At 67.3% G+C, this 56,974-nt stretch carries 54 protein-coding genes and 1 tRNA gene (1 of these 55 cut by a window edge); 23 read left to right on the forward strand and 32 right to left on the reverse strand.

Features of this window, described 5'->3' with window-relative positions; all coding sequences use genetic code 11:
* From AABM41_00005 to AABM41_00040, 8 genes are all read left to right on the forward strand, one after another.
* The coding region (locus AABM41_00005) for an MOSC domain-containing protein (GenBank protein MEK6190685.1) at positions 1–706 on the forward strand (706 nt) is incomplete at its 5' end.
* Between the two features lie 695 nt (positions 707–1,401).
* A complete protein-coding gene (locus tag AABM41_00010; GenBank protein ID MEK6190686.1) occupies positions 1,402–2,067 on the forward strand; it encodes a transporter substrate-binding domain-containing protein in 666 nt (221 codons plus the stop codon).
* Positions 2,068–2,800: 733 nt separating this feature from the next.
* Positions 2,801–6,163 (forward strand): adenylate/guanylate cyclase domain-containing protein, encoded by a 3,363-nt coding sequence (locus AABM41_00015; GenBank protein MEK6190687.1) that lies wholly within the window; start codon positions 2,801–2,803, stop codon positions 6,161–6,163.
* Between the two features lie 299 nt (positions 6,164–6,462).
* Positions 6,463–7,023 (forward strand): RNA polymerase sigma factor, encoded by a 561-nt coding sequence (locus tag AABM41_00020; GenBank protein MEK6190688.1) that lies wholly within the window; start codon positions 6,463–6,465, stop codon positions 7,021–7,023.
* Entirely contained in the window at positions 7,020–8,405 is a 1,386-nt protein-coding gene (locus AABM41_00025) for a kelch repeat-containing protein (protein MEK6190689.1), read from the forward strand. Before AABM41_00020 ends, AABM41_00025 begins: the two co-directional genes overlap by 4 nt.
* Before the next feature lie 539 nt (positions 8,406–8,944).
* Positions 8,945–9,307 (forward strand): hypothetical protein, encoded by a 363-nt coding sequence (locus tag AABM41_00030; GenBank protein MEK6190690.1) that lies wholly within the window; start codon positions 8,945–8,947, stop codon positions 9,305–9,307.
* Between the two features lie 377 nt (positions 9,308–9,684).
* Positions 9,685–12,015 carry an EAL domain-containing protein gene (locus tag AABM41_00035; GenBank protein MEK6190691.1) on the forward strand — a complete coding sequence of 777 codons (2,331 nt, stop codon included), beginning with the start codon at positions 9,685–9,687 and terminating at the stop codon, positions 12,013–12,015.
* 710 nt (positions 12,016–12,725) lie between these two features.
* On the forward strand, positions 12,726–13,289 hold the full coding sequence (locus AABM41_00040) for a hypothetical protein (GenBank protein ID MEK6190692.1): 564 nt from the start codon (positions 12,726–12,728) through the stop codon (positions 13,287–13,289).
* 135 nt (positions 13,290–13,424) lie between these two features.
* On the opposite strand, the gene AABM41_00045 is transcribed toward AABM41_00040, so the two are convergent.
* Positions 13,425–13,501, reverse strand: a tRNA-Glu gene (locus AABM41_00045).
* 82 nt (positions 13,502–13,583) lie between these two features.
* On the opposite strand from AABM41_00045, the gene AABM41_00050 reads away from it, so the two are divergent.
* Positions 13,584–14,024: an SRPBCC family protein gene (locus AABM41_00050; protein MEK6190693.1), complete on the forward strand. Its 441-nt coding sequence runs from the start codon at positions 13,584–13,586 to the stop codon at positions 14,022–14,024.
* A gap of 243 nt (positions 14,025–14,267) precedes the next feature.
* Here the strand turns inward: AABM41_00050 and AABM41_00055 are convergent, their stop codons facing one another.
* From AABM41_00055 to AABM41_00080, 6 genes are read right to left on the reverse strand one after another with little or no spacing between them, the layout of a single operon-like run.
* On the reverse strand, positions 14,268–14,693 hold the full coding sequence (locus AABM41_00055; GenBank protein ID MEK6190694.1) for a DUF1801 domain-containing protein: 426 nt from the start codon (positions 14,691–14,693) through the stop codon (positions 14,268–14,270).
* A 50-nt stretch (positions 14,694–14,743) separates the two neighbouring features.
* The gene (locus AABM41_00060) at positions 14,744–15,610 is read right to left on the reverse strand and encodes an alpha/beta fold hydrolase (protein MEK6190695.1); all 867 of its coding nucleotides are present in this window, start codon (positions 15,608–15,610) and stop codon (positions 14,744–14,746) included.
* A 7-nt stretch (positions 15,611–15,617) separates the two neighbouring features.
* On the reverse strand, positions 15,618–16,961 hold the full coding sequence (locus AABM41_00065) for a DUF1015 domain-containing protein (protein ID MEK6190696.1): 1,344 nt from the start codon (positions 16,959–16,961) through the stop codon (positions 15,618–15,620).
* Between the two features lie 9 nt (positions 16,962–16,970).
* Positions 16,971–19,187 carry a hypothetical protein gene (locus AABM41_00070; GenBank protein ID MEK6190697.1) on the reverse strand — a complete coding sequence of 739 codons (2,217 nt, stop codon included), beginning with the start codon at positions 19,185–19,187 and terminating at the stop codon, positions 16,971–16,973.
* A gap of 7 nt (positions 19,188–19,194) precedes the next feature.
* A complete protein-coding gene (locus AABM41_00075) occupies positions 19,195–21,180 on the reverse strand; it encodes an AMP-binding protein (protein ID MEK6190698.1) in 1,986 nt (661 codons plus the stop codon).
* Between the two features lie 5 nt (positions 21,181–21,185).
* A complete protein-coding gene (locus tag AABM41_00080) occupies positions 21,186–22,361 on the reverse strand; it encodes an acyl-CoA dehydrogenase family protein (GenBank protein ID MEK6190699.1) in 1,176 nt (391 codons plus the stop codon).
* An 83-nt stretch (positions 22,362–22,444) separates the two neighbouring features.
* On the opposite strand from AABM41_00080, the gene AABM41_00085 reads away from it, so the two are divergent.
* From AABM41_00085 to AABM41_00110, 6 genes are all read left to right on the forward strand, one after another.
* Positions 22,445–23,611: an ABC transporter ATP-binding protein gene (locus AABM41_00085; GenBank protein MEK6190700.1), complete on the forward strand. Its 1,167-nt coding sequence runs from the start codon at positions 22,445–22,447 to the stop codon at positions 23,609–23,611.
* On the forward strand, positions 23,604–24,848 hold the full coding sequence (locus AABM41_00090) for a spermidine/putrescine ABC transporter substrate-binding protein (GenBank protein MEK6190701.1): 1,245 nt from the start codon (positions 23,604–23,606) through the stop codon (positions 24,846–24,848). The genes AABM41_00085 and AABM41_00090 overlap by 8 nt, the downstream gene beginning before the upstream one ends.
* A gap of 86 nt (positions 24,849–24,934) precedes the next feature.
* Positions 24,935–25,792, forward strand: a complete 858-nt coding sequence (locus AABM41_00095; protein ID MEK6190702.1) for an ABC transporter permease — start codon at positions 24,935–24,937, stop codon at positions 25,790–25,792.
* 70 nt (positions 25,793–25,862) lie between these two features.
* On the forward strand, positions 25,863–26,690 hold the full coding sequence (locus tag AABM41_00100) for an ABC transporter permease (GenBank protein MEK6190703.1): 828 nt from the start codon (positions 25,863–25,865) through the stop codon (positions 26,688–26,690).
* 29 nt (positions 26,691–26,719) lie between these two features.
* A complete protein-coding gene (locus AABM41_00105) occupies positions 26,720–28,105 on the forward strand; it encodes an aminotransferase class III-fold pyridoxal phosphate-dependent enzyme (GenBank protein MEK6190704.1) in 1,386 nt (461 codons plus the stop codon).
* A 243-nt stretch (positions 28,106–28,348) separates the two neighbouring features.
* Entirely contained in the window at positions 28,349–28,996 is a 648-nt protein-coding gene (locus AABM41_00110; GenBank protein MEK6190705.1) for a helix-turn-helix transcriptional regulator, read from the forward strand.
* Positions 28,997–29,015: 19 nt separating this feature from the next.
* Here AABM41_00110 and AABM41_00115 read toward each other — a convergent pair whose 3' ends face one another.
* The 4 genes from AABM41_00115 to AABM41_00130 are packed head-to-tail and all read right to left on the reverse strand — an operon-like array spanning position 29,016 to position 30,380.
* Positions 29,016–29,309, reverse strand: a complete 294-nt coding sequence (locus tag AABM41_00115; GenBank protein MEK6190706.1) for a hypothetical protein — start codon at positions 29,307–29,309, stop codon at positions 29,016–29,018.
* A 16-nt stretch (positions 29,310–29,325) separates the two neighbouring features.
* Complete coding sequence (locus tag AABM41_00120; GenBank protein MEK6190707.1) at positions 29,326–29,733, reverse strand: hypothetical protein; 408 nt, start codon at positions 29,731–29,733, stop codon at positions 29,326–29,328.
* 23 nt (positions 29,734–29,756) lie between these two features.
* Positions 29,757–30,137, reverse strand: coding sequence for a type II toxin-antitoxin system VapC family toxin (locus tag AABM41_00125; GenBank protein MEK6190708.1), 381 nt, complete (start codon positions 30,135–30,137; stop codon positions 29,757–29,759).
* On the reverse strand, positions 30,138–30,380 hold the full coding sequence (locus AABM41_00130) for a hypothetical protein (protein MEK6190709.1): 243 nt from the start codon (positions 30,378–30,380) through the stop codon (positions 30,138–30,140).
* Positions 30,381–30,470: 90 nt separating this feature from the next.
* Here AABM41_00130 and AABM41_00135 point away from each other — a divergent pair, with 90 nt between their 5' ends.
* Positions 30,471–31,448 (forward strand): EamA family transporter, encoded by a 978-nt coding sequence (locus tag AABM41_00135; GenBank protein ID MEK6190710.1) that lies wholly within the window; start codon positions 30,471–30,473, stop codon positions 31,446–31,448.
* A 15-nt stretch (positions 31,449–31,463) separates the two neighbouring features.
* On the opposite strand, the gene AABM41_00140 is transcribed toward AABM41_00135, so the two are convergent.
* Positions 31,464–32,378, reverse strand: coding sequence for an LLM class flavin-dependent oxidoreductase (locus AABM41_00140; protein ID MEK6190711.1), 915 nt, complete (start codon positions 32,376–32,378; stop codon positions 31,464–31,466).
* Positions 32,375–33,046, reverse strand: coding sequence for a methyltransferase domain-containing protein (locus tag AABM41_00145; protein ID MEK6190712.1), 672 nt, complete (start codon positions 33,044–33,046; stop codon positions 32,375–32,377). The genes AABM41_00140 and AABM41_00145 overlap by 4 nt, the downstream gene beginning before the upstream one ends.
* A 278-nt stretch (positions 33,047–33,324) precedes the next feature.
* On the opposite strand from AABM41_00145, the gene AABM41_00150 reads away from it, so the two are divergent.
* On the forward strand, positions 33,325–33,936 hold the full coding sequence (locus tag AABM41_00150; protein ID MEK6190713.1) for a dihydrofolate reductase family protein: 612 nt from the start codon (positions 33,325–33,327) through the stop codon (positions 33,934–33,936).
* Between the two features lie 12 nt (positions 33,937–33,948).
* Here AABM41_00150 and AABM41_00155 read toward each other — a convergent pair whose 3' ends face one another.
* The 3 genes from AABM41_00155 to AABM41_00165 form a co-directional block, all read right to left on the reverse strand.
* Positions 33,949–34,464, reverse strand: coding sequence for a hypothetical protein (locus AABM41_00155; GenBank protein ID MEK6190714.1), 516 nt, complete (start codon positions 34,462–34,464; stop codon positions 33,949–33,951).
* Between the two features lie 389 nt (positions 34,465–34,853).
* Complete coding sequence (locus tag AABM41_00160; protein MEK6190715.1) at positions 34,854–35,663, reverse strand: adenylate/guanylate cyclase domain-containing protein; 810 nt, start codon at positions 35,661–35,663, stop codon at positions 34,854–34,856.
* On the reverse strand, positions 35,663–36,223 hold the full coding sequence (locus AABM41_00165) for an adenylate/guanylate cyclase domain-containing protein (protein ID MEK6190716.1): 561 nt from the start codon (positions 36,221–36,223) through the stop codon (positions 35,663–35,665). The genes AABM41_00160 and AABM41_00165 overlap by 1 nt, the downstream gene beginning before the upstream one ends.
* 433 nt (positions 36,224–36,656) lie before the next feature.
* Here AABM41_00165 and AABM41_00170 point away from each other — a divergent pair, with 433 nt between their 5' ends.
* The gene (locus tag AABM41_00170; GenBank protein ID MEK6190717.1) at positions 36,657–37,100 is read left to right on the forward strand and encodes a chromate resistance protein ChrB domain-containing protein; all 444 of its coding nucleotides are present in this window, start codon (positions 36,657–36,659) and stop codon (positions 37,098–37,100) included.
* A gap of 15 nt (positions 37,101–37,115) precedes the next feature.
* On the opposite strand, the gene AABM41_00175 is transcribed toward AABM41_00170, so the two are convergent.
* Positions 37,116–37,517, reverse strand: coding sequence for a type II toxin-antitoxin system VapC family toxin (locus tag AABM41_00175; protein ID MEK6190718.1), 402 nt, complete (start codon positions 37,515–37,517; stop codon positions 37,116–37,118).
* Positions 37,511–37,801: a type II toxin-antitoxin system prevent-host-death family antitoxin gene (locus tag AABM41_00180; GenBank protein MEK6190719.1), complete on the reverse strand. Its 291-nt coding sequence runs from the start codon at positions 37,799–37,801 to the stop codon at positions 37,511–37,513. The genes AABM41_00175 and AABM41_00180 overlap by 7 nt, the downstream gene beginning before the upstream one ends.
* A gap of 133 nt (positions 37,802–37,934) precedes the next feature.
* On the opposite strand from AABM41_00180, the gene AABM41_00185 reads away from it, so the two are divergent.
* Both AABM41_00185 and AABM41_00190 read left to right on the forward strand, forming a co-directional pair.
* Positions 37,935–39,611 (forward strand): MDR family MFS transporter, encoded by a 1,677-nt coding sequence (locus AABM41_00185; protein MEK6190720.1) that lies wholly within the window; start codon positions 37,935–37,937, stop codon positions 39,609–39,611.
* 64 nt (positions 39,612–39,675) lie between these two features.
* Complete coding sequence (locus AABM41_00190; GenBank protein ID MEK6190721.1) at positions 39,676–40,509, forward strand: hypothetical protein; 834 nt, start codon at positions 39,676–39,678, stop codon at positions 40,507–40,509.
* Positions 40,510–40,518: 9 nt separating this feature from the next.
* Here AABM41_00190 and AABM41_00195 read toward each other — a convergent pair whose 3' ends face one another.
* Positions 40,519–41,112 (reverse strand): HD domain-containing protein, encoded by a 594-nt coding sequence (locus AABM41_00195; GenBank protein MEK6190722.1) that lies wholly within the window; start codon positions 41,110–41,112, stop codon positions 40,519–40,521.
* 147 nt (positions 41,113–41,259) lie between these two features.
* On the opposite strand from AABM41_00195, the gene AABM41_00200 reads away from it, so the two are divergent.
* Positions 41,260–41,466, forward strand: a complete 207-nt coding sequence (locus AABM41_00200) for a type II toxin-antitoxin system HicB family antitoxin (GenBank protein ID MEK6190723.1) — start codon at positions 41,260–41,262, stop codon at positions 41,464–41,466.
* Positions 41,467–41,710: 244 nt separating this feature from the next.
* On the opposite strand, the gene AABM41_00205 is transcribed toward AABM41_00200, so the two are convergent.
* From AABM41_00205 to AABM41_00220, 4 genes are all read right to left on the reverse strand, one after another.
* Complete coding sequence (locus AABM41_00205) at positions 41,711–41,968, reverse strand: type II toxin-antitoxin system RelE/ParE family toxin (GenBank protein MEK6190724.1); 258 nt, start codon at positions 41,966–41,968, stop codon at positions 41,711–41,713.
* Between the two features lie 9 nt (positions 41,969–41,977).
* Positions 41,978–42,232 carry a type II toxin-antitoxin system prevent-host-death family antitoxin gene (locus AABM41_00210; GenBank protein ID MEK6190725.1) on the reverse strand — a complete coding sequence of 85 codons (255 nt, stop codon included), beginning with the start codon at positions 42,230–42,232 and terminating at the stop codon, positions 41,978–41,980.
* Positions 42,233–42,362: 130 nt separating this feature from the next.
* Positions 42,363–43,565, reverse strand: coding sequence for an adenylate/guanylate cyclase domain-containing protein (locus AABM41_00215; protein ID MEK6190726.1), 1,203 nt, complete (start codon positions 43,563–43,565; stop codon positions 42,363–42,365).
* A gap of 22 nt (positions 43,566–43,587) precedes the next feature.
* Complete coding sequence (locus AABM41_00220) at positions 43,588–44,559, reverse strand: NAD(P)-dependent alcohol dehydrogenase (protein ID MEK6190727.1); 972 nt, start codon at positions 44,557–44,559, stop codon at positions 43,588–43,590.
* Between the two features lie 77 nt (positions 44,560–44,636).
* Here AABM41_00220 and AABM41_00225 point away from each other — a divergent pair, with 77 nt between their 5' ends.
* Complete coding sequence (locus AABM41_00225) at positions 44,637–45,170, forward strand: pyridoxamine 5'-phosphate oxidase family protein (protein ID MEK6190728.1); 534 nt, start codon at positions 44,637–44,639, stop codon at positions 45,168–45,170.
* Positions 45,171–45,552: 382 nt separating this feature from the next.
* Here the strand turns inward: AABM41_00225 and AABM41_00230 are convergent, their stop codons facing one another.
* Genes AABM41_00230 through AABM41_00240 form a run of 3 tightly spaced genes read right to left on the reverse strand, consistent with a single transcriptional unit; the run spans position 45,553 to position 51,781 of the window.
* Positions 45,553–48,555, reverse strand: coding sequence for a DEAD/DEAH box helicase family protein (locus AABM41_00230; protein MEK6190729.1), 3,003 nt, complete (start codon positions 48,553–48,555; stop codon positions 45,553–45,555).
* Positions 48,552–49,793 (reverse strand): restriction endonuclease subunit S, encoded by a 1,242-nt coding sequence (locus tag AABM41_00235; GenBank protein ID MEK6190730.1) that lies wholly within the window; start codon positions 49,791–49,793, stop codon positions 48,552–48,554. The genes AABM41_00230 and AABM41_00235 overlap by 4 nt, the downstream gene beginning before the upstream one ends.
* Positions 49,790–51,781 carry a class I SAM-dependent DNA methyltransferase gene (locus AABM41_00240; protein MEK6190731.1) on the reverse strand — a complete coding sequence of 664 codons (1,992 nt, stop codon included), beginning with the start codon at positions 51,779–51,781 and terminating at the stop codon, positions 49,790–49,792. The genes AABM41_00235 and AABM41_00240 overlap by 4 nt, the downstream gene beginning before the upstream one ends.
* A gap of 107 nt (positions 51,782–51,888) precedes the next feature.
* Here AABM41_00240 and AABM41_00245 point away from each other — a divergent pair, with 107 nt between their 5' ends.
* Entirely contained in the window at positions 51,889–52,995 is a 1,107-nt protein-coding gene (locus AABM41_00245; GenBank protein ID MEK6190732.1) for a hypothetical protein, read from the forward strand.
* A gap of 8 nt (positions 52,996–53,003) precedes the next feature.
* Here AABM41_00245 and AABM41_00250 read toward each other — a convergent pair whose 3' ends face one another.
* From AABM41_00250 to AABM41_00275, 6 genes are all read right to left on the reverse strand, one after another.
* Complete coding sequence (locus AABM41_00250; protein MEK6190733.1) at positions 53,004–53,540, reverse strand: RES family NAD+ phosphorylase; 537 nt, start codon at positions 53,538–53,540, stop codon at positions 53,004–53,006.
* 5 nt (positions 53,541–53,545) lie between these two features.
* A complete protein-coding gene (locus AABM41_00255) occupies positions 53,546–53,908 on the reverse strand; it encodes a helix-turn-helix transcriptional regulator (protein MEK6190734.1) in 363 nt (120 codons plus the stop codon).
* Between the two features lie 15 nt (positions 53,909–53,923).
* Positions 53,924–55,195 (reverse strand): hypothetical protein, encoded by a 1,272-nt coding sequence (locus AABM41_00260; GenBank protein ID MEK6190735.1) that lies wholly within the window; start codon positions 55,193–55,195, stop codon positions 53,924–53,926.
* Between the two features lie 72 nt (positions 55,196–55,267).
* Complete coding sequence (locus AABM41_00265) at positions 55,268–55,729, reverse strand: nucleoside deaminase (GenBank protein ID MEK6190736.1); 462 nt, start codon at positions 55,727–55,729, stop codon at positions 55,268–55,270.
* Between the two features lie 40 nt (positions 55,730–55,769).
* On the reverse strand, positions 55,770–56,684 hold the full coding sequence (locus AABM41_00270; protein MEK6190737.1) for an ABC transporter permease: 915 nt from the start codon (positions 56,682–56,684) through the stop codon (positions 55,770–55,772).
* On the reverse strand, positions 56,681–56,974 hold the final stretch of the coding sequence (locus AABM41_00275) for an ABC transporter permease (protein ID MEK6190738.1). 831 nt of this gene lie beyond the right edge of the window; only the last 294 of its 1,125 coding nucleotides appear in the window; its start codon lies beyond the right edge, outside the window; the stop codon is at positions 56,681–56,683. Before AABM41_00275 ends, AABM41_00270 begins: the two co-directional genes overlap by 4 nt.

Here is a 56,974-nt window from a genome sequence, read left to right on the forward strand (position 1 = left end):
GTACGCCCTCGTCGATCGCGAGACCGGCAAGGTCGCGAGCGCGAAGTTCCCGCGCAAGTGGCCGACGCTGCTCGCTCATCGAGCGGCGTACGTCGAGCCGCCAGCCGGCACCGACGGCCTGCCAGCGGTGCGGATCACTCTGCCGGACGGCCGGATCATCCGGAGCGACGACCCCAATGTTGACCAGGTCCTGTCGGCCGACCTCGGCCGTGACGTCGCCCTTGACCGCTCCGCGCCAGAGGCGCCGAGCCTCGAGGAGTACTGGCCCGACATGGAAGGCCTCGATCACCGGGACGCGCTGACCGAGGAGGCGATGCCGCCCGGGACGTTCTTCGACGCCGGCATCGTCCACCTGCTGACGACCGCCACGCTCGACCGGCTCCGCCAGCTCTACCCGGAGGGTCGCTTCGAGGTCCGCCGCTTCCGACCGAACGTCGTCGTCACTCCGACCGACGGCCAAGCCGGCTTCATCGAGAATGAATGGGTCGGGCGCTCCTTGGCCATCGGCGACGAGGTCCGTCTGCGGATCACCAAGCCGTGCCAACGGTGCGTGATGACGACCATCGCACAGGACGATCTGCCGAAGGACCTCGGCATCCTGCGGGCCGCGGCGCGACACAACAACGTGAACGTGGGCGTCTACGCCGCGGTCGAGCGAAGCGGCCGGGTTCACCGCGGCGATGAGGTTTGGCTGCCGCAGTCCTGAGTGACAGGACGGAATCCGCGCGTGGATGGGACCGTTGGGGGCAGATTTGGTACCGCATACCGGATTCTGCGCGCAACGGCCCACACGTCCCAGCGTGGGTACCGTGGGCGGAAAAAGCCACCGTGGGACACCTGGAGCGGCCGCGATAAGGGTTCAGATAAGGGCTCAGGATCGGCGGCGGCTCGCGGCCGAGCAGCGCACCGACCAGCGCCCCCCGGGCAACCGCTGGCAGGAACGGATCGCCATCAGCGGCCTGCGCATGACGACCCTTGCCGGCGGCCACGACGGTCCCGGCGGCGCTGGCGGCGACGCCAGGCTCCGTGCCGGCGACGGTCCTCACGCCCTTGCCTACCTTCTTAAGCAGCCTACCTGGTGCATCCGTGCTCCAGTTCCTCCCACAGTCGGCGAGCGCCGGCATGCTGGGTGGGGTAGGCAATTTCGGTCAGCGCCGTCGCCAGGTAGTTGCGGTCGCCCAGGCCAGGCAGGCCACTGCGCCGGCGAAGAGACACGCGAACGCGACCACCAGGCCCGACCCGTTGCCGAAGATCAGGCTCGTAGCGGCATCTGTCCGCGCCGCGCCAGACCCTAGTGGATGTGCCCCTCCGCTGCCGATATCCCGATCGACAATCAGCGAGCGAGTCCGAGCCCCGGATACGAGCTTGCCGAAGGGGTCGCGCGGGACATACTGGGAACCGATGAGCGTCATCCGTACGATCACCCCCGGCATCCTGACCGTCGGCACGTATGGGGCGTTCGCCCCGCTTTGTTGGCGCGATGGCGATAAGGCACGAGGCCGCGACATCGATTTCCTTCGCGCGTTCGCAACGAAGTCAGGCCTCGAGTTCACCGCGCAGTTCTTCGAGTTCGACCGTATCTGGGAACGGCCTGGCCGCGACGAGATCGACGTCGCGGCTGCCAGCATCGCCCCGCTGGCGAGTCGTACCTCGCCAGGCATGATGTGGAGCGACCCGTACTTCACGGTGCAGCGCTCGCTGCTCATCCGGTCGGTGGATCGCTACCAGCTCAAGACCATGGCCGACTTCGGCGGCCGCGTTATCGGGGTCACGCAAGGTTCGACTGCCGATGTGGACACGGACGCCAGAAGGCCATTGACGACGCGTGTGGTCTACCTCGACGACCAGGACCGCGCCGTCGATGCGCTGCTGCGCGGTGAGATCGACGGATTCGGCACCGGCGATGTGTGCAGTGAATACCTGGCAGACTCGCATCCCGGTCAGCTGGCGGTAAGCGATGTTCATCAGATGGAGATTCCGGAGACGTTCGCCTTCGCCGTTCGGGAGTCGGGCGGGCTGCTCGATCCACTGAACGAGTTCATACGCACGCAAAGCAACCGCTACTGACCGGCGGCGCCACGGCGCTAGTCGAGTACGAGGAGACACGCTTCGCGGATGGGCAGACCGATCCGGCGCGGATCATGTGGGCAGGTCCGACCGAGCTTCACACGATCGAGACATTGGAACCGACGACCTGAACGTGATGGCCGTCGAGGTGAAGTGCGATCAGACGGCCTGACCGCGGAGTGCGCCAGCCCCCGCCGGCTCAATGTGCGCACGAAGCGGCCGATTTGGTACCGCAAACCGGATTCGCTGTTCAAGGTCGCCTGCGACTGCCGCAAGCGCGCGGGTGCCGCGGGGGGCCGCAGGTGTGTGCAGCAGACTGCTCGGATCAGGGGTCAAATCGGGGGTCAACTCCTCGAGTGGCGGTGTGCTTGCGCCCTCGTCCCATCGGACCATCAGAGAGGTCCGCTACTTCCCCGAGTACGAGCGGGAGTTACGCGGGCGCCTGAGTGGCTGACCCACTCGATTCGGCGGCATTCGCAGTGCGCTCGCCGTCCGGTACTCTGAGCGCCCATACGCTGGGAGCGAGTTCGTGACCTGCGCGAACTGTGGAACCGAAAACGAGGCGGGTCGCAAGTTCTGCGACGCCTGCGGCACGAGCCTTTCAGCCGGCTGCCCGAACTGCGGTGCGAGCAACCGGCCTGCAGCGCGGTTCTGCGCGGACTGCGGCCTGCCGTTGCCGGGCGGCGGTCCCGCGCCAAGCGCGACGGCAACCTCTCCGTCGAATGCAGCGCCGGTGGCCGAGCGGCGGGTGGTCAGCGTCCTGTTCGCCGATCTGATTGGGTTCACGCCATTCGCCGAGGAGCGAGATGCCGAAGAAGTCCGCGACACGCTGAGCCGCTACTTCGACCTCGCGTCCGACGTCATTCGGCGCTACGGCGGCACGGTTGAGAAGTTCATCGGCGACGCCGTCATGGCGGTGTGGGGCGCCCCCACCGCCCACGAGGACGACGCTGAGCGCGCGGTGCGTGCCGGGCTGGACCTGGTGGATGCCGTCCGCAGCCTGGGCCCGACCGTCCAGGCCCGTGCGGCGGTGTTGACTGGCGAGGCGGCCGTCACGCTGGGCGCCATCAACCAGGGCATGGTGGCGGGCGACCTTGTGAACACCGCATCACGCCTCCAGTCGGTGGCACCTCCCGGATCGGTCCTGGTGGGGGAGTCGACCCAGCGTGCGGCGGGCCGGGCCATCGCCTTCGAGGAAGCGGGCGAGCATGTCCTCAAGGGAAAGTCGGCCCCGGTGCCGGCCTGGCGGGCGCTGCGCCTGGTGGCCGAAGTCGGCGGCCGAAACCGCGCCGAGGGCCTTGAGGCACCATTCGTCGGGCGCGATGACGAGTTGCGGCTGTTGAAGGAGCTGTTCCTCGCGACCGGCCGCGAGTCTCGGATCCGGCTTGTATCGGTCATCGGCCCGGCGGGAATCGGAAAGTCGCGGCTGGCCTGGGAGTTCCTGAAATACGTGGACGGCCTGGTCGGTGACACGTGGTGGCACAGCGGTCGGTCTCCCGCCTTTGGCGAGGGCATCACCTTCTGGGCACTGGGCGAGATGGTTCGCGGCCGCTGCGGGCTGGTCGAGACCGATGACGAACCAACCACCCGGAGCAAGGTGCGAACCGCGATCCGGCAGTGGATCACCGATGAACGCGAGCAGGAGTGGGTCGAAGGGGCACTGCTTTCGCTGCTCGGAGTGGAGTCAAGCGGCGGGTCCGAGGAGCTGTTTGCGGCGTGGCGCACGTTCTTCGAGCGTATCGCGGCCCACGCGCCGGTGGTCATGGTTTTCGAGGATCTCCACTTCGCCGATTCAGGGACCCTGGACTTCATCGACCACCTCCAGGAATGGAGCCGTGGCCTACCGATCTATGTTGTCACCCTGGCCCGTCCCGAGCTCCTGGAGAAGCGGTCGGACTGGGGGGCCGGCAAGCGCAGCTTCACGTCGCTGTACCTCGAGCCGCTGCCCGAAGCCGCCATGCGCGAGATGCTCGCCGGCCTCATCCCAGGTCTCCCGGACCGCGCGGCGGCGGCCATCGTGGCCCGGGCGGACGGCATCCCGCTGTACGCGGTGGAGACGGTTCGCATGCTCCTGGCCGAGGGGCGCCTGACCGAAAAGGACGGCGTCTACGCCCCGGTCGGGGATCTCACCGAGCTCGCCGTGCCCCAGACGCTCACCGCCCTTGTGGCCGCCCGCCTGGACGGGTTGGAGCCTGCCGATCGGTCTCTCGTCCACGACGCCGCCGTTCTGGGGCAGTCCTTCACGACGGACGGCCTGGCGGCCGTGTCCGGCGTGGCCACCGACCTGGAGCCGCGGCTGACAGCGCTGGTCCACCAGGAGCTGTTCACGCGGGACACCGATCCGCGGTCGCCCGAACGCGGGCAGTACGCGTTCGTCCAGGCCCTCATCCGCGAGGTCGCCTATAACACGCTGGCCAAGCCGGACCGCAAGGCCCGTCATCTGGCCGCCGCTCGCTACTTCGAGTCGCTGGGCTCCGATGAGCTGGCAGGTGCCCTCGCGGGCCACTATCTCGCCGCCCATGCCAGCGCCGCGGCCGGTCCAGAGGCCGATGCACTGGCCGTCCAGGCGCGGATCGCGCTCCGGGCAGCGGCTGACCGAGCGGTAGCCCTGGGGGCCCACGACCAGGCCGTCGCATTCCTGGACCAGGCCCTGACCGTGACCACTGATCCTGCCGAGCAGGGTGACATCATCGAGCGAGCGGCCTCGTCAGCGACCACCGCCGCGCGCTACGTGCACGCAGAAGCCCTTTGCCGGCAGGCCATCGACCTGTACCGCGGCCTGGGCGACCGGGTCGGAGTGGCCCGTGCGACCACTGCCCTCGGCTCCGCACTGCTGTACAACGCTCAGGCGGAGGCTGCCATCAATCTCCTCGAGCCCGCTTCGGCTGAGTTCGCCGACCTGGCTCCCGATCCCGTCGTCGTCGCGCTGGACGGGATGCTCCTCAACGCCCTGGGTTTCGGGGAACGGTTTTCGCAGGCGCTGGGCGTGGCCGAGCGTGTGCTCGAGGCCGCGGAGCACCGCGGCCTCACCGAAGTGCTGGCGGATGCCCTCCTCGCCAAGGGAGCGACCCTGGCCGCTCTGGGCCGCGTCCGGGAGGGGATCGGAATCATCAAGGCCGGCGAGGACCTCGCGCGCGATGCCGGGCTCACCGCCTTGCACCTGCGCGGGATCATCTCGCGAACGTTCTTCGAGCTCGAGATCGATAACCGGCGAGCCCTGGCCGGCATGCGGGAGGGACTAGAGCTGGCTCGCCGCACGGGCGAGCGCCGGATCATGCTGCGGTTCGCCAACAACGTCGGTTTCACCGCCTACCTCGGCGGCGAATGGGACGAGGCCATCGCAACCTTGGAAGGACCGCTGGCCGAGGACCTGGAACCGAACCATCGGGTTGGGCTGCTGGGAAACGCCCTCGTGGTACGGGCTTCGCGAGGGGAGTCGATCGCGGATGGGCTTGCCGAGCTCGATCGGCTGGCGGGTGGGAGCAATGATGTCGGCTTGGCATCGTTGAGATTGTCGGTGTTCGACGCCAGGGGCAGCGAAGCCTTCGCGGCTGGTCGTTTCGAAGATGCTCGCACCGCATGGCTTCGCGTGGTGGAGCTCGACACCACCCAGGGCCCCTCGTATTACTACCAGGCAGCACGGGCCGGGCTCTGGGACCGCGACCTCGATGCAGCCCGGTCCGACTTACGGGCCCTGGACGGAACCGGCGTCCATGGCGGGGTCGTTGAGATCCGCCGCGCGACCATCCGTGCCGGTCTGGCCGCCCTCGAGGGTCGGCCCCGCGAGGCCGCTGCCGCCTACCGAGAAGCGATCCGCGACTTCGAGGACCAGCATCTCGCCTTCGACGCCGCCCTGACCGCCCTCGACATGACCGCCTTCGTGGGAATCTCGGAACCAGAAGTAGGCCCGATCGCGGCCGCTGCACGAGCGTTCTTTGCCCGCGTCGGAGCCAGGCCGTTCGTCGAACGGCTCGATGCCACGGTAGAGACTGCGGACAGCGCGGGTCCGGCGACGGATGGGATGCCGGTCGATGGCGCCGCGTTGACTGTTACGGCCAGCTCGGCGGCATCGGTCAGCGCGCTTCCAGCCGAATAATGAGCTCGTCACCTACCAGATATTGTGGTGTGTTGGTACCGCATACCGGATTCTGGGCGTAGCGACCCACAGGTTCCACATTGGCTCCGGTGGGCGAATCCGACCGCACTGGGACCCCTGGGACGGCCGCGATAAGGGCTCAGATAAGGGCTCGGATCGGCGCTCACCGCGCGAGCAGCTCACTCGACTTCCCATGACCCGCCAGAGCGGGCCAGAGCCCAGATGGAACCAATCGCCCCCAGCCGTGCCCATACCAAACGAAGGCGGTCATCTTGGTCGCCACGCGTAGGGTGAGCAGCATGCAGAACGATCTGGTGGTACGGGCGTCAGCCGGCGACCATGCCGCGTTCTCCCAGCTGGCAGCTGCTGCAATCGGCGGGCTGTACCGCGTCGCCCACCTGATCCTGCGGGATGGCGACCTTGCCAACGACGCCGTCCAGAACGCCCTGATCGCCGCCTGGCAGGACATTCGAGCTCTGCGCGACCCCGACCGCTTCGACGCCTGGCTGCACCGGCTGACGGTGCGCGCCTGCTACCGCGTCGCACGCAAGGAGCGGCATCGGGCCTTCACGGAGGTGCAGCTGGTGCCGATGCACGAGGTTCCATCGGTCGACGATGACCAGCGCCTGCTGGCGGTTCGCGATCAGCTTGAGCGCGGCTTTCGGCACCTATCGGCGGAGGAGCGGGCCGTACTCGTGCTCCATTACTACCTCGACCTGCCGTTGGCGGAGGCTGCCGACATGATGGGCATTCCGCTGGGCACCATGAAATCGCGACTCAACCGCGCCACCCAGGCGCTTCGGGCTGCGCTCGATGCGCAGGATCGGGCTTCGGCAGTCTCGACGGGAGGCATCGCATGACCAGTGAGCGCCAGTTCGACGCGCTGCTTCGATCGTGGCTTGAGGAATCGGCGCCGTCTGGCCAGCCGCAGGGCCTGCTCGAGTCGGTGCTGACCGCGACGGGTCACACCCGCCCCCGTCCGGCATGGCTGGTCCGCTTGCTCGATGAGCCGATGCCTGAGACAGGCCGCCCGGGACTGAGCCGCTTCGCGCCCTTGGCTCTCGCTGGGACAGCCGTTGTCGTCGCCCTGGTAATTGGCATCGGCCTCTTCCTGCGATCGCTCAACGTCGGTCCGAGCCCGACGCCCAGCGGGCAGCCCAGCCCGAGCGAACTCGCAGGACCATCAGCAGGACCGACCTCGTCCGTCGTCTCGGGTCCGGCAGGGGTCTGGATCGCCACCGGGACGATGGGTACGCCCCGCTCTGGTCACACCGCGGTGCGCCTCCTCGACGGCAGGGTGCTCGTTGCGGGCGGCTCGGGAGCCAATAATGAGGACCACCTGACCTCCGCCGAGTTGTACGACCCGGACAGCGGGACCTGGTCCGCCACCGGGAACATGCTCAAGCCCCTCGCTGGCTTCCCGGCCACGCTGCTGCGCGACGGCAAGGTGCTTGTGGGGGATGTCGACGACCCGACGGCGGACGAGCCGATCGGCGGCGCAGAGGTGTACGACCCGGACAGCGGAATCTGGACCGCCACCGGGAAGATGCTCATGACTGGCGACACGGCCACCACGGCCACGTTGCTGCGCGATGGCAAGGTCCTCGTGATCGGCAACGACGGCAGCGCCGAGCTGTACGACCCCGACAGTGGGACCTGGACCGCCACCGGGACGATGACCACACCGCGGCACAGCCACGCGGCCATCCTGCTGCCCGATGGCAGGGTGCTCGTGGCGGGCGGCCACGCCCCCTTCGACTTCCCGACTGACTCGGCCGAGCTGTACGATCCGGACACGGGGTCCTGGACCGCGATCGCGAACATGAACGCCCCGCGCGACGTCATCACGGCGACGCTGCTGCGCGATGGCAAGGTGCTCGTGGTGGGCCAAACGTCAACGTCGTCCGCCGACCGGTGGGCCGAGCTGTACGACCCGGCCACCGGGGCCTGGACCGCCACCGGGGACATGGCCAGGCCGGGCACCTCCTACCAAACGGCCACACTGTTGTCGGATGGCACGGTGCTGGTGGCGGGCGGCGTGAATGGAATTGACCCCGAGCCGCCCTTTAGGGCCGCCGAGCTGTACGACCCGGACACCCGGTCCTGGACCACCACCGGGACCATGCTCGAGTGGCGCGTCGGGTCCCCGGCCACGTTGCTCCTCGATGGCAGGGTCCTCGTGGCGGGTGGCGATGACACACCGGGTTCGGCGCAGCTGTACGTCCCGGGCAGCGGTCAGTGATCTGCCCTGCCGGCCGGCATGGTCGTGGGGCTGGTCGGCGATGTCGATGAGGAGAGAGTCTGCCGCGACCACGTACCTCGGCGACTAGCTCCTGACCCTCGTGCTGTCGGCCCTCGCCGGCGGCGGCGATGCCGAAGAGTGATGCAACCCTCCAACCGGACTGGGAAGGAAGTCTAGGCCGGGCGAACACAGCGGTAGCCTACGGAACGCTAATCGGACAGCTGCGCTCCTCTCGGCCCTTCAGGGGTCAAATCAGGGGTCACCATCGCCGCCGGGGTGCTGCACAGGCCGGATCTGAGCATGAATTTCGCCGACGGGGGCAAGTTGGTACCGCATACCGGATTCGCGGCAAACGTCCGGCGGGTTCCGGCTGAGTACGGCTGTTACGGTGCGCTCCGGCCAGTTCTGGTGGATTCCGACCGGCTTGAGGGTACGAATGAGGGTACAGAGGCTGCACCGACGAAGCGGTTCAATCCAATGTCGCCCGGGCTTGTCGGCCGCCTGCCGAACCGCTGTCATTTCCGAGCACCCGCCCGCGCGTGGAGTCCTACGAGGCGTTGACTGCTCCGCTGGGCCGAGCCTGGGGCACCCTCGGGTGGTGGACTCCCCCGGCCTCGGCCCGGGGCGCCGTCGGGCTCATCGGCTACCTCGCCTCGGTGCGAGACCGCGGGTCCGGGATACGCCCGTGGCTCGACCTGTACGCCTACCCCGCGTTGCTGCTCTTCTACGCCTTCGGGCTGGGAGCAAGCGCGGCGCGCCGGTTCGACGGCCTCACGATGCTCTTCGATCAGCTGGTGCCTGACGCCCGCGGACAGCTGCACCCGGCCGTGGTTGAGCTCAATCACCCGGCGTCATCGACCACGATGTCGCCAAGACTATGCCCGGGATGCAGCCCCAGCTGACCCCGTTGGTAGGTACGGACCTCTGGCTCAATCGAGCAAGCCGAATTCTCAAGCCACGACCGTGCCGGTCCCGTCGAGACGTCGCTTCATGCTCAATCAGCCCAGGAGTGGGGCGTCGCTGATCGGGACAGCGCATAGGGCACCCAGCCTGTCAAGGATATCGATGGCGGGCCGCCGTCGCTGGCCATGACCTGCCGCAACGGATCCTGTCGCCCCCTGAGGAACAGATTCGAGACCGGATCCTCCGTCTCAAGGCGGTCTCTGATGTTTGGCGGCTTCCGCCGATGTATCAGCACGGCCTGCCCCTCGGCGTAGGTCACGAGGTCGCATCCGTCTGGGCCATAGCGGTGGGGTACCCACAGGGGGACACTGGGGCCATGAGGACCCATGGCCTGAACGCGTCGGGCGCAAGACGATCGGGTGCGCTCCGGACCGGGTTGGCCCGACTGCGCCCACGGGCGTGGCTCGTCTTCCTCGGTGGAGGCCTTGGCCTCGCCGTCGCCGGAGCACTCATCGGTGACGAGAAGGCCTTCCAGCCGCTCCTGAACGCGATGGGATTGGCGGCCGCGGTGGCCATCCTCGCCGGCGTCAGGATGCATCACCCGGCCCGACACCTGCCGTGGCAGCTGATCGCCCTCTGCACCGCCCTCACGACGATCGGGATCGGGATGGTTCCCAGGACCGGTGATGTCGCGATCGTGGGCCAGGCGATGACTGGCGCCGGTTTCGTGGCCGGCTTCAGTGGTTTCGTCATGCTCATGCGTGGTCGCATCCCGGGTGGCGAACGCGCAGCCTTCCTGGATGCGGCGATCCTCGCCTCTGGAACCGGCGTCCTGATCTGGGCATTCGGCTTCGCCCCGTACCTTCTGGCCGGACAGGGCAATACCGCAGCTGTGGCTGCCTTCTTCTACCCCGCCATCGTCGCATCGGCGGCGGTCGCCCCACTGTGGTTCCTCGGTGGGGCCCATCGCCCCGCGACCCGCCTCCTCGTCCTCCTCGCCCTTCTCACGCTTGCCCTCACGTTCATGGACATGCTGCGCGGCGTGATCGGCCATGGCGCGTTCCCCGGCCCGTACCTTCTGGCTGAATTCGCGTCACTGGCCGTCGTGAGTGCAGCCGCCCTTCATCCCTCGATGGCGATCGCGGCGGAGCGGCACAGCTCAGAGTTTCGGCCCATCGGCCGCCGTCGGATCGTGGCGCTGGCGGCCGCCCTTCTGGTCAATCCGGCGACCCTGGCGATCGAGGTCGCGAGCGGTCGGCAGGTCGATCCTGCGCCGTATCTCGTCGGCGGGACGCTGATCGGCATCCTCGTCATCGCTCGCCTCGGCGGCGCTTTGCGGCAGCTCGGCGAAAGCCTTGGCGAACGCGATTCGCTGATGGAGCTGCTTCGCCGACAGGCGCTCTTCGATGCGCTCACGTCGTTGCCCAATCGGAGCTTCTTCAATGACCGATTGACCGCCGCCATCGCGAACCGATCCGCCGACCGCCTGCTGGCGGTCCTGCTCGTCGATCTCGACGACTTCAAGGCGGTCAACGACAGCTACGGACACGAAGCGGGAGACGCGCTGCTGGTCGCCGTCGGCGAGCGGCTGCGCAAGGCGACCCGCGAGGGTGATACGGCGGCTCGATTCGGCGGCGACGAGTTCGTCATCGCCCTGCCAGCCTGCGCCGACCCACTGATGCCGATCGGCATCGCCAAACGCGTCCTGGCGATGCTCGGCGAGCCGTTCGACGTCGGGGGTCACAGCCTGACGGTGAGCGCCAGCATCGGCGTGGCCGTGGCCGACCCCGGCGATCGAACCATCGACGATCTGGTCCGCAAGGCTGACGTCGCGATGTACCTGGCCAAGAGCCACGGCAAGGGCCGTGTCGAGGTCTTCGAGCCGTCGATGCAGGCGGCCGCGCCGACCAAGCTCCAACTCCAAACGGACCTTGCGGCCGGGATCACCGCCGGCGACCTGCGTCTCCACTACCAGCCGGTCGTGGACCTGGACACCGGCCGGACGATCGGGTTCGAGGCGCTCGTTCGCTGGCTGCGGGACGGCCAGCTCATCCCGCCGCTCGACTTCATCCCGTTGGCGGAATCGAGCGGGCTGATCGGCCCACTGACCGACTGGGTCATCGAGGAGGCCTGCCGCATGACGGCGGCCACGGGCAGACGCGGTGAGCGTCCGTGGGTCAGTGTGAACCTGTCGTCGAGCCAACTCGTGCGCCAGGATATCGTCGCTCGGATCGGCCGCACTCTCGAGGCGACCGGCCTGGCTGCGGATCGCCTGATCGTCGAGATCACGGAGTCGTCCCTGCTCGAGATCGATGTAGCTCGGCCGGCCCTCGAACGCTTGAGCGAGATCGGCGTCCGTGTCGCCATCGACGACTTCGGGACCGGCTATTCGGCGCTGAGCTATCTCGCACACCTGCCGATCGACATCGTCAAGATCGACCGTTGGTTCGTCCACGCGCTTCAGAAAGCGGGCCCCGAGGAAGCCATCGCCTCGGCCATCATCGCCCTCGCCAAGCGGCTCAAGTTGACGACGATCGGCGAGGGGATCGAGACCGCGGCCCAGCTCGACCAGCTCGCGTCGCTCGGTTGCGATCTCGGCCAGGGCTTCTTCCTGGGCGTACCCGCTCCTGAGCAGCACCTGCGCCCCGTCTCATCGTCGCGGCGCAGCCGGGCGCGGCAGGCCAGCCTCGGCAGCCTCATCGCCTGACGCAGCGGGCTCGGCTGCGGCGCCCGTGGAACTCCCCGCGGTGAAAACCGGCAGATGCCCCTCAGCTGGGCGTTCGTCAGCCGGTCCCGGTCAGGTGCACGCCGGGCGGGCAGATGACACAAATGCGGCAGCGAGGCCGCCGCACTCGCCCGCAGGGGCGCCCGCTGCTCGCCTGAGGAACACATTCAGGACAGGTTCCTCGTGAACCGGTCCGCAGTCTGTGCGATTTCTGCAGGAAATCGAGGGTGGCCACGCTCATCTGTGCGCGGTTCGCTTCTCACGGGAACGAGGACCTGCGCAGCCGTCGAGGTCATTCGATAGGTCGGGTCGTGGCCGCGGTCACGGTCGCGCGCCGAACTCGGATCAGGGAGGGGTCAGGGATCGGGCCATGCCCCCGGCGACGCCCCGAACCCGGCGCCCGCTATCCTGCCCCGATGACGCGACAACGGATCCCGGACGATGCCCTCTCGGCCGCGCATCCTGGGCCGTGCTGCCCGCATCGAAGGCGAAGTAGCCGAGCTTCTGGAGGTACCTTCCGCAGGGCCGTCGGGCGGGCCGATCCGCCGGTCCCCGACGTGTTCTGGGAGCGGGTAGCCGCGCTGCGAAGCTCGCGAGCTCGACACGGCGGTAGCCGTAGCCCAGCACGACCGGACATGCTCAAGGGGCTGCTCCACTGCGTCTGCGGTCAGCGAATCCGGACTGACGGGACGATGGGTACTCCACCGCGCCAGCGCAAGATGCACCCTCGCCACGATGAGTGCCCAGAGTGGGGTCCCAAGGCGTCCTATAGCTCCGACGCGTACGAACCGTGGGTGGTGGGGCAGGTCACGGGAGTCCGAGTCGACGACGTCACGGTCGAGCGTATCGTTCGCGTCCTCTCGACGCCCAGCGTCACGCCAAGCGACGTTAGCCGAGCTCGCGTCGAGCGGATGAAGCGAGATCTTGCCCTCGATCACGCCGCTGGTCAGCTCGACGACGCGACCTACCTGGCAAGGATGGCTACCCTGCGGACCGAGCTCGCCACTGCCGAGGAACGCGAGCCGACTCATGCGGTGGCTTCGGCCGACAAGGTGATCGCGAAGCTGCGAGCACTGCCCGAGACGTGGGCGATGGCAACTCCCGACGGCCGCGCCGAGCTGCTACACGCGATCTACGAACGCATCGTTGTCAGGGGCCCCGAGTTTATTTCGGCCCGTCTGACCATTCCGACGCCTACGTCGATCTGGTGCTCGCCTGGGCCGCCCGCTAGTGGAACGTGTCGAGCGCCAGGTTGAATTGCCTAAGCTTGACCCAGGACACGGGGCGCCGCTTCGGCCTCGACGTTTGAGGGTACAAACGAGGGTACGGCGGATTCCGCGGCCACGAAAAAGCCCCGATTCACGCTCAGAATCGGGGCTCCGGGATGAGATTGGTACCGCATACCGGATTCGAACCGGTGATCTCCGCCTTGAGAGGGCGGTGTCCTAGGCCTCTAGACGAATGCGGCCCGGCGCCGCGCGTCCTGTTGGGACGGGCCGGCGGGAGTATAACAACGGTCCTTCCAGGCCCCAAGTGAAGGGACTTCCCACGTGCGCGTCCAGAGCCAGATCACGGTGAACCGCCCATCCGACCAGGTCTTCGCGGCCATCACCGATGCCAACATCACGACCAAGTGGGCGTCGGCCACCGAGAGGTCGTGGTGGGTCACGCCGCCCCCGGACGGCGTTGGATCGGTCCGCCGCGCCACGGGAACGGTGATGGGCCAGCCGTTCGAGAACGAGGCCAAGGTCATCGAGCACGACCCGCCCCGCCGCCAGGTGATGTCCGGCCAGGAGTCGGGCGTGAAGTTCCAGGTCGCCCTGGACTTCGTTCCGGAGGCGGATGGAACGCACATCACCGTGACCTCCGACATTCAGCTGAGCGGAGGGATGCGATTCCTCGGACCGATGATCTCGCATAAGTACCGGCAGATGTGGGACGTCGATCTGGCCGCCTTCAAGCGGATGATGGAGGCTGGCGAGCTGCCGTAGGTCGCGGCTCGGGCGACCTCGCCCGGGCTCGACTGCAGGCGTCGGACGCGGACCGCCAGCTCGACCGCCGTGGCGACCTGGGCCTGGACAGCGCCCAGGCGGCGCACCACCTCCGCGACAGACCGCGTACCGACCGGTTCGAGGAGGTGCCGCTGCATCCGCCAGGCGAGGGCCTGGGGCCAGGTGATCCTCTCGACCATGCGTCGCGCCTGGGACCGGTCTGTTACGCGACGCCTACACGGCTCAATACGTGATCGTCTGGCCGTCGGTCGCGGCGGAGACGCGGATCACCTCGTCGATTACGTCGAGATCGACATCGGACAGGCGCTTGAAGCGGATGCAGCCTCTGCCCAGGTTCGCTTTGGCGAGCCGCGCGGCGAACGGCTCCAGGCCGATGGGACCCGCGTAGAGCGAGATGTACTGCTTGTTCGATGCGATGGCCAGGCACATCCAATCGCCCGTTCGGCCTGACCTGCCCCGATACGAATAGCGACCGTAGCTCAGGAATCCGCGGTCGACGTACCGGCGCAATCCGGGTACCAGCTTCCGGATCCGGGCATCCAGCTCCTCCAACTGCGGTCGGCGGACGTCATCCAGCGCCGCCAACCATGCGTCGGGGTCTGTCGGGCCAGTCGGTGTCTGGCCGTACATGCCCTGTTGCGTCGCCATCGTGGTCCTCCTGGTCGTGGGGCGGTGAGGGCGTGGCTAGCGGCGGGTGGCTAGCGGCGGGACGCTCCCACCAGGTCGGCGTTGGCGGCCATCATCCCGTGGCGCCGCTCCTCCAACCAGCCGAGGATGGACGCGGCCACCGCCGGCCACGTCTCGGAACCCATGACCAGCCCGAAATGGCTGGCCCCAGGGATGTATTCGTAGGTCGCGCCCAGCAGGTCGGCGGTCCGACGCGCCTCCGACGGATGGATGACGTCGTCCAGGCCGGCACCGATGACCAGCGTCGGCATCCGGATCAGCCCCGGGTCGATGGCCACGCCCAGCATCCGTTCCTGGCGGGCTCGCCCCGACTCGTGCGCGCCGGCCAGCAGCTCCTGCATCTTGGACAGCTCCTCATCGGTCATGTCGGGCATCCAGGCTCGCAGCTCGTCCAGGGGGGCCAGCCAGCCCCACCACGCGGCGTCGTACACGCCCGGGACGGATTTCAGCTCATGGTCGGCCGGGCGTCGGGGGAGGGCCGCGGCCGGCGGGGAAGGTGCCAGCAGGACGAGGCCCAGCACGGGGCGCGACTGGGCGTACAGCAGCGCGGCCAGGGCCCCCATCCCCCACCCGATCAGCACCGGGGGACGCCCCAGCTGGCGGGCCGCGATCCCGATGTCATCGGCGTAATCGCGCATCCGGGTGTCCTCCAGATCGGCCAGATCAGAGGTGAAGTGGCCGCGCAGGTTCAGGGCATGCGCCTCCCAGCCGCGTTCGGCGAAATAGGACGCGAAACTCGACCACAGCCATGACCCGGTGAGCACGCCATGCACCAGCAGAAGTGGGGGTTTGCGGCTGCGACGTTCGGGCTGATGGGTCTCGACGTGGATCCCTTCGGGCTCGATGAAGACCTCGTCGCGCTTGATGGCCTGGACCACGGTGTACTCAACCCTCCAGCGGATAGAAGACCATCCCGGTCAGCAGCTTCGGATAGAAGTAGGTCGACTTCTGCGGCATGACGTCCCCGGCAGCCGCCACCGCGGTCAATTCCTCCAGCCGGGTGGGGCGCACCAGGATCGCCGCCGCCACCTCGCCGCGGGCAACGCGGGCGCGGGCATCGGCCTCGCTCCTAGTGTAGAGGAGCGTCTCCCCGCCGGCCACGTCCGCCTCGGTGATGCCCAGCCGGTCGCCGAGCAGCGCGGCATGCAGCAGCGCCAGGTCGAGCCGGCGGGCCGGCGCGCTGACCGGCTCGCGCCGCATCCGGTCGGCCGCGGCATCCACGTCTCCGATCAGGAGCCACCCCTCCCCGTCGGGCAGGACCAGCCCGAACACGGCTTCGGTGGCATCGCGCAGGTCCGCCAGCCGCTGGGCCAGCTGCTCGGCTGCCACCGACACGGCCTGGAACAGTGGATCGGGGCCCTGCACCAGGTCGCGCAGCCGATCGGCATCGGCTCGGCGCAGGAGCCGATGGGTGGGCCGGATCTCGAGCTGCTCCTGGGCGGCATTGACCAGGACCGCCATCACCCAGTCCGCCGCCAGGGCGCCCGGCGCGGCGGCGCCGGGTATCGGTCTGGATCGGACCTCGGCCTGGTAGGACAGCGCAGTCTCATACCGATGGTGCCCGTCGGCGACCACCAGTCGCCTCCGGGACAGGTACGCGGCGAGGCCCTGGTCGGACTCGATCACACCGGTGCGATGCAAGAGCCCGTCCCCGTCGCGGGCCCGCCACTCGTCGAAGACCGCCCGTTCGATGAGCGGCGCATAGCGCGCCGAGCGGTCCGCGTACAGCACCAGGATCGGGCTGAGCTGAGTCCGGGTCGCCTGGAGCAGCCCCAGTCGATCCTCCTTGGGGCCGGGCAGGGTGTGCTCATGAGGCCGAATGCCGGGCCCCCATGGTTCCAGGCGGATGCGGGCCAGGATCCCGCGCACCGCCGCCGACTCCGCGGAGTCGGCCGCCTGATAGCGGTACGCGTACAACGCGGCCCGCGATCGAATGCTCAACGTCCCGTCCGCCTGCCAGGCCGCCAATGCCTCGGCGGCCGCCCGGTGCGGGGCCGCCTCCGCGCTGAGCTCCAGGCGGACCGCGTTGCGCGGGTGGCGCGCCAGCAACGCCGCGCGCTGGGAGTCGTTGATGACGTCATACGGAGGGCAGACCAGATCGGTCAGGTCCGCAACGCGTCCGGGGGACGCTGCTCCCTCGCCCGGTCGTCGAACCCGGGCCGGGATCTCGCCGCTGCCGAACCGATCCAGTGCATAGCCGAGCCCGCGCAGCGGGCGCACCAGGGGCATGGCCCGAGTCTAGCCGCCGATCTCCTCGAAGGTGGCTCCGTCGTCCGGCGACCGTCGGCTGGGCCCCGTGTCGGGCCGGCGCAGGAAGAGGACGGCGGCCGCCGCGATGGTCAAAAGCACGGCCATGGGCACGAACGGGAGGCGCCGGTAGTCAAGCGGCCAGACCACGCTGACCACCCGCTCGGACCGGTTGCCGACGGGGTCCAGGGCCACCACCCGGACATCGGTGGGCAGGAGGCCCGCGTCCACCGATGCCTCGAATGACCCGTTCTCCGTCACGTCGACGGGTTGGCCGTTGACCGTGACGGTGGCGCCGGAGACCGTCCGACCTGACACGGTTGGGCTGAAGTCCACCAGGACATCGTCCGCGGTGAAGGCCAGTGAGGGGGCCTCTCGGAACACCCGAATGCGCCAGGTGCCGTAGTACCCGTGACCGACGGGTGTCACCAGCCAGATGCTGGCCGTGGTGCCCGAGCCGTTGGGCGCGTTGGGGCCTGCCGCCTCGAGCAGACGGATCTGGGCGACCCCATCCGCTCCGATGGTCGTTTGGCCGGAATCCCCGCGCGACACCCACCACACGTACGTGCCGGGCGGACCGGTGATCTCGGCGGACGCCGCTTCGTTGCCCACGATCAGCCCACTCGGATGCTCCGGGTCGGGCGCCACGCCCGCAAAGCCGGGGGTCAGGTGGCCCCCGTTGGCCTCGGGTTCCATGAGCGAGGAGGTTGCAACGAGTCGGGTCTCCACCGGCGACCGGGCGCTCAGCAGCGCGACCGCCGGCGCGCGAACGTCGAGGACGGTGAATTCGGAGGACTCGAACAGGAGCGCCATCCATCCGCCGCCGGGGCCGACCGTACCGACCGGCTTGAGCCCGGGCAGCAGTGCCAGGGACGCCACCTCGGCCAAGAGGTCCGGATCTGAGGCCGGTCGGACGAGCCGTCCGCCGAACACGTACACCTCGCGGTTCCCGGGCAGACCGCCGGGGATCGCGCCGAAGAACGGCATCAACAAGGCGGCGCCGGTGCCCTGCACTGTTGCGGCAAAGGCGCCGGGGCGCGTGTCACTCCCGAACGCCGTCGACGGACCCGCCCCGCCGCCAAGATCACCGGGGAGCACGTTCACCGACGATGGTGGATCGCCGGTGCGCACAATGATCCGCGTCTCGGATCCCGTGCCGAACACCGCGGCTGCCACTCCACCGCTCGTGCGCGCGACCCGGCGCTCGGCCTCACCGTCGCGGGGCCATGACCACAGTGTCAGCGTCGAGAATTCCGTGCTGGTCACGACGGCCGGTCCCCAGTCCAGGGAGAGCGCCCGCGCCGCGAACAGCTCGCCGATAGCCGCACGTTCGAGAATAGGCGCCCCCCCTCGGAGACTCACGCGGTGCAGACCGGCCGAGATGGCCCCCTCCGGTCCGATCAGCGGCCCCGCCAGCAGCACCTCTGCGCCCGGGACGCCATCCGTCTCCCCCGCGTCCGTGATCGTTGCGCAACAGCTGGAGATGCCCGGGATCGTGAACCCGGTGCGTTCGTATTTGGCGCCGTTCCAGCGCAGCAGGCTGACGTCGAGGACTTCGCTCGAGTCGACGAGCGGTCCTTCGGTGACCAGCAGCTCATCGGTGCCATCGGCGTCCATGTCGGCCGCAATCAGCTGGGCGCCGTAGCGCTGGGTGTCGGCCACAAGCCGGAGCTCCAGGGCGCGGTCGATGTCGACGACCTCCCAAATGGTCAGGCAGCACGGGTCACCGAACGTTGCGTCCGGGCCCAAAGTCGCGACCAGCAGGATCTCGCGCCCGTCCCGATTTGCACGAACAAGCTTGGCCGGATCATCCAACTCGACCGCGATCATCCCGTCCTTGTCGATTCGGGCGCGGCCCACCCCCGTCAGCAGCTCATCACCGCTCGCGGACCGTCGAAGCGGGACGGCGTTTCCGTGCTCGGCCGCCGACGCACCCAGCTCCACATCGTCCAGGTACCAGGCCTGGAGCGCTGCCAGTCCCGGATCGGCCTGCGAACCGGTCACCAGCACGAGCTCGCGCGTGCCGTCGCCGTCGAGATCGAACGTGATGGCGTCGGTGACGAATGGCAGGGCGACCGCTTCGGGCTCGGCTGGTAGTGGCGTGCCCGGGATGGGGTCGATCGCGGCCGCCGGCGCGGGCGCGGCCAGGAGGCCGAGCAGCATGGCGAAGCCGAATACCGCCCGGGCTAGGTGTCGATGCGCGCGCATGAACCCGTCAGCCGCGGAGGGCGCGGATCGGCTCCAGGGTGGTGGGGTCCTCGAGCGCCGAGACGTCGCCCGCATCCAGGCCCAGGTACGCGGCGCGCGCCACGCGGCGCAGGATCTTGCCGTTTCGCGTCTTGGGGAGCGCCGGAACCAGATGCACGGCGGCGGGGCGGAAGGATTTGCCCAGCCGATCGACAACCGTCTCTCCAACCGCCGCGGCTAGCGGCCCATCCGGATCGGCACTTGCCCGCACAACCGCGAACACCACGATCGCCTCGCCCTTGACCTCGTCCGGCACCCCCACCGCCAGGGCCTCCACCACCACAGGGTGCGCCACCGCCGCCGATTCCACCTCGGCCGGACCGATCCGCTTGCCGGCCACCTTGATCGTGTCGTCCGAGCGGCCGCTGATGTACCAGAAGCCGTCGGGGTCGATGCGCGCCCAGTCGCCGTGGACCCACACTCCCGGCAGGCGCCGCCAGTAGGCCTCCAGGTACCGATCCGGGTCGCGCCAGAAACCCTGGGTCATCCCCGGCCACGGTTGGCGGATCACCAGCTCCCCCACCTCGCCGCGGACCGGATGCCCCTCAGCGTCCACCACGTCGGCCGCCATGCCGGGGCACGGACCGGCGAACGAGCACGGGGCGATGGGGGTCATCGTGGTGCAGCCCACGATCCCGCCGCTGATCTCCGTCCCGCCCGAGTAGTTGATGATCGGCAGCCGCTCCCCGCCCACGGCGCGGTGCAGCCACCACCACGGGTCGGGGTTCCATGGCTCGCCGGTGGAACCCAGCACAAACAGCGACGACAGGTCATGGGCCCGCACCGGCTCCGACCCGTGGGTCATGAGGGCCCGGATCGCGGTGGGGCCGATCCCCAGGTGGGTCACCCGATGCCGCTCCATCAGCGCCCACAACCGATCCGGGCCGGGAAAGTCCGGTGTCCCCTCGTAGATAAGCAGGGTCGCGCCCAGGAGCAGGGCACCGCAGACCGCCCACGGGCCCATCATCCAGCCCATGTCCGTGAACCAGAACAGGACGTCGCCGGTCTGGAGGTCGAAGCAGTGGGCCAGGTCCACGGCACTCTTGAGCGGGAATCCGCCATGGACGTGGACCGCGCCCTTGGGTTTCCCCGTGGTGCCCGAGGTGTAGATCACCAGGAACGGATCGTTCGCGTCGGTTTTGACCGATGCCAGCGGCTCGTCGCCGGCCGCCGCCAGCGCCTCGTTCCAGGCCACGTCACGGTCCGCCGTCCACGCCACCTCCCCGGCGGCGTCACCCAGCCGACGCACGACCAGGCAGCGCTCCACCGATGGCGCCTCGGCCAGCGCTGCATCGGCCACCGCCTTCATGGCCACGGGCTTCCCGCGCCGCCAGAACCCGTCGGCGGTGACCAGCAGCCGCGCCTCGCAGTCCGCCAGCCGGCTGGCGACGGCCGGCGCGCCGTACCCCGAAAAGATGGGCGTGTAGACGGCCCCCAGCTTCCCGACGGCCAGGACTGCGATCACCGCCTCGGGGATCATGGGCAGGAAGATCCCTACCCTGTCACCGCGGCCCACCCCCAGGGTCGCCATGGCCCGTGCCGCGCGGTCCACCTCGGCCCGCAGCTCCCCGCGGGAGAAGCGTCGAACCACGCCGTCCTCCCCTTCCCAGACCAGCGCGACCTCGTCCGGACGCGCGGCGCCCGAATCGTCCACCGCCGTGGCCACGTAGTTGAACCCGGCGCCCACCCACCAGCGGGCCCACTCCGGCCCCCTTGACACATCGAGCACAGCCTCAGGCTCCGGATCGAAGCGGATCCCGAGGTCAGCCACCGCCGCCGACCAGAACCAGGCTGGATCGGCCTCCGCCCTCGCCTGAAGGTCCTCCAGGTCGGCGCAGCCGACATCGGTCAGAAACCGGCGCAGCCGGCTGCGTTCGAGATACGCAGGAGAGGGTCGCCAGGCCGCCGCGGGCGAATCGGTTCCGAACCGCGGCCCGGCCGCTCGCACGGCCATGGGTTTCACATGGCCCGGATGCCGAGCAGGTTGCGGGCGATGACGAGGCGCTGGATCTCGCTCGTCCCCTCCCCGATCTCGGTCAGCTTCGCGTCGCGCAGGTAGCGCTCGACGCGGTACTCGCGCACGTACCCATATCCGCCATGCACCTGGATGGCGGCGTTCGTCGCCCGGGCCGCCACCTCCGAGGCGTACAGCTTGGCCATGGCGGCCTCGGTGCTGTACGGCTTGCCAGCATCCTTGAGCCACGCGGCGCGGTACACCAGTAGGCGCGCGGCGTCGATCTCGGTCGCCATGTCGGCGATCTGGAACGCCACGCCCTGGAACGAGGCGATGGGCCGCCCGAATTGCTCGCGCTCCTTGGCATACGCCGATGCGGCCTCCAGGGCCGCCTGGGCCAGGCCCAGGGCCATGGCGCCGATCCCGATCCGGCCACCGTCCAGGGTCTTCAGGAACAGCTTGTCGCCCTCGCCCTCGGCGCCCAGCAGGTTGGTGGCGGGGATGCGGCAGTTCTCGAACACCAGCTCCCCGGTGGCCGAGGCGTGGAGGCCCAGCTTCTCCAACAGCCGGCCGAACGTGAATCCGGGCGTGCCCTTCTCGACGATGAAGGCACTGATCCGGCCTCCCTGAGCTCCGCCCTTGGCGCCGCCCTCAGGACTGCCCTCCGTCACGGCCGCCACGATGTAGATATCCGCCACCCCGGCGTTAGTGATGAACTGCTTGGCCCCGTCGATGACCCACTCGTCGCCGTCGCGGCGAGCCCGCGTCTTCGTCCCCCGCGAGTCGCTCCCGGCCCCCGGCTCGGTCAGCCCGTAGGCGCCGAGCTTCTGCCCACTAGCCAGCGGGCGCAGGAACCGTTCCTGCTGCTCCGGGGTGCCGGCCATCGCCACCGGGCCAGCGCCCAGCGACGTGTGAGCCGACACGATGATCGCCACGCTGCCCGAAACCCGGGCCAGCTCCTCGATCGTGATCGCGTAGGCGAGCGAGTCCAGGCCGGTGCCGCCCATCTCGGTCGAGTAAGGCACGCCCAGCAGGCCCAGGTCGGCCGCCTCGCGGATGAGCTGGTCGGGGAACTCGCCGCGGACCTCCATCTCGTCCGCCTGCGGACCGATTCGCCGCTCGGCGAAGTCGCGGACGGTGCGCCGGATGTCCTCGTGGGCCGCAGACAACGCGAAATCCATGGGTCCGGCGAGTCTATCAGCGCCCACTCGGCGTGCCTTCCGGGAATGTTGCCCTGCGACCTATACTGCCCGGACGCTGGAGGGTGCCGGGATTGCCCGAGGTCGACGTCCGCCTGGAGCGGGTCACCAAGCAGTTCAACGAGACGGTCGCGGTTGACGACCTCTCGCTCGATATCTGGCGGGGAGAGTTCTTCTCCCTGCTCGGCCCCTCGGGCTGCGGCAAGACCACCACCCTGCGCATGATCGGTGGCTTCGAGGAACCGACCAGCGGGACCGTCTATCTCGGCGACCAGGACGTCACCGGCCTCCCGCCGTTCAAGCGCAACGTCAACACCGTCTTCCAGAACTACGCCCTCTTCCCGCACCTGAATATCTACGAGAACGTGGCCTTCGGCCTGCGCCGCCGCAAGGTGTCCGACGGGGAGATCAAGACCCAGGTGGGCAAGATGCTGGAGCTGGTGGAGCTGCCCGGCTTTGAGCAGCGCAAGCCGACCATGCTGTCCGGCGGCCAGCAGCAGCGGGTCGCCCTGGCCCGGGCCCTCATCAATCACCCGCAGGTACTTCTGCTGGACGAGCCACTCGGCGCGCTGGACCTGAAGCTGCGCAAGCAGATGCAGATTGAGCTGAAGTCGATCCAGACCGAGGTCGGGATCACGTTCATCTACGTGACCCATGACCAGGACGAGGCCATGACCATGTCCGACCGGATCGCGGTCATGCGCGCCGGCCGAATCGAGCAGCTGGGCGACCCGGAGAGCCTGTACGAACGGCCCGAGACCGCGTTCGTGGCCGGTTTCCTGGGCGTGTCCAACATGCTGGAGGGCGAGGTGGCAGGCCACGAGGGCGGGATGGTCGCCATCCGTCTGTCCGACGGGACGGTGATCCGGGCCCCGGCCGGCAAAGACGGCCAGCGCCAGGTCCGTCTCGGCATCCGGCCCGAGAAGCTGCGGGTGGTGAAGTCTGGCGACGGCCAGGCCGCCGCCGCCGACCTCAACGCCGTGGAGGGGACCGTCCTGGACGCCAGTTACATCGGGGTCAGCACCCAGTACCTGGTCCAGACCCACGATGGCCATCGCATGACCGCGTATGCCCAGAACCTGGAAACGGCCGGCGTGGCCGAGGCCCTGGCCGATGGCCAGAAGGTCCGGCTCACCTGGCAGCCGCGTCACACCTTTGTGATTGCCGGTCCGGCGGAGCACGTCGGCGGCGACCCCCATGCCCCGGAGGAAGAAGGAGACCTCGATGTCTGACGAGCAGCGCAGCCGGATCGAGATGGCCATTCTGCAGGCCATGCGCCATGACCGGATCAGCCGGCGGGCCTTCCTGGGCCGGGCCGGTCGGGGTGGCATAGCCCTGGGCGCTGCGCTGTCGTTGCCGGCGTTGATCGCCGCCTGCACGCCCAGCAGCGATGGGGTCACCCTGGAATGGGCCAACTGGTGCTGCTACATCGACATCGACGAGGAGATCGCCCCGGACCCGACGCCCTATCCCACCCTCAACGCTTTCATCGCCCAGACCGGGAACAGCGTCAACTACCAGGAGGCGATCACGGACAACGCCGAGTTCATGCAGACACTACTGCCCGACCTGACCAACAACATTTCGACCGGTTGGGACCTCATCACGCCCGGCGGCTGGGTGGTGGACCGGCTGGGCGCCCTGGGGTTCCTCGAGGAGATCGATCACAGCAAGTTGCCCAATTGGTCGGAGAACGCGGCCGACTATGCGGTTGGCCAATGGTTCGACCCAGACAATAAGTACAGCCTGTGGTGGCAGGGCGGCATCACCGGCGTCGGCTACGACCCCAATCTCACGGGCCGCGAGCTGACGACCTTCGAAGACCTCTTCGACCCCGAGTTTGCCGGGCGCGTGGGGGCCTTCAAGGACATGCGCGAAATGCTCGGGCTGACCCTGCTGAGCCTTGGGGTCGTACCGGAGAACGCAACCATCGACGACGCACAGGCGGCGGTGCAAAAGCTGTTGGACGCCAACGAGCGGGACCAGTTCCGCGGCTACTACGGCAACGAGTACTACGACGCCCTCTCCGCCGGCGACTTGGTGGCCTGCGTGGCATGGTCGGGCGACGTCAACCAGATCGCGCTCTACGACAACCCCGACGTGCAGTTCTATGTCCCCGCAGAGGGCGGCGTTCGCTGGAACGACAACCTGTGCATCCCCAAGGGCTCGACTACCAAAATGGACCAGACGCTCCAGCTCATGGATTACTACTACGGCCTGGATGCGGCGACCGCGGTGTCCGAGTACGTCGGCTACCGCACCGGGGTGGCGGGGGTGAGGGAGCGGATCGACGCCGACGCCCAGGCGGCCCGCGACGCAGGTGACGAAGAGACGGCGGGCCAGCTGGAGGCCACGGCCGCCACGGTCGCGCCGAGCGCCGACCAGATCGATAACACGTACCCATACAAGCAGCTCACCGAAGAGGAAGACGCCGAGTGGAGCGATCTCTGGGAAGCGGTGCGGCGCTGATCGGCAAACATCGGCTCGCCATCGCCTGAGTCGCCGAGCCGAGACCCGGAACGTGAGCTTGAGACGTCGCGCCCCCGCTTGAGCCGATGAAGCGCCGGCGCGCCTGGGTCCCGTATGCCCTCATGGCTCCGGGAACGGGGTGGCTGCTCCTGTTCTTCGCCATCCCAATGGGTTACATGTTCATCGTCTCGCTGGAGGAGGGCTCGCTCACCTCCGGCTTCCAGATGACCTGGAACTTCGGGATCTACCCAGCGGTCATTGCCGAGTACGGCGACCTGTTTGTGCGGTCCATCGGCTACGCCCTGGCGACCACCTTGATCGCCTTTCTCATCGGCTACCCGATGGCCTACACGATCGCCTTCCGTGGCGGGCGATTCAAGAACGCACTGCTGCTCATCGTGGTCCTGCCGTTCTTCGTCAGTTTTGTGATCCGGACCTTGAACTGGCGGATGATCTTGTCCGACAACGGGATCGTCTTCGGGACGCTGAAGGAGCTGGGGCTGCTGGACCCCGCCTTCCACTTCTTGGCCACTCCGGCATCGGTGATCTTCGGGCTGACCTACAACTTCCTGCCGTTCATGATCCTGCCCCTGTACGTCGCCCTTGAGAAGATCGACCGGCGTCTGGTGGAGGCCGCCACCGACCTATACGCCAGCCGCTCCCAGGCGTTCTGGCGGGTGACTTTCATCCTATCCCTGCCCGGGGTGGTAGCCGGCTCCCTGCTGACCTTCATTCCAGCGGTGGGCGACTTCATCAACGCCGATGTCATCGGAGCGGCGAACCCCGATGCGATCATGATCGGGAATCTCATTCAGTTCCGGTTCATCAACGCCAACGACTACCCCACGGCGGCGGCCCTCGCGTTCGTGCTGGTGGTGGGGGTCTTGCTGTTGGTGGCGGTGTACACCCGGGCGGTGGGCACCGAGCGGTTGACCCGCGGGTGACCACGCGGATCGCGACGCGGGTGACGACACGGATCGCGACGCGGGTGACGCTGCGGATGACCATACGCCGATGACGATCGGGTCACGCCTCTCCGCCCTGGCACTGCCGGCGTTCACCGCCCTGGTGGTGGGGTTCCTTTTCGCGCCCATCGCGGTCATGATCGCGTTCAGCTTCAACGACCCGGCGGGGCGTCAGAACATCACCTGGCAGGGGTTTACCTTCGAGAACTACCTGACCTTGTGGAACCGCCCCGACATCACCGACCCGCTGATCCTGAGCCTCCAGATCGCCATGGTCTCCACGATCTTGGCGACCACTGCGGGCACGATGATGGGCCTGGCCCTCACGCGGTACGAGTTCCGCGGGGCGCGCGCCAGCAACCTGCTCATCTTCATACCCATCACTGCGCCCGAGATCATCCTCGGCGCCTCGCTCCTCACCCTGTGGGTCTCATTTGGAGTGGAGCGCGGCTTTGTGACCATCCTGGTCAGCCACATCGTGTTCAACATCAGCTTCGTGGTGGTAACCATCCGGGCCAGGCTGGCGGGCTTTGACCGATCCCTCGAAGAGGCCGGCATGGATCTCTACGCCAATGGCCCCACGACCTTCCGCAAGGTCACCTTCCCGATCATCTTCCCCGGCATCCTGGCCGCCGCCCTGCTGGCCTTCGCCCTGTCCATCGACGACTACGTCATCACCCTCTTCAACGCCGGCCACTCCGTAACGTTCCCGCTGTGGGTCTACTCGGCCAGCCGTATCGGGATACCACCCGAGGTCAACGTTCTTGGGACACTGATCCTGTTGACTGCGTTCGTGTTCATCGCGGTCCAGACCTGGGCCGGCCGTCGCCAGGGCCGTCGCGAGGAGGTCGGCCCCGTCACCCTCGTCGGCCGCTAGCGGTAGGCTTTTGGCATGGAGACTGACCGATGACGACTGAAGCCGCCGCAGGACCGATGCTCGACGAGCGCGCTGAGGACTCCGCCGTATGGCTTGCGCGCCGAGCCGGCATCCCTGCCGTGTGGGCGCGCTACACGGAGCTCGTCGTGGACCGCGGGGAGGGGTCGTGGGTTGTCACCCACGATGGGGATCGGTACCTGGACTACACGTGCGGGATCGGCGTCACGAACACCGGGCACGCCCATCCCCGGGTGGCGGCGGCCATCGCCGAGCAGGCCGGGAAGATCATCCACGCCCAGCAGAACATCCTGTATCACAAGCCCGGGCTGGAGCTACACGAGCGGTTGCCGCGCTACTTCCCGGAGGCGCGAGGGGACGCGGCGCCAGGGCGGGAAGACGAGGCCCGCGGCGACATCGGTCTGTTCCTGTCGAACTCCGGCGCGGAGGCCATCGAGGCGGCGGTCAAGCTGGCCAAGATCGCGACCCATCGGCCGGCGATCGTGGCGTTCCGGGGCGGGTTCCACGGCCGGACTCACGGAACGATGTCGCTCACCTCGTCCGCGATCAAGAACCGCGGTCATTACGAGCCGCTGCTGGCCAGCGCCTATTTCGCGCCGTACCCGTATCCGTTGCGCAACCCGACCGGGCAGTCCGAGGAGGCGGCGTTGGCCTGGACGATGGCGCAGCTGGACGAGCTGTTCGCCACGCTGGTGTATCCGGAGGACGTGGCCGCGTTCCTGGTCGAGCCGGTGCTCGGGGAGGGCGGGTACGTGGTCCCACCCGACAGCTTCCTCCCCGCCCTGCGGGAGCTGGCCGACCGCCACGGGATCCTGCTCATCGTCGACGAGGTGCAGTCCGGCTACGGACGCACGGGCCGATTCTTCGCCACCGAGTGGAGTGGCATCCGGCCCGACATCGTGGTCATGGCCAAGGGCATTGCGTCGGGCATGCCACTGTCGGGGATCCTCGCTCCCAGCGACCTGCTGGCCAAGTTCCCGCCCGGTGGCCACGGCGGGACGTACGGCGGCAACGCGGTGTCCTGCGCGGCGGCCCTCGCGACCCTCGACGTGTTCGAGGACGAGGGCCTGGTCGCCCGAGCCGAAACGCTCGGCCATCGGCTCCTCAACGGCCTGCGCAACGCCGCCGCCGGCCATCCCCAGGTGGCGGAGGTTCGCGGCCGCGGCCTGATGGTCGGCATCGAGTTCGCAGATCCCGAGACCCTCGCCCCCCGCCCCGACCTGGCCAAGGCGGTCCTCACCGAGGCGCTCATTCATCGGCTCCTGCTCCTGTCCTGCGGCACTTGGGGCCAGGTCGTCCGCATCATCCCGCCCCTCGTGACCACCGAAGGGGAAGTGGATCAGGCCATCTCCATCATCTCCGCCGCCCTCGCCTCCGCCCTCGCCGCCCAGCCCTGACGGTCAAGGGCGCTGCGTCGGGCGGATGTACATGACATGTACACATCGGCCAAGAAATCGGAGCGCTGCCCCGTTGCGAGCCCTGAAGGCGTCGGTTTTGTACACAGGGTGACCGTAATCAACCAAAACTGGGCCCGCGGGACCGATTTCTAATAGGACCGCAAGGAAATGTGGCCGATCCGTACATGTGATGGACAACGGGGCGGTCACCAACAGTTAAGCCGGCCGAACCACCATCGGCCCGTGGCAAACCGGGAGCAACGGTTGGCACGCGCGACGTGGTGGATGGGCCGCGACCTGGATGACGCCGCGGGCGAGCTTCGCCACGCGAGACGACGTGCGGGCCTGACCGCGCAGGCCGTGGCATCGGTGCTGGGGGTGTCACACCCGACGGTTCTTCGCAACGAGCGCGGATATCGGGGAATACCGCCGATCCTCTTAGCCAGACATGCCGCGGTGGTAGGCCTGCGGGCTCGGATTAGGCTTTACCCCGAGGGCGAGGCGATACGGGATGCGGGGCAGGTGGCATTGATTCGGCGTTTCCGTGAGCAGGTGGGTGAGCCGGGGAGCTGGGCCTTCGAGGTCCCGATCCCGCGCGCTGGCAATCAGCGGGCACTGGACGCGGTGCTGACGGTGGCCGGCGGGCGAATCGGTCTGGAGTTCTACACCCGACTCGCGGATGTCCAGGCTCAACTCCGGGCGGCCAACCTGAAGAAGCGCGACGCGGAGCTGGAACGCCTGGTCGTGGTCGTCCAAGCGACCCGAGCTAACCGGCGCGCGCTACGGGAAGCGGGGACGGTCCTGGTGGACTTTCCGAGGAGCGGCCGGCGTCTCCTCACAGCTATGGCAGCCGGGGAGCTCCCGCCGGCCAACGGCGTGATCCTGTTCTAGGAGCGCACTAACCGCGCACCTAGCGGTAGCGCTCGAGGCGCTCCAGGATGGCGTTGGCCCGTGCCCAGTCAGCCTCGGTGGGCTGCTCCCCGGGGTGCAGGTGGAGGATCGGCACCACGTTCCAGGCGGGGCCGTCCCGATGCGGAATGTGGATCCCCAGGTCGCCCCGATCGAGGAGCGCCACGACGCTGGCCCCGCCCGCCCCGCCGTCGGTCACGGCCCGCTCGAGGCTGTCGACGAAGGCCTCCGCACCACCGAACTCGAGACCGATCCGCATCGCCATCAGCCCGGACTCCGGCAGTTGGATGGTCATCCCGCCGCCTGAAGGGTCACGCCGCCACCAGGTCCAGCAGCCAGCTGAACACGACCGCGCTGCCGATGACCATCAGCACGATCCCCAGGATGACGACCGCGAACCCAAAACCGCTGGCCCAGACTGGGATGCGGCCCTCGCCGGCGGGCACCGGCACGTCATACGGAGCCGCGATCCAGGTGGCCAGCGCGTCGCCGTCGACCCGGGTCTCAACGTCCTCGTCGAACGGCATGACCACGACCCGCTCCCGGCCGGTGCTCTCCACCGACCCCGGCTCGGCCAGGAGGAGGACGCGGGGCATATCGGCCTGGCTGAGGAGGATGGCGTGGTCGCCGGACGCGCTGGTCAACGCTTGGGCCTCGATCACGCCGCGACCCACGGGGACCCTCTCCGCCTGCCCGCCGACGCCGCCCGCGTTGCCCACGCAGCCGAGCATACCCGCATGGACTAGTACGACAGGACCGATACGCCCTGCCGCTCGAAATCGGCTCGATTCCGGGTGACCACGGTCGCACCCAGGCTGGCGGCAACGGCGGCGATAAGTGCGTCACCAAGTCCTTGCTTCCCATCGGCGCGGTGTCGCGCCAGGCGAGATGCCCCCGCCCACCGGGCAGCGTCAGGCGATGTCGAGACGAACTCCAAGGGTTGGAGGACTGCGGAAACGGCCGCCAAGTGGTCGTCGGTCCCGCCCGACAAGGCCTCGCATGTCACGACGTCGCAGGTGTAGAACTCGCCGCCGTCCTCGTACAGCTTCGCCAGCAGGGCCATGGCCGGCGGGAATCCATGGGCGTGATCCACGATGAGAGTTGTGTCGAGGAGGTACCGCATTCAGTCCGTCTCCTCCTCGCGCAGATCGCGGACCCACTGGAGAACCTCATCGGGGCTCATCCAGCCCGGCTTGCCGACCATGATCCCAGCCGTCTCGCGGATGGCCTTGCCAAGTCGATCTCGCTTCACCCGGTACGCGACGGCCTCCGCCACGTACCGGCTCCGCCCCCGCGGGCCGGCCAGCTCGTCCACCTCCCGGAGCAGCTCCACGGGCAGCGTCAAGTTCGTTCTCGCCAGCGCCATATCCGTCCAAGTGTGCAAGAGTATGCGCCGATACTAGCACACTCCAATAAAGCCGCCGCGCGGTCAGCAGAAGGCTACAGTTGCGCGACGGTGTCCGATTCGCCGCCGGTAGCAGCCCACCCCGACCGGGTCACGCTCCTCGCCTTCCTGGGCTTGGTCCTGATCGGTGGCGCCAACGCGATCGCCGTCAAGGTGACTGTCCAGGAACTCGCACCGTTCTGGGGAGCGGCGATGCGCTTCGCGGCCGCAGGCTTCCTGATGCTGGTGCTGGTTGCAGCCATGCGAAGGCCCCTGCCGCGTGGTCGGAGCCTGTGGGGGGCCGCCCTGTACGGAGTGGTCGGCCCCGCGGCCGGCAATGCCTTTGCGTACGTCGCGCTGCACCAGGGAGTGCCGGTCGGCACCGGCATGGTGCTGATCGCGCTCACGCCGTTGTTCACGTTCGGCCTGGCCATCGCTCAGGGTCAGGAGCGATTCCACGTCCAGGGGCTGCTCGGAGCGCTGATCGCGCTGGTGGGGATCGGCGTCGTCTTCGTCGACCAGCTCAGCGCGGACGTGGCGCTGCTACCGCTGCTGCTCTGCATACTGGCGGCCGTGGCTATTGCGGAAGCAGGGATCATCGTCAAGTGGATCCCACGCAGCGACCCGTTTGCCACCAACGCCGTGGCCATTTTGGTCGCCGCCCTGCCGCTTTTCGTCCTGTCGTGGGTGGCTGGCGAGCCACGGGCGCTGCCAATCCAGGCCGCGACGTGGGCCGCCGTCGGCTATGTAGTCGTACTGGGCACGGTGGCCCTCTTCGCGTTGTACGTCTTCACCCTGCAGCGTTGGACGGCCTCCGCGGTTTCGTACATGACGCTCGTGATGCCGCTTGTAACGGTGACCCTGGGCGCCGTGCTCCTCGGCGAACAAATCACGCCGTCGTTCCTGCTTGGCGGCGCGGTGATCCTGGGCGGCGTCTACGTCGGCGCTTTCCTGAAGATCCGGCCGCGACGCTCTTCGGCGTCCAGCCTTCCGGAGTGCCTTCCGATTGACGCGAGCGCCGAGGCCGAACCGGAGGCGGCTCGCGCCTGACGAGAACCGCCTGACCTAGGCGTCCAGCAGGGCGAGACTGGGGGCGAGGGCGCGGATGCTGTCCGCGGTGATCGGATCGAGGACCAGCTGGACGTGGCCAATCCCCTCGTCCGCGAAGGCGCGCAGCGCCGCCGCGAGCACCGCCGGCTCCCCGGAGATGGCTTCCGCGGTGGGACGGTCCGGGTTGCCCTGGGGTCCGCCCCGCGCGCCGGGCAAGGCCACCAGCACGGCGACCGTCCGCTCCAACGTCGCCGGGTCGCGACCGGCCGCCCGGCACGCGGCGTCCACCTGGTCACGAATCGGCCGATACCCCTCGGGCGAGTTACCGAACCAGCTGAACCATGCGTTCCAGGACTGCACGTGCGGGAGGGTGATGGCCAGCATCCGCTCCCCGATCGAGCCCACCATGAGCGGCGGGCCCTCGAGACGCGGCCCACGCGGCAAGAGCTCGGCATCGGTAATCCGGTAGTAATCCCCCGCAAAGTCGCATCGGCCATCATGGAGGAGGGTCCGAATGATGGTGAAGGCTTCCTCGAAGCGGCTGACCCGATGATCGAAGGGATACCCGTAGGCCAGGTACTCGGCCTCGTTCCAGCCTGCGCCCAGGCCCAGGATCAGGCGCCCGCCCGAGATCTCGTCCAGGGTGGCGGCCTTCTTGGCCAGCATGGCGGGGTTGTGGAACGAGGTGGCCGCTACCAGGGGGCCCAGTTCAATGCGCTCGGTGACGGCGGCGATGGCCGCCAGCTGGGTCCACGCCTCCCACGGTCCGCGGGCGGGCTGGTCTTCGTATCGGTACAGGAGGTGGTCGCCCACCCAGATCGAGTCCAGGCCGATGTCCTCCGCCGCGCGCGCCATCTCGCGCAAGTCCGCCCAGCGCGGCACCCACTCGACCTCGGGGAGCTGCACCCCCACTTTCAACGGACGCGTCATGCCGCCTCCTCGCGGCGATACAGGACCACCTGCCATTGGCCCACCCGGCTCCATTGGTGCTCCCGGAAACCGGCCTGGTGCATGAGCCGGTCGACCTTGGTGCGGCGATGGATGTACCAGCGGTCGGGCCTGCGCTGCACCGCCCAGCCGACGTTATTCACGCGCATGAACGCGCGCATCCACCAGGCATCCACCGGGTAGCTCAGGGCCACCAGCCGCGTGCCCGGTCGGACCGCCGCCTGCAGGAGCCGATCCACGTAGGGGTAGCAGCAAAGCACATGGTCGAGGGTCACGATGTCGGCGTCAGGCAGCCCGTCCGCCAGCTCCACCACGTCCCCGTATTGGTGCTGGACCCGATCCGCCACGCCCCGACGTTCCGCCTCGGCCTGGGCCACGGCCAGGTATTCGCGCGACGCGTCAACGTCAACCGCGGAAGCCGCCCCGGCCGCCAGCAGCTCCAGGTGGACGATCCCGATGCCCGCCCCTACGTTCAGCAGCCTCGCGCCCTCCACACCCTCGGCCAGCACCGCGTCCAGCAAGGCCTGCGTGCTCTCGGAGGTCCCGAGCTCCTGCCACTCCTCCAGTTGGGCCTGGGCATCGCGGCCGTCGCAGCCGATCAGCTCGAGGTCCTCGTCGCAGCAGAAGTGTTCGGGGAGGGCTGGAGGCATGCTGGGATCGTATCGGACGCGGGTCCCATCGGGCGTCAGGAACGCATTGGACACGTCTGTGGGGTTGTGCTATGATGCACATCTGCTCTGGTGGGAAACCATCAGAGGAGTAGAGAGGCTCCGGAGGCTGGAGGTCCGAAAGGACCGAAAGCAGTCGGGGTCTTTCGTTATGTCCCAGGTGCGGGCATTGATAGCGTATCTGCTATCAGTTCCCTGAACCACCGCTCGACCAGGTTGAGCCACACAAGCCGGGGATCCGATCGAAAAGGACACGAGAGATGAGAAAGCTGATCGTGAGCACCTTCCTAACCCTCGACGGGGTCATGCAGGCCCCGGGCGGACCTGGAGAGGACGACAGCGGCGGCTTCGCGCACGGTGGCTGGTCGGTTAACTATTGGGACGAGCAGATGGAACAGGTCATGGGCGAGGCGATGAGCGCGCCGTTCGACCTCGTTCTCGGACGCAAGACCTACGACATCTTCGCCGCATATTGGCCGCACGCCACAGACGAAGCCGGCGCCAAGCCATTGAACGACGCCACCAAGTACGTCGCGACGCGGAGTCACCCCACGCTGGAGTGGAGCAAGTCAGTCCTGATCGAGGGAGACGCGGCCGAAGGGATCGCGGCGCTCAAAAAGGAAGATGGGCCAGAGCTGCAGGTGCATGGCAGCGGGAATCTGATCCAGACGCTCTTGCGCCACAACCTTGTCGACCAGTACCGCCTGTGGGTCTTCCCTCTCGTCATCGGTTCGGGAAAACGCCTGTTCTCGGACGGCACCATCCCCTCCGGGCTGAAGCTCGTCGACAGCAAGGTCTCCACCACTGGAGTCGTGATCGGTACGTACGAGCCGGCCGGCGAGATCCTCACAGGATCGTTCGCGCTGAACTGACCGCGCTCGGAATCAGGTGGTCTGATCCAACTCGTCCCGCAGCGCGGACAGGACCTCAACTTCGATCAGGTCCTTCGGCCGGCCCGCGGCTCGTTTCATTCGGATCAGCGAGTCGATCGAGGCAATTCGGACTCGAATCCCGCCCAGGTCCGTCTCCTCGGCCGTCCGTGCCAGCTCGTCGTAACCCGTCGTCCCGCTGGGTGTCCCGAGAATGTCGAGATCTCCGGCATCGGTCATGAAGGTGAACGAGTCGCCGTTTGCCAATGTTCGCGCGTCCAGCTGGAAGGGAACGGCCTCGTTGACCCCTCGCAGCCGCGCATGAAGTTCCTGGAGGGCCGTGGCCAGCGCCTCGAGATTGGCACGGTCGCGGGCATAGCAGATGTCCAGATCGCGGGTGAGACTCGGCGAACCCAACAGGCGGCCCGCGAATGCGCCGATGACCACGAATCGCACCCCGTGGCGGTCAAGCGTCTCGAGCGCACGAAGCGGATCAAACGCAGTCGGGATTGGGCGGTCCGGGCCGGTCACTCAACGCCTCCGACCGCCGCCACTCAGCGCCTCCGGCCGTCCACCGCGCGCGCCAATCCCGCCGCGTCGGCTACGGCCAATTGAGCCCGTTCAAGTGGTGTGAGCCGCAGCAGCTCGCGAATCTGAGAGCGGTCAATCCCTGCCCCGCCCGCCGGAGAGAGCTCGAACGTCATCCCCGAGGCTCGCAGGAGAGCCTCCACGGTCGACCATCGAGGACCCAGGTGTCCGGCCTCGATCCGCCCCACCGTCGATTGAGGCATGCCTGCCCGCGATGCAAGCTCTCGCTGACTGAAACCGGCGCTCCGCCGTGCCTCCCGAATGAGTCGCGCGCTCTTCATCGACCGATGATACCAGTCTGATAGCAGAACTGCTATCGCTACCCTTGGCGTCTAGGACGGGCCCAGCACCACCACGTCAGTCCGCTCGGTCTTCCCCTTCAACGCCAACGACCGATGCTCCAGCCCCTCCTCGCGCAGGTGCGCGGCCGCAACCGCACTGCTGGTCACCAGCAGCTCTCCCGCCCCAGCCGCGGACGCCAGGCGAGCCGCCACGTTGACCGGATCACCGAGTGCGGTCATCTCCACCATGTCGCCTTCGCCCACCGTGCCGACGTAGGCCACGCCGGTGTTGACTCCGCCGCCCACCGGCAGCCAGGGATGCGGCGTGTCATTGCCGGTCACCGAAAGCAACTTGCGCCCCGCCTCGATCGCCCGCAGGGCATGCTGCTCCCCCGCCAGGGCTGGGACGAAGATCGCGAACACCTCATCGCCCTTCAACTTGTCCACGATCGCATCGCGCTCGATGAGCACCTCGGAGGCGGTCTGGAAGAATCGGTCCATCAGGGCCCGGAACTGGGCCGGGCCGAGCGACTCGGCCAGCGGCGTCGATTCCCGCACGTCGACGAACAGCAGGCTGCACTCGATCTCCGCGCCTGATCGATGCTTCGAGATGGATCGGAAGCATCCTGTGCAGTACTTGGGATTCATCGGCCAAGGCCCCAGGCCAATGCCCCGCATCACCGCGCCACCCACCCCGCCGAACGGCCGGGTGCACGACTTGCAGCGGGGTTGACTCGGCAACCTGCCCCAGAACCGGCGCAGATGGCGGAATGGACTCACCGTCCCGCTCAGGAGCCCGCGGCTCTGCTGCTCGTCGCTGGCGCGGCGCTCTTCGTCGCCCGGACCGCCTTGGCCCATCATCACGACGGCCCCAGCACAACCACGTCGGTCGGCTCGGACTTCCCCTTCAGCGCCAGCGACCGATGCTCCAGTCCGACATCCGCCAGATGCGCCGAGGCCGCCGCAGCGGCCGTGACCAGCAGCTCACCCGGCCCGGCCGCCGATGCCAACCGGGCCGCGACGTTGACCGGATCGCCCAGTGCCGTGAACTCGACCTGCGACCCCTCGCCAACGGCGCCGACGAACGCGACCCCCGTGTTGACCCCGGCCCCGACCGGTACCCACGGGTGTGGAGTGTCGCTCCCCGTGGCGGCGAGCAGGGACTGCCCCGCCTCGATGGCCCTGCGCGCGTGGAGCTCGCCGGTCAGGGCCGGAATGAACAACCCGATCACCTCATCGCCCACGAACTTGTCGACGATCGCGTCGTGATCCACCAGTACGTCGGCGGCCGTCGCGAAGAATCGGTCCATCAAGGCCCGGAACTCGGTTGGCGTCATCGATTCGGCCATCGACGTTGATCCGCGGACGTCGGCGAACAGCATGCTGCACTCGACCTCGGCGCCGGCCCGATGCTCGAGCATCTGTTTGAAACACCCCGAGCAGTATTTGGGATTCCCCGGGAAAGGGCCCTTGCCAATCAACCGCATCAGCGGCCCGAAGGGAGGGGCGAACGGAGAGGCGCACGCCTTGCAGCGCGGTGAGTTCGGCAGGCTGCGGAAGAACCTGCGGCCATATTGGAGGCCAAATCCGACCCCCAGAACGTGGCGACTCCATTCCTCGTCGGTCCACTGGTTTTGGGGCTTGTCCGGTGCCATCGCTTTACTCGCCCGGCTCGGAACGTGGCGGCACGAACCAGGCGACCAAGCCAACCTTGATGCCGATATCGACCGCCAGCAGGACCCAGGTACTCGGCCGCATCGGTCGCAGACTGCGCCGCCGGCACTCACCGGTCAAGGCAAAGGACCGATCATTGAACCGATAAGAAATGCACGAGACCACTCAGGAGGAACGCACGTGAAGTGGGTCACCCGCGAACACCCCAAGACAGACCGGATCGCCTGCCCATGGCTGATCCGCAAGTTCATCGACCCTGACGCCGAGATCCTGTACGTCCCCGACGCCGAGGTCCTCGCCACGGCGGAGCGCGAGGGCGCCATCAGCTTCGACGCGCCGGGCGCCAAGTACACCCACCGCGAGGGCCTGTGCTCGTTCGAGGTCCTGATCGCGGACTACCAGCTGACCGATCCCGCTCTCGAGATCATGGCTCCCATCGTCCACGGCGCTGATATCGACAAGGGCATCGACACCACCCGCGAGTCGGCCGGCCTGATCGCCATTTCCCATGGCTTTGCCCTGCTGGACTTGACCGATGAACGTCAGCTGGAGCTCGAGCTCCCGGTCTATGACGCCCTGTACGCCTGGTGCCAGACCCAGGTCCTGATCCCCGCCTCCGCCTGACGCTCCCGTGGCCGATCAGGTCGGCGACACGACCGGTAGCCCGGCGGCCAGCGCCGCCTCGGCCAGGCGGCGGTCGTAGCTCACCACCGCTGCCAGGTCATCGCGCACAGCCAGCGCCGTCGCCAGGTGGATGGCGTCCAGCGTCCGCAGACTTGGCGGGCCAACCCGGGCAGCCTCGAGCAGGATGTCTTCCCCGATATCCACGAGGTCGACGTCACGCAGGAGCCTGGCGACCGACCTCTCGGCCCGAATACCGCGCCGGGAGATCGCCCGAGCAAGCTCAACGCCGGCCAGCCGGCTCGAGACTCGGCGCTGATATGTGCCGATAAGCCCTCGCAGCGCCCGCGTCTCCGCCTCTGTGACAACCAGCTTCACCAGGGCGGAGGCGTCCAGGTAACACGCATCCCCCGCTACCACGGCTCCTCATCCCGCATCTCCTGGAGGATCTCGGACAGCTGCTTCCCGGGCAGGCGCGGCAGCGGCCTGATGTCCAGGAGGTCGCCGGTCGCCCGCGTGGCTCTGCCCTCGGCGACTAGGCGATCGAGCACCGACATCGGCTCAGTCGGCAAGGGCGTCAACCGTGCGACCGGGTGCCCGTGCTCGGTCACTTCGTAGGCCCGGCCCTCCTCGCGGATCTTCTTGACGTATACCGATAGGTTCTGGCGGAGTTCGCGGATTCCAACTCTGGGCAGATCGGCCATGACGCACATGGTAGCACATGGCCTTCCAAACCTCGCTTGGGCGCCCGTCGGGGAATTGGCCTAGACTCGGCAGTCCCCGCGCATTGCGGGCATTCGCGCCATAACGGCCAACCCACGGGAGAAACCACCGAGCATGACTGCTGCCTCCGCCGCCCCGGCCTCTGCCATCCCCGACTACGACAAAGCCCCCATCGAGCTGCCTCATCGGGAGCGGATGGAGATCCTCCTGGTCGTCATGCTGGGCATGTTCCTGGCCGCCCTGGACAACACGATCGTGGGCACCGCCCTGCCCACCATCGTCACCGAGCTGAACGGCAACGACGTCTACATCTGGCCCTTCACCGCGTACCTGCTGACCGCCACGGTCAGCGGCCCCATCTACGGGAAACTCTCCGATATCTTCGGGCGGCGACCGATCTTCGTGATCGGGGTCAGCGTCTTCCTGCTCGGGTCGTTCCTGTGCGGCATCTCGCAGGAGATGTGGCAGTTCATCGCCTTCCGTGGCCTCCAGGGCCTCGGCGCCGGGGCGCTGTTCCCGGTCGCGCTGGCCATCATCGGCGACATCTTTGCGCCCTCGGAGCGCGGCAAGTACCAGGGCTTCTTCGGCGCCATGTTCGGGATCGCGTTCCTCATCGGTCCGGCCCTTGGGGGTCTCATCACCGAAAACATCAGCTGGCACTGGATCTTCTTCGTGAACATCCCCCTGGGCGCCGTGGTGCTGTTCGTCGTCTGGCGCATCCTGCCCACCGTCCGCGACCCGAACGCGACCCGCAACATCGACTACCTGGGCGCGTCGCTCCTGGTGGCGGCCCTGGTGCCCATCCTCATCGGCTTCACCCAGAAGCAGTTCGGCGACTGGACCGATCCGGACGTGGGCGGCCTGATCGCGCTGGGCCTGGTCATGACGGTGGCCTTCATCTGGGCCGAGTCGCGGGCCAAGGACCCCATCGTGCCGCTCCACATGTTCCGGATCCCGGCCTTCCGCTCCAGCGTGCTGGCCATGTTCTTTGCCGCGGTCGGCTTCTTCGCGGCCGTCGTCTTCCTGCCGCGCTGGTTCCAGGTCGTGAACGGCAGCTCGCCCACCGAGTCCGGCTACCAGATCCTGCCTCTCCTGGGCGGGCTCATCGTGGCGGCCATCACGTCGGGACAGATCGTGGCCCGCACCGGCCGATACAAGCCCATCATCTTCGGCTCGCTGCTCGTCCTGGCCGGCGGCCTGTTCCTGCTGACCAACATTCGGCCCGACACGCCATTGCCCCTGCTGTGGCTGTGGATGGGGATCACCGGCTTGGGCATCGGTCCCGCCTTCGCGATCTTCACCCTGGTGGTCCAGAACAACGTGCCCGTCCACGAGCTGGGCGCCGGGACCTCCAGCGTGACCCTGTTCCAGCAAGTGGGCGGCACCGTAGGCCTTGCCGTCACCGGATCAATCTTCGGGTCGGTGCTGCTGGAACAGATCCCGAACCAGATGGAGGCAGTGGGCGTGCCAGCCGCCTTTGCCGATCAGTTCGCGGCCGGCGGAGCCGAGTCGCTGAACCAGCTGTCCGGCGTGGGCGACCTGGGGGCCGCCATCCTGGCCCAGGTCCCACCCACGTTCCAGGCCCAGGTAGAGCCCTTCATCCCGGCCATCGTGGGCGCCATCCACACCGCCTTCTCCATCGCCACCTCGGCGACCTTCACCATCGGGATCGTCTCGTCGCTGATCGCGGCGGCCGTGGTCATGATCTGGATGCCTGGAGGACGGATGGGGGCCACGGCGGAATCAACCGCGCCCACAACGTCCCCCAAGCTGGAGCCCGCCGCGGACTGATCGCGCCAAGCTACCCACCTTCGTACCGATTGCGGGTGGTTTTGCACGGGACTACCGTGCTCGGATGACGTTCCCCGCTGGCCGCACGCGGCTGCGCGCTTCAACCGTGGTGGTCCTCGTTGCGCTTGTGCTAATGGCGTGCACTCCCGCGGCGACGTCGTTCGAGGACCAGGCGGCGCAGCTGCCCCAGGCAGCCATCAACGGCGTCCGCGGGGCGTGGAGCATGGGCTGCTGGAATTTCAGCAACGATCCTTTCGGCATGTTCGGGACCAGTGTCTGCGATGGCTCAGACGGACCGCACTTAGACCTGCCTCCCGCGCCTCCCTACACCGTGACCTTCACGGCATCCACCGGGCAGGCCACCCCGTCGACGCTCAGCGTGGCGGTGGGGGGCGGGGTTGAGGTCGACCATGCCCTATTTGGCCAGGGAGAGCCGAGGTGGTGGCTGAGTTTCGATGTCCCCCTCGGCGACGACGGCGCTCTCGGCGCCATCCCGGACGGCCCATGGACATCGCTTCACGTCTTCGCCACCTACCCGCGAGGGGACATCCAATGGTCCTGGCCAACGTCGTACAGCGCTCGGATGACCCCATGCACGGAGGCCTTCGCGTCGGGGGTGGCCGACGCCTCACTCGCCTGGGCTGAGACGTTCGAAATGGGTATGGCCCCGGGCGGGCTGACCGATCCATTGGTGCCGGTCGAGGAAGGATTGGACCGACTGGCCGATCACCTCGATTCGGCCATCGCGAGCTGCCAGTCGAGCGCCGCATGGGATACGGCCTGGGCGACGTTCCTCCCACAGGTAATTGACGGGCGGGATGCGGACGCCTTCCTGGAGGCACGATGCGCCGTCGCTGAACTCGAGGCCACAACTCTCTGCCGAAGGGCCACGCACTAGAACGGGGACTCAGGCGCCGAAGAGATCGCCCACGAGGGTCCGGAACTCGGGCAGGTTGCGGGAGGCCGGAACGCGCCGCTCGAAGACGTCCAGCAACTGGCGGTAGTACCAGGCCTGATCGCCCTCCCCGGCGTGGAACCGATCCCAGACCCGCTCGCCTTCCACTGCACGATCGACGGCGATGGACCGCGCGTTGTGCAGTTTGTCGGCCAGGGACACGCGAAGGACCGACCCGGACTCGTCCTCGAGTCGGCTGAGGTAGCGCTCCTTCCGTAGACGCCACGCCTCCTTCATCGACCCGACCGGCGTCATTGAGTCACTGAGGCCATCCACGATGGTGGCCACCTCGTCGCCGAATCGGGCCCGGATCTCGGCCAGGATCGGCTCGCCACCCTGGTCCTCGGGGCCGTCGTGCAACAGGGCCGCGATCGCCTCGTCCTCCGTCCCGCCATCCTCCAGAACCAGGCTGCATACCGCGAGCAGGTGGGTCAGGTACGGGATGGTGGTTCCCTTGCGTGCCTGGTGCCGGTGAAGCTCGACCGCGTATGCGACAGCCCCGACGAACGCGTCGCCGAGAATGGGCCGAGGAGCACGGTCCGACATTGGGTCCAAAGAGTAAGCGCCTGACAAGCGGCGGCAAACCTGGCGGCCTGGCAAGGTGACGATCGCCGGCAAACTGAGCGACGCGGTCCCGCCGGGAACATGGAAGAGTATCCTCCGGCAGGCCGGAATCGAACCGAGGGATGACTGATGGACTACGCCGTCATCTACGAGAAGAGCGATACCGGGTACGCCGCGTACGTCCCTGACCTGCCCGGCTGCGTTGCCACCGGAGCAACTCGACGGGAGGTCGAACGGCTGATCCGGTCCGCGATTCATATGCATCTGGAAGGGATGGCCGAGGACGGTGAGCCGGTTCCGCCTCCCACCACCTGGGCCGAGGTTGTCAGCGTCTAGCTAATCTTTGCGCTCGACCTCCTCCGGCGATGAGCGGCCGTCTCCTCACAACGATTCGTGCTATCGCGTAGCACGTTAGCGCGATACCACGAACGACTGTGATAGTCGCGACCTCACACCGTGACAAGCCATGGCGTCAAAGGCATGGAACACCGCAGCCCCAGCGGGCCACCCGGTTGATCGCGACGCCTGGCTGTGGGAGTTCCTGAGTCTGCCAGAAGCACCCCAGGGTGAGGGAATCGGCTTACCGATACACCTTGCCCCGTTGTGCCACGCGACCGATTGTGATCAGCAACTGATCGTCGTCCACCTCGTACAGGACCCGGTAGTCGCCGACCCGGATTCGTAACCCGGACCGATCCCCTCGCAGGGCTCTCGCGCCGGGGGGACGCGGCTCCTTCGCCAGACGGTCGAGGGCGCGTACCACTCGTCGCCGGGCGTCGGGCGCAACCTTCTCGAGCTCACGGAGCGCGGACGGGACGAACTCCACCCGATACGCCACGAATCGCCCCTACAGCCCCAGCTGGCGCTTGACGTCCTCCCAGGGGATCCGCTCCCGATTCGCGGGATCCGCAAGCGCTGCCTCCAGGTCGGCCAGGTCAATCTCATCCTCGATCATCTCGAGCAGATCGAGGTCCTCCACAGGCACCACCGCCGCCACCGCCTTCCCGTGCCGCGTCAGGCGCACACGCTCGCCACCGAAGGCGACCTTGTTGATGATGGTCGCGAACTCCTCCCGCGCCTCGCTGATCCGATGCTCGCTCACTGGGCGACCGTTTCGTACATCATGTACGTATCGTACGTTCCGGAGGAGTGCGGGTCAAGGCCCGCTGCGTCAGCGCGCCACTCGGCCAGAATTCATCGGTCTCCCAGCCGCGTGCGCGGAGTGCCTCGGACTAGCCCCGTCGGGCGACGTGGAGGCGCGTCGCCTCCGTTACGCCCTTCAGCTCCACCGGACCGATCTCCGTGAACGAGGTCGGGGTCCCCTCAGCGGCGTCCACCACCGCCTGGCTGACGAGCACCTCGCCCGGCCGCGCGTATTCGGCGATCCGGGCGGCGAGGTTGACCGTCTGGCCGAAGTAGTCGCCCTCCTGGAACAGGACCGGGCCGGCGTGGAGCCCGACGTGCGCCGGCGGCAACCCGGCATCGGCTGCGCCCTCGAGCATCTCGAGCGCCGCCACCACGCCCGGACCGGGATCGGTGAAGTAGAACATTACCCCGTCGCCCAACCACTTCACCGCCCGCCCGGCGTACTGCGACGAGGTTCGCTGCACCATCCGCGAGAACGTCGTGGCCAGCGCGGCCGCCGCCTCGTCGCCTCGCTCCTGGGTGAGGCGGGTGTAGCCGGTGATGTCGAAGAAGCACATGGCCGGCGGGTGGTCCTGGCGGGTGTAGAGCCCGGCCTGGGTCATCGCCATCTCGATGCCGGTCAGGATGTTCGCGGTCCAGGTGCGGCCTTCCTGCGCGTGTTGGATCGCTTCAAATGCCCGCTGATACTTCGGGTTGACGTCTTCGCCGAATTCCCGGGTGAGGTCCCCCAGTTCGCCGCCCTTCGCCCCCTTTTGAAAGAGCGGGAGCGCGACCTCGGACTGCCACCAATCGGCCTGCTGCTCGGCCACCCGGCGGAGGCTGTCGCCCATGACCCGGAGCAACCGCTCGGTGGCATGCGGGTTCATGCCCTGCGCCATGTGAACCTCGAGGAACGGGACGACTTCGAGCTCATCCTCGCGGACGAGATCGTCCGGCTGCGGCGTGGCCGATCCGACGGCCTCGCGGATGACCATGAGCAGATCCACTGGAACGCCGGTCTCGTTGCTCAGCTCCCGAAAGGTGACCGAGCTGAGCGCGGAGAACCGCGCGTACATCGGGCTGTCGAGGAAGTCGAGCGAGGCGTCGCGGCTGCGCATGAGGGCCGCTAGGCCGTCGACCGGCATCCCCCCATGCTGGAGCGTCTTCACCACGGCGATGCGGCGGACGTCGCCGACGGTGAATCGATCGCCCTCGGCCGGAGCGAGGATCCCGAGCTCCACGAGCTGGCTCACCTCGTCGAGCGGCACCCCGGCCCGGTCGGCGGTCTCCTGCCGCGAAAAGTCGGCCATGGCCCCTAGCCTACCCGGTCCCTCAGACGGTGATGACGACCTTGCCCAGTGCGTGGCCGTCCTCCACGTAGCGGAGTGCCTGGGGGACCTCTTCGAGCGGGAAGCGGCGGTCGATCACCGGCGCGATCTTGCGGGCTTCCAGGAGCTCGGTCAGGGTCGCCACGTCCTCAGGGTTGAACGGCTTCCAGTACGCGATGCCCAGCTTCTGGCTTCCGGTGGCTGAGATGACGAGCCCTGCGATCATGAGCCAGAAGAGACGGGCAATGGAGCCGCCGATGACGATGTACACGCCGGTGGGCGTCAGCGCGCGCCTGATGTCGGAGGCTGACCGGGTGGCCGTGACGTCGAGGATCCGGTCATACCGATGGCCCAGCCGGGTGAAGTCCTCCCGGGTGTAGTCGATGACGTGGTCGGCGCCCAGCGAGCGCACCAGGTCCAGCTTCTTCGTGCTGGCGACGCCGGTCACCTCGGCTCCCCAGGCCTTTGCGATCTGAACCGCCCACGGACCCACACTGCCTGAGGCACCGTTGATCAGCACCTTGTCGCCGGGCCCGACCGGGCGGCGGGCGCGCAGACCCTGGATGGCCAGGATGGCCCCCTGCGGGACGGTCGCAGCCTCCTCGGGTGTGATCCCGGCCGGCTTCGGCGCGAACGCCCGCTCGGGAGCAGCGACATACTCGGCGAAGGCGCCGTAGCCGAACTCGGTCATGTCGCCGAACACCTCGTCACCAGGCCGGAACCGCGTCACGTCCTGGCCGACCGCCTCGACCCGCCCGGCCACGTCCAGCCCGAGTCCGCGGTTCGTGGGCCGGCGCAGCCCGGTTCCCAGACGGGCAATGGCCGGGATGCCATGCAGGTAGTCCAGGTCGGCCTGGTTGACCGATGCGGCCTGAACGCGCACCAGCACCCCGTCGTCGGCGACCACGGGCATCTCGATGTCCGCGAATTCCAGGACATCGGGGGAGCCGTATCGATCTCGGATGAATGCCTTCATGGTTTAAGCGGACAGTAGATGATCCGCCGCGTCAGGGCCTCCGGCACCTCCTAGACTCTGACCGATGCGCGAGACGTATGGCGGAGCTCCAGCGGATGTTCGACGAGCATCTGGCACGCGCCAACCCGCACATGAGCGCCATCGTCACCCCGGAGCGGCGCCTGACCGCGGAGCAGGTCGTCCACTACCTGGAGGGCACCAGACACGTCGCCGTCGCGGCCGTGACGCCCAAGGGCCAGCCCCGCGTTTCACCCCTGGACACGCTCTTTCTTCATGGCCGATCAACGCTGTCGACCGATGTGAAGGCCACCCGGATCGGCCACCTGCGGGCCAACGCCGCCTGCTCGGCGGTGTACATGGGGCCGACCGGATCGCTGGTCGCCAACGGGACGGTGGAGTGGATCACCCGCGAGCACATCGAGCACGACGAGATCCACGCCGCGTGGACGGCCACCTACCACTCGGACCCTTATACCTGGGGCGACGTCGTCCTGTTCCGGATCGCGCCGATCTCAATGTGGGCTACGCCTTCCACCCCGAGGAATTCCAGGTGCTTGATCCAGGCGCTGGCGCAGCCACTGGCTGAAGACCCGCTTTTTGTCAGGACTTAAGTCCGCCATACGCGGGTTGAGATCCCATTAGCCGGCCGACGTCCCGCGACGACGCGAACCTTTCTTGTCGAAGTAGATCCAGAGATGATCGACCATGAACCCCTCGGGAAGCCGGTCGACATGTTCCAAGAGCCTAATCAAGCCTTGAATCACGTCATGCGAGGGAGCGGACGTAGCTTCAACAGTTCCGGTTCGCGGATTCGAGCTGAAGGGAGCACCCAGACTTCTCTTTGCTCTAGCCGTTTGCGGATGCCCCCCTGTGCCCGGAGGCGCGTCGATCGAGATCCGAACGATTGCCCTGGCCATCCTTCACCTCCCGCTATCTCACATATTCCTTAACTTCTGGCTGTACGTCCGCGCGTTTCGCGCCTCGGGCGGGAACCTATTGACCTGCGGGGACCGATCCAGCTCGAGCTCGCTCGAAGACCCGCTGGAGGTAGTGATCCATCACGACGGCCTGGAATTCGCGGTCGTCGAGGATGCGCCGGAAGATGTCGGCATTGTCGTCCATGCGGCGCACGATGGTCTTCATGAACGCGTCCGCGAAGACGAGGCGGAAGTTCTCGAGGGTGTTGGCCTGGGCCTGGGCTGCGAGATCTGCATCTCCGACCCAGCTCTCCTCGAACTGATCGAAGAGGAGCTGATCGGCGTCAGTCAGCTGGAGGCCGAATCGCTCGTTGAGCACCTTGATGATGGCTGAGAGGTGGTCTTTCTCCTCATCGCCCTGCGGGCCTCGGCCGTCGTAGATGGCCTTGATCTCCGCGATGCCGGGCTGGAGCTCCATGGCACGCTCGCTCGTCTTTTCGTGGCGAAGGTGTGTAAGCACAACTTCCGACCCAAGGTCGATTCGGCCGAATTGGTCCTCAGGTAGCAGAGCGAGGAGTGCACGAGCCGTTAGGTAGAGCGCCTCGAGAGAGACGTCGCCGAAGTCGACGACCTGCGACAGGAAGGAGTACGCGCGGACGTAGCGGTCGAGAAGCAACCGGACCTCCTCTTGCGCGGTCTCGTCGAGGGCCTCGAAACGCCCGACAGCCGGCTCCAAGAGCGCGTAGACCTGACCATGCGTTCCTGCCCTGCCGGTCCGATCGGCGAGGATCGCCGCCACGGCGAGGGTCTCTGATTGGTCGAGGACCTGGAGGGCGAACAGCTTGGAGGCAAGGTCGTGCAGCAGGTTCGGATCGGTCGGCACCGCGACCGTCGTCTCATACCATGGCTTGAACGACTCGGCGATGCCCTCCGCGTCATTGCGGAAATCGAGAACGAAGGTGTCGGTCTTGTCCGGGTGGATCCGGTTCAGGCGTGACAGGGTCTGCACGGCGGCGAGGCTGACTAGGGTCTTGTCGACATACATCGTGTGCAGAAGCGGCTGGTCGTAGCCGGTCTGAAACTTCTCGGCCACGATCAGGAGCCCATACGCTGGCTCGCCGAATCGGGTAGCAGTCTGGCTCTCCGGAAAGCCGTTCATGCTCGGCTCCGTGAACGGGATCCCCGCGTCGTCGACGGTCCCGGAGAACGCTATTAATGCCTTTGTGTCGGCATAGCCCCGTTTGGCGAGGTAGCTATCAATCGCCTGCTTGTAGCGAACCGCGTGGAGGCGCGATGAGGTGACGACCATCGCCTTGCCCTTGCCGCCGATCTTGTGGCGAGTGTGGGCGCGGAAGTGCTCAACGATGATCTCGGCCTTCTGGGCGAGGTTATGGGGGTGGAGGGCGACGAAGCGCGCGATCGCGCGCCGCGCCTTGCGGGTGTCGTACGTTGGGTCATTGGCAACCGTCTTCTCCACGCGCCAGTACGTCCCGTAGGTCGTGTAGTTGGCGAGGACGTCGAGGATGAACTCCTCCTCTATTGCCTGGCGCATCGAGTACAGGTGGAAGGGCACGAACCGGCCCTCCTCGTCGGGTTGGCCAAAGAGCTCGAGCGTCCGAGCCTTGGGCGTCGCGGTGAAGGCGAAGAACGACAGGTTCAGTTGACGAGCGCGGGCGGCGACCTGAGCCGCCAGCGCGTCCTGGGGATCGGCCGGCGAGCTGGCCGCGTCGGTGGCCTCAGCGGTCGCCAGCTGTTCGTCTGCAGACCTGGACCCCAGGGCGGTCTTGAGGTCCTTGGCGGCTTCACCAGTCTGCGAGGAGTGAGCCTCATCGACGATGACCGCGAAGCGCCGTGCCCCCAGTCCTTCGACCTTGCCGAGCACAAACGGGAACTTCTGGAGAGTGGTGACGACGATGCGGGCCTGTTCGCCGGCAAGGGCAGCGGCCAATTGCGCGGAGTCTTGATCGATCCGAGCGACAACGCCGGTTTGGTGCTCGAACTGGTAGATCGTCTCTTGCAGCTGGCGGTCGAGGATGACCCGGTCCGTGATTACCACGACCTTGTCGAAGACCGGCAGGTCGTCAGCGCCATGGAGCGACATCAGGCGATGGGCGAGCCAGGCGATCGTGTTCGATTTGCCCGAGCCGGCACTGTGCTGAACGAGATACCGCTGGCCCGGACCCTCAGCGCGTGCCGTCGCCTCGAGGCGTCGGACGGCGTCCCACTGGTGGTAGCGAGGGAAGATCGTCGTCCCGTTGCGCAGCTGCGCGGCCTTTGTGCTGCCCGGGCCAGGTTCAACGTGTATGAACCGCGCCAGGAGGTCGAGCCATGCGTCCCGGGCCCAGACCTCCTCCCAGAGGTACGCGGTCCGGTGCCCGCTGGGGTTGTCCGGGTTCCCGGCGCCGCCCGCTCGCCCGCGATTCAAGGGAAGGAACCGGGTCGTGGGCCCAGTAAGGCGCGTGGTCATCATCACGACCTCGGGGTCGACCGCGAAGTGGACAACCGCTCGTCGCCCGAGGGTGACGTTCGCGGGATCGCGATCGGTCCGGTATTGGGCGACGGCATGGTTGACGTTCTGGTGGGTGAGCGGGTTCTTGAGCTCACTGGTCGCGACGGGGATGCCATTCAGGAACAGGGCGAGATCGAGCGTCTTCGTCCCAGCGGCCTCGTAGGGGAGCTGGCGGGTCACCGTGAGCCGATTGGCCTCGTACCGCTGGAGCAGTTCCGGTGTGAGGCCATGGGCGGGACGGAAGAAGGCCAAGTGCAGCGCGATGCCGTGATCGACTATGCCGTGGCGGAGCACGTCTACAGTGCCGCGCTCATCAAGCTGTTCGGCTAGCCGGATCGCGACCCGTCGCCGGGCTTCGCCAGCGCCACCGTGGAGTTCTGAGAGGCCCTTCCAAGGCGCAAGTTGCGTCTCCTCGAGGAAGCCAAACAACTCGGCGACGTCGAGCCCGTGAGCCCGATCAAAGTCCCCCACCCACTCAGGTCTCGTGCCCCATTTGCAGACGCGATACCCGCCCCCGTCGATGAGGTAGGCGGTGATCGCGTCCTCGAAGGCGCGCTCGTCGACCTTCACACTGCGACCCTGGGGACCTGCATCTGGCCGGTCACCGCCGCGGTCGTGAGGGCTCGCCGGTGCTCGGCGAGAAGCAAAGTCTGTGCCGCAATGGCACTCAACGCGCGCTCGGCGTATCCGACCGCCTTCTCAAGCTGAGCGGCCAGGGCTCGCGCAGTACCGCCGTGAACATTCGGGATCGGTATTCGCGCAACCGCGTCCTGCCTCAGCCCGAATCGGGTGATACCGGACGCTGCCAGCGTGAAGGCGTCCCGACATCTTCGGCTTCGCAGCACCCAATAGAGGAAGTCCGCATCGATATGGAGGGGCCGCACTAGTGCCAGGTGATAACCGAGAACGACGCCTGAGAGATCGTCGGCAACCAGTGCCGCCACTCCGATGTCCTCAGCCGTTTCCGAGTCCTTTGTAAGGAGCACATCGCCACGACGAAGGGAGAAACGCTGAAGTTGGTCGCTCGCCGCCGTTGCCGGTGTGAACTCAAGAGACCGGGTGATCCGCCGGTTCTTGTAGACGTCGGTGTAGTTGCAGAGGAGGACTGGAACTTGGCCATCGACGGACTTTTTGTCGACATTGCTAAAGCGGATGTCCGCGAGCGCCTTCAATGGAACCTCCCCCGCGGCTGCAGTTACGGGATCCAGGATCGCGGAGATGAGACTCTCGGTTCGAGACGCGAGCAGCATCATCAACCGCCGCTTCGCTTCGATGACGGCATCGAGGTGGACATTCTCCGCGTCGAGGTACTTGGCAATCGCGCGTTGCTCGGACAGAGGAGGGAGTGCAACCGCAATATCGCCGAAGTCCCCGATGTTGATCCTTGGCGTCCGGACGTTGCCCGCTTCGACGTTGCCGATGCCACGGAGCCGAGCCGTCATCTCGCCAACAAGCGACGAGGAGCGGATCAGGTGGTGGAAGAACTTCGGGTCGAGTAACTCGCGCGTCCGGAGCACCGCATAGTCACCGCTAACCATGCCGTCGATCGGGCTGATTCCGGCGCCGCCTTCGAACGCACGCATTCGGTTGACGACGATGTCTCCCGCCGAGACAACCTTGTATGTTGCGAAGTCGTCCGCACGAGACTCCCGGTCTGTCAAATCCGCCCGCGGCAGCACCCCTCGATGGATTGAGACTGACAGGAGCGGCAAAACGGACTTGGCATGACCAACACGCCGATTGCTCTCCTCGAACAGAAACCGAAGACGAATGGGCGGCCAGTTGTTGCTCGGCGGAACCTTCTTCAAGAGGTGACCTCGCCCAGAAGGCGCTGGATCTCCCGATCGAGCGCTTTGATCTCGGCGTCGATCTCCTCGACGGGTCTCGGCGGAACGTATCGGTAGAAGTGGCGGGTAAGGGGGAACTCATAGCCGATGCGGGTGCTGGCCTGGTCGACCCATGCGTCGGGCACGTACGGAATCAGCGCCGAGGCGACATAGGCGTCGACAGCCTGCCGGTACGCGACTGAGGCAAGCCGGTCGGCTGGATCCTCGTCGAAACACTCCACTGGACCCGGGAGCGGTACGTTCTCATGGGCCCGAAGCTCGGGATCGGGTTCCGGGCGACCCTTCCGATCGCTGATCGCCGGAGCATCGGGATCTCGCACCGAAACTGCTTCCCAAACGGCCTTCTCCACCTGGCGTGGAACTGGTCCCAACATCCGGCCGAATTCCTCCCGGTCGGCGGTCGATTGGCCATCGAGCCGGCCGAGCCGGTCGACAAGCGCAGTCTGTGCGGACTCGTGGAGCTTCGCCCATCCAGCGGAAGCTTCTATCGCCGCAACACTCGACTCGCTCACCTGATAGCGGAGGCGAAGCGGTCGCTCAACACTGATTCGCTGGTAGCCGAATGCCTGGTTCGGCAGGATCTTGACGCGGTCGCCTTCCTCGAATGTGCCATACAGACCCGTGATCTCTGCAATTTGCTCGGGACTGATCTCCTTGCGCTTTTCGCCGAGACTCTTGCGCATCTTCACGTACGACTCGCGGGCATCCACAAGCTGGACTCTGCCACTGCGCTCCGGGCGCTTCCGGTTCGTGACGATCCAGAAGTAGGTGCTGATCCCTGTGTTGTAGAAGAGCTGGTCGGGCAGGGCGACGATGCCCTCCAGCCAATCGTTCTCAATGATCCAGCGCCTGATCTCGCTCTCGCCTGAGCCTGCCGCGCCGCTGAAGAGTGGCGATCCGTTGAAGACGATCGCGAGGCGCCCGCCCCCGTCCTTCGGCTCCTTAAGCTTGCTGATCATGTGCTGGAGGAAGAGGAGGCTGCCGTCGTTGATCCGGGGCAGCCCTGCGCCGAAACGGCCCTCAAAGCCGAGCTTGGCATGCTCCTCGTCGATATCCCCCTTGACCTTCTTCCACTCCACACCGAACGGTGGATTGGCCAAGAGGTAGTCGAAGCGCTGACCCCTGAAGTGGTCCTCGGAGAAGGAATTGCCCAACCGGATGTTGGCGGCCTTCAAGCCCTTGAGGGCCATATCCGAGCGGCAAACTGCGTAAGTCTCAGGGTTCAGCTCCTGACCGAACGCCTCCAGATGAGCCTGCGGGTTTAGCTCGCGGAGGTACTCCCCAGCCACCGAGAGCATTCCGCCCGTCCCGCACGCCGGATCAAGCATGGTGCGGACGATGCCCGGCGTGCGGAGGGCATCGTCATCCTCGATGAAGAGGAGGTCGACCATTAGCCGGATGACCTCACGCGGCGTGAAGTGCTCGCCGGCGGTCTCGTTCGACAACTCCGAGAAACGCCGGACGAGCTCTTCGTAGAGGTAACCCATCTCGACGTTGGACACGACATCCGGATGAAGATCGACTTCGGCGACCCGCGAGATGACGTGGTAGAGGATCCGCGCCCGATCGAGCCGCGTGATCTGAGCGTCGAAGTCGAACTTCTCGATTACCTCGCGCGTGTCCGGGTCGAAACCGGCGATCCAGGCGCGCAGGTGGGCTGCGACGTTGTTGGGATCCTCCAGGGCCCGGCGCAGGGTTAGCGGTGAGGTGTTGTAGACCTCCGATCCGGTGATCTCGCGCAGAAGAGGGCCGACGTTCTGGACCGCAGCCTTGGCGAGGCGGCGCAACACCTGCTGCTTGGTGGGCTCTAGGACGCAGTCGAGGCGGCGTAGGAGGACGAGAGGCAGAACCACCCGTTGATACTCGGACTGCTTGTAATCACCCCGGAGCAGGTCGGCGATGGCCCAGATCAGCCCGGCATGGTTGTTGATCCTGGCTGTGACCGCCAACCTCGCCTCCTTCAATCCACTCGACACCTAACTCTACCGGCCGGGCGTTCCAAGAGTTACAGAAGCCAAGGTGACAGTCGAGGCAGTCGCGGGTAACACTTACCGACGTGGAGCGCTCGGAAACGGATCAATCTAACTCAGAGGAACGTCTCGACACTGGCCTCTTTGGTCAGCTGCCGGACGACCCTCCGGCGTGGACGCCTGCAACCCAGCGCGCCCTCGATCGTGCTATCGGGCATGGCGTTCCATCTGACGCGGTCGCTCTGTTCTCGAGATGGTGGCAGCTCGAGACTTGGCTTCGACTGCTGGTCTACCTGGAGATGCGGGCTGCGGTGGGAAGCCGATGGCTTGACATCGTCCCAGAACGAGGTCAATCCCGTGCCGAGCGCGACCTCGAAAACCGCTACATGCCGTCAGCCGACGCGACCAATCCCTTGTCCTATCTGGACGCTGGACAGCTAATCGAGCGGATCGGCTCGGAGGATATCTGGCCTCTCGTGGAGTACGCGCTGCTGAAGCGAGAACGCTGGGAAGGTCTCGTCGACCAACTTCAGGCGATCCGGAACCGCCTTGCACACTTGCGTCGACCTCACAGCGACGATCTGGCGCGTGTGGAGCAAGCTCTCCGCGATCTTGAACCTGGCGCCCGGCTAGCTCTCGAATCCTTCAACCGGCAACATCGTGTCTGGGACGAATCGGAGGATCCGCTTGCCAAGACGTGGGTTCGTGGTGAACACCAGGACGCCCGCAGACTTCTCAGGCATGCCGAGCGGAACTACGACACTGGCTTCCAAATCGATTATTCGCTTCGTCCGTGGGCCTCACCCGTATCCGGTGATGCCGTTACCGGGATGCCGGGTGTTCTAATTCATGCGACTTGGTTTCTTAGGGACGGCGCTCTGCTTGCGCCGCGTGCGTTTTGGTCCGATGCCCGCTTGGACACCGGACATGCTCGAGAACTCATAGTTGTCGTCGCCCATTCCTTTGAGTCGACGGTTTCGGTGACCTTTTCCGGTGTCGACGATCCCGATGCAATCGCCGACGCTATCGGGTCGTGCTTCGACGTGGTCCTCAGCCAACGTGAGCGCCATCCGAGCGACCTGCGGCGACGGCGGTGGCGAATAGATGCCCAAGGACTCGATTGGCGTGTTCACGTGGATACTGCGCTCGTCCTCGCTACCGAGGATCAGCCGTTCTCGATCTTCGGCGCCTAGCAACAGCCCTAGCCCGCACTGTCGACGCGCCCAGTATCAATTACTTCTGCATCGAGGGCCCGGATCTCTGATTCTGCAGGCTGGTTCGATACAAAGACGACGAGATTCACTCCGGAGTGGCGCGCAGATGGGACGAGGATCCCATCGTGGCCCAAGAATGCTGCTGCGCCGCCGACCCGCTGGCATGCGGTGAAGTCGACCCCGGAGAGACTCCCCCGGTCAATCCCTAGGCTCCTGAGGACCCCTTCATCCGTAAGATCGAGAACGTTCGAAAGGTCGAGCTTGAGTCGATGGAGAGTGCGCTTTGCACGCGGACGTACAGGCTGCATGGCGATCTGATGGTCGGCTTCCGCAAGCGCTGACGTTCGTTCGAGGCTGACGTAGAGGGCATCGATGCCCGGTGGGTTCCAACGAGCTCCCCGACCATTGACCTTGTCAGGCGGGTTATCGGCAAAGGTGTGACGCCAGACGCTTCCCGACCAGGTTATCGGTTGGAGGTCTGCCAGGGCCTTCAGAACCGCCCCATCTGGCTCGAATGTCGCCATCCACGTCAGACGTATGCGCCCGACCTGAGCTGTTCGATCAGGGCCAGCACATCCTCCGTCCGACCCTCGTGGATCCGGTCGGCGGGGCGATCGCCGTCAAGAAGGGCGTGGGGCGCGAGAAGCCAGAGGCGCGCCTCGCCCGGCTGATAGAACTCAGCGAGCTGGGACACCAGCCACTCGAGCGTTAGGAGCTGCGTCAGATGGGAGGCCTGCGGCTCGACACGGCCTCGTTGCCAGCGAGACACGGTCTGAGGCGTCGCGCCGACGAGATCGGCAATCTCTCTGGCCCGCATCCCACTCTTGGACCGGATCGTGCGAAGCCTGGTGGCTACAGGTGATTCAGGCCTGGCGGCCACTGGACCCGGCATTGGACCTCCTTTCCCTTAGAGCGACTGTGGCTTGGACCTGGGTACGTGGACACGTTGGCCCACTGCCGGATCGCTGACCGAGATGATGCCGGCTCGCTCGATTGCCCCTAGCGTGAACCGCCATGACTCGAGACGCTGGTGCGCAGGAACGAGCTCCGGAAGCACCCGTGAAGCACGAAGGGCGAGGTCTGTCGCCGGCCGGAGGAAGTCTTCGAGGTAGATCCCGGGGCGATGATCGGCCGGTGCGGACCCGATACGGTCGACCTCCCCGACGCGTCGGAGCACGAAGTGCCGCCGTGGATCCTTGATCATGTCGATCACTCCACGGCGGCAGCAAGCAGAATCGCGGCAAGCCAGGGCGGCTTGCATCTGACGGTTCTGGAAGAGCGAATCCGCGCTGGCCCGGACAAGAAACGCGCCGATGCCCTGGATATAGACCCGCGGTGCATGACTGAACGGCTTCGCGTCCGGGTTACGGGGCCCGGTCAGACTTCTCGCATCAAAGCGCTCGCCGAGGGTGATTCCGCTCTCGATCCCGCCCACAGCTCCGAATGCCATCAGCGCCACTCCGATAGTGCCTGACCGCTCAGCGACCAGTGGCACTCCGACGCGGTGCAGATCCCAACAAGCCTCGATGTAGCCACGTAGGGCGATCGGTCCAGCCGATGTCGTGCCGAAAGGGTGGATCCGGAGCCATACGGCATCGATCTCGATGGACTTAAGCGCCTCGATGACGATCGCCCGCTGCGTGCCGTCTCTGAGCACCGTCCCCGGAATCGCAAGCGGGTAGAAGATTGCAACGTCGCGGAGCTGTCGCCGATCGAGTTCCGCTCGAAGCGCAGATGCGACAGCGCGGTCGACGGCAAACCAGGCGTCGGAAGCTGACTCGAGAAGGTGCGTCGGAGCGAGGACGGCGCTGAAAGAGCCTGCGGTGACCCTGTCGGCTACCAGGTTGGCGAGTTTGCGGGCAACCTCCCCGTGCATGTCAGCCGGGTCGGAGGTCACGAGAGCAGCCCACGGGAGGTCCGCGATGCCCGCCAATACGGATCCGCCCGGCGTCGCAGCCTCCATGAAATCGGTGTCGAGAACAGCATGAACCCCGTTCCTGATCAGAGCGTCGCGAAGGTCGGCTTGCCGGGCGTAAAGTCGCGAGTCAAGGACGAGACCCGAGACGGCGCGGTCCTCGGCGAGCAGTTGCTCGAAGACCGTGTGGTCGTTTCGACCCGGTCGGAGATACAGCCCTAGTCGGGGCTTCGCCGGAGGCAGGAGCTTTAGCTGAGCGCGCATGAGTTCACCTTTGCGTGAACAGTAGAATGAACATTAGCATGCGCATCTGCGTCACGCAATGCTCATCTGGCTCTACTCCTCGCCGATGTCCTCGTTCCAGATTTCCGGATAGGCAGCGATGAAATCGTTCATGAGCTCGAGGCACTCCGCGGAGTCGAGGTTGACGACCTCCACTCCCCGCGCGCGCAGGTAGTCCTCGCCACCCACGAACGTGCGGTTCTCGCCCATCACCACCCGCGGGATGCCGTACAGGAGGATGGCGCCGGTGCACATGTCGCACGGCGACAGGGTGGTGTACATCGTGGCCCGCCGGTAGACCGCCGCCGGCAGCCGGCCGGCATTCTCGAGGGCATCGGTCTCGCCATGGCGGATGGCGCTCCCCTGCTGGACGCGCCGGTTGCGGCCGACGCCCAGGACGGCGCCGTCGTCGGCGATCAGGGCCCCACCGATTGGCACGCCCCCCTCGTCGCGGCCGATCCGGGCCTGGGCGATGGCAAGGGCGAGGAACTCGTGGTCGCGGTCGCGGATGGTCATCGGTCAATCGGTCCTCCGTGCGGGGTCAAGGGCAAGGCATTCAGCTGCGGCGGTATGGCTTGAGGTAGGCGCCGGGGTAGGCGACGTTGCGGCCGGAGATGGCCAGCGCGGCAATGACGACCAGGTAGGGCAGGGCCAGCAGCAGCTCGAACGGCAGATCGCCGAACCCGGGCAGGATCCGGAGCCGGAACTGGAGCGAGAAGATCAGCGAGAAGATCAGCGCGCCCACCACGCCGCGCCCGATCCGCCAGCGGCCAAAGATGACCAGCGCCACGCACACCCAGCCCCGGCCGGCGATGATGTCCAGGGTGAAGCTGCCCAGCAGGGCGAGCGTGATGAACGCCCCGCCGACGGCCATCAGCGCGCCGCCGATCATCAGCGCCAGGTAGCGGGTGCGGGCGACGTTCACCCCGGCGGCATCGGCGGCCTCGGGGTTCTCGCCCACCGCGCGCAGCTCCAGGCCAAAGCTCGAGCGCTGGAGGATGAACCACGCGACCGGCACCACGACCAGGAAGGCGATCCAGGTCAAGGCGTACTGGTCGAAGACGGCGCCGATCTCGCCCAGGCCAGCGAAGGGGTTGACGATCGGCATCGGCTCAATCTGCTGCAACTCGCCGCCCTGGAAGATGAGCCGGTTGGTGAACTCCGACGCGCCGATGAGGCCGATGGTCAGGCCGATGCCCGAGACGTGCTGGTTGGCGCCGAGGGTCACCGTCAGGAGGGCCATGATGGCCCCCGCCCCGAGGCCCACCACGATCGCCGCCGCCAGGCCGAGCAGTGGCGAGCCGGTGGCCCAGGCGGTGGCAAAGCCGGCGAATGCGCCGGCGTACATCGTGCCCTCGATGCCCAGGTTCAGCACCCCGCTGCGCTCGGCATAGGTCTCGCCCACCGTGCCGTAGACGAGCGGGGTTGCGTTGCGCAGGGTGGCGGCCAGCAGGTCGACGAGGAACGTCATCCGGGCTGGACCTCCGCGGCGACGTCAGCCGCGCTCTCCGAGCCGCCCTCCTCTGGGCGGGTTGGCCTCAGCCGATAGCGCCTGAGCGCGAGCAGAGCGACTGTGGTCAGGAGCAGGACGCCCTGCACCACCGCGCCGAGCTGGGACGGGATGCTCAGCGAGCGGGCCGCCGTGCTGGCACCGACCGTGAGATCGCCCAGGAACAGGGCCGCGAGGGCCACCCCGGGCATCGTGAGGGTCCCCAGGGTGGCGACCACGATCCCGGTGTAGCCGTAGCCCGGCGAGAGGCC

It is taken from the genome of Chloroflexota bacterium (assembly GCA_038040195.1).
Classification (GTDB): Bacteria; Chloroflexota; Limnocylindria; order QHBO01; family QHBO01; genus DASTEQ01.

What these genes read in the sequence shown, in the direction of transcription:
- AABM41_00040 (MEK6190692.1), top strand. Translation starts at nt 12,726, where the DNA reads ATGGGTACTCCACCGCGCCAGCGCAAGATGCACCCTCGCCACGATGAG.
- AABM41_00150 (MEK6190713.1), top strand. Translation starts at nt 33,325, where the DNA reads ATGAGAAAGCTGATCGTGAGCACCTTCCTAACCCTCGACGGGGTCATG.
- AABM41_00125 (MEK6190708.1), bottom strand. Translation starts at nt 30,137, where the DNA reads ATGCGGTACCTCCTCGACACAACTCTCATCGTGGATCACGCCCATGGA.
- AABM41_00035 (MEK6190691.1), top strand. Translation starts at nt 9,685, where the DNA reads ATGAGGACCCATGGCCTGAACGCGTCGGGCGCAAGACGATCGGGTGCG.
- AABM41_00095 (MEK6190702.1), top strand. Translation starts at nt 24,935, where the DNA reads ATGAAGCGCCGGCGCGCCTGGGTCCCGTATGCCCTCATGGCTCCGGGA.
- AABM41_00200 (MEK6190723.1), top strand. Translation starts at nt 41,260, where the DNA reads ATGGACTACGCCGTCATCTACGAGAAGAGCGATACCGGGTACGCCGCG.
- AABM41_00260 (MEK6190735.1), bottom strand. Translation starts at nt 55,195, where the DNA reads ATGCGCGCTCAGCTAAAGCTCCTGCCTCCGGCGAAGCCCCGACTAGGG.
- AABM41_00160 (MEK6190715.1), bottom strand. Translation starts at nt 35,663, where the DNA reads ATGATGGGCCAAGGCGGTCCGGGCGACGAAGAGCGCCGCGCCAGCGAC.
- AABM41_00090 (MEK6190701.1), top strand. Translation starts at nt 23,604, where the DNA reads ATGTCTGACGAGCAGCGCAGCCGGATCGAGATGGCCATTCTGCAGGCC.
- AABM41_00225 (MEK6190728.1), top strand. Translation starts at nt 44,637, where the DNA reads ATGGCGGAGCTCCAGCGGATGTTCGACGAGCATCTGGCACGCGCCAAC.
- AABM41_00070 (MEK6190697.1), bottom strand. Translation starts at nt 19,187, where the DNA reads ATGCGCGCGCATCGACACCTAGCCCGGGCGGTATTCGGCTTCGCCATG.
- AABM41_00265 (MEK6190736.1), bottom strand. Translation starts at nt 55,729, where the DNA reads ATGACCATCCGCGACCGCGACCACGAGTTCCTCGCCCTTGCCATCGCC.
- AABM41_00180 (MEK6190719.1), bottom strand. Translation starts at nt 37,801, where the DNA reads ATGGCCGATCTGCCCAGAGTTGGAATCCGCGAACTCCGCCAGAACCTA.
- AABM41_00115 (MEK6190706.1), bottom strand. Translation starts at nt 29,309, where the DNA reads ATGACCATCCAACTGCCGGAGTCCGGGCTGATGGCGATGCGGATCGGT.
- AABM41_00105 (MEK6190704.1), top strand. Translation starts at nt 26,720, where the DNA reads ATGACGACTGAAGCCGCCGCAGGACCGATGCTCGACGAGCGCGCTGAG.
- AABM41_00025 (MEK6190689.1), top strand. Translation starts at nt 7,020, where the DNA reads ATGACCAGTGAGCGCCAGTTCGACGCGCTGCTTCGATCGTGGCTTGAG.
- AABM41_00075 (MEK6190698.1), bottom strand. Translation starts at nt 21,180, where the DNA reads ATGGCCGTGCGAGCGGCCGGGCCGCGGTTCGGAACCGATTCGCCCGCG.
- AABM41_00270 (MEK6190737.1), bottom strand. Translation starts at nt 56,684, where the DNA reads ATGACGTTCCTCGTCGACCTGCTGGCCGCCACCCTGCGCAACGCAACC.
- AABM41_00020 (MEK6190688.1), top strand. Translation starts at nt 6,463, where the DNA reads ATGCAGAACGATCTGGTGGTACGGGCGTCAGCCGGCGACCATGCCGCG.
- AABM41_00130 (MEK6190709.1), bottom strand. Translation starts at nt 30,380, where the DNA reads ATGGCGCTGGCGAGAACGAACTTGACGCTGCCCGTGGAGCTGCTCCGG.
- AABM41_00100 (MEK6190703.1), top strand. Translation starts at nt 25,863, where the DNA reads ATGACGATCGGGTCACGCCTCTCCGCCCTGGCACTGCCGGCGTTCACC.
- AABM41_00055 (MEK6190694.1), bottom strand. Translation starts at nt 14,693, where the DNA reads ATGGCGACGCAACAGGGCATGTACGGCCAGACACCGACTGGCCCGACA.
- AABM41_00080 (MEK6190699.1), bottom strand. Translation starts at nt 22,361, where the DNA reads ATGGATTTCGCGTTGTCTGCGGCCCACGAGGACATCCGGCGCACCGTC.
- AABM41_00185 (MEK6190720.1), top strand. Translation starts at nt 37,935, where the DNA reads ATGACTGCTGCCTCCGCCGCCCCGGCCTCTGCCATCCCCGACTACGAC.
- AABM41_00010 (MEK6190686.1), top strand. Translation starts at nt 1,402, where the DNA reads ATGAGCGTCATCCGTACGATCACCCCCGGCATCCTGACCGTCGGCACG.
- AABM41_00250 (MEK6190733.1), bottom strand. Translation starts at nt 53,540, where the DNA reads ATGGCGACATTCGAGCCAGATGGGGCGGTTCTGAAGGCCCTGGCAGAC.
- AABM41_00255 (MEK6190734.1), bottom strand. Translation starts at nt 53,908, where the DNA reads ATGCCGGGTCCAGTGGCCGCCAGGCCTGAATCACCTGTAGCCACCAGG.
- AABM41_00140 (MEK6190711.1), bottom strand. Translation starts at nt 32,378, where the DNA reads ATGACGCGTCCGTTGAAAGTGGGGGTGCAGCTCCCCGAGGTCGAGTGG.
- AABM41_00195 (MEK6190722.1), bottom strand. Translation starts at nt 41,112, where the DNA reads ATGTCGGACCGTGCTCCTCGGCCCATTCTCGGCGACGCGTTCGTCGGG.
- AABM41_00215 (MEK6190726.1), bottom strand. Translation starts at nt 43,565, where the DNA reads ATGGCCGACTTTTCGCGGCAGGAGACCGCCGACCGGGCCGGGGTGCCG.
- AABM41_00065 (MEK6190696.1), bottom strand. Translation starts at nt 16,961, where the DNA reads ATGCCCCTGGTGCGCCCGCTGCGCGGGCTCGGCTATGCACTGGATCGG.
- AABM41_00190 (MEK6190721.1), top strand. Translation starts at nt 39,676, where the DNA reads ATGACGTTCCCCGCTGGCCGCACGCGGCTGCGCGCTTCAACCGTGGTG.
- AABM41_00165 (MEK6190716.1), bottom strand. Translation starts at nt 36,223, where the DNA reads ATGCTCGAGCATCGGGCCGGCGCCGAGGTCGAGTGCAGCATGCTGTTC.
- AABM41_00145 (MEK6190712.1), bottom strand. Translation starts at nt 33,046, where the DNA reads ATGCCTCCAGCCCTCCCCGAACACTTCTGCTGCGACGAGGACCTCGAG.
- AABM41_00220 (MEK6190727.1), bottom strand. Translation starts at nt 44,559, where the DNA reads ATGAAGGCATTCATCCGAGATCGATACGGCTCCCCCGATGTCCTGGAA.